51 protein-coding genes and 4 tRNA genes (1 of these 55 running past the window's edge) are annotated in these 57,671 nt (G+C 36.1%); 31 read left to right on the top strand and 24 right to left on the bottom strand.

All coding sequences use genetic code 11. The features are described from left to right. The 7 genes from ACE1OF_RS11015 to purF all read left to right on the top strand — a co-directional run. The coding region (locus ACE1OF_RS11015; protein WP_448894496.1) for a FimV/HubP family polar landmark protein at nt 1-1,358 on the top strand (1,358 nt) is incomplete at its 5' end. An 85-nt stretch (nt 1,359-1,443) separates the two neighbouring features. Further along, a complete protein-coding gene (gene truA / locus ACE1OF_RS11020; RefSeq protein ID WP_448894497.1) occupies nt 1,444-2,226 on the top strand; it encodes a tRNA pseudouridine(38-40) synthase TruA in 783 nt (260 codons plus the stop codon). A 173-nt stretch (nt 2,227-2,399) separates the two neighbouring features. After that, a complete protein-coding gene (accD, locus tag ACE1OF_RS11025; protein ID WP_448894498.1) occupies nt 2,400-3,254 on the top strand; it encodes an acetyl-CoA carboxylase, carboxyltransferase subunit beta in 855 nt (284 codons plus the stop codon). Nucleotides 3,255-3,274: 20 nt separating this feature from the next. Next, the gene (locus ACE1OF_RS11030) at nt 3,275-4,732 is read left to right on the top strand and encodes a glutamate ligase domain-containing protein (RefSeq protein ID WP_448894499.1); all 1,458 of its coding nucleotides are present in this window, start codon (nt 3,275-3,277) and stop codon (nt 4,730-4,732) included. A 29-nt stretch (nt 4,733-4,761) separates the two neighbouring features. Then, nucleotides 4,762-5,439: an SPOR domain-containing protein gene (locus ACE1OF_RS11035; protein ID WP_448894501.1), complete on the top strand. Its 678-nt coding sequence runs from the start codon at nt 4,762-4,764 to the stop codon at nt 5,437-5,439. 82 nt (nt 5,440-5,521) lie between these two features. After that, nucleotides 5,522-6,004, top strand: a complete 483-nt coding sequence (locus ACE1OF_RS11040; protein WP_448894502.1) for a CvpA family protein — start codon at nt 5,522-5,524, stop codon at nt 6,002-6,004. A 46-nt stretch (nt 6,005-6,050) separates the two neighbouring features. Continuing rightward, nucleotides 6,051-7,568 (top strand): amidophosphoribosyltransferase, encoded by a 1,518-nt coding sequence (purF, locus tag ACE1OF_RS11045; RefSeq protein WP_448894503.1) that lies wholly within the window; start codon nt 6,051-6,053, stop codon nt 7,566-7,568. A 100-nt stretch (nt 7,569-7,668) separates the two neighbouring features. Here the strand turns inward: purF and ACE1OF_RS11050 are convergent, their stop codons facing one another. Together ACE1OF_RS11050 and ACE1OF_RS11055 are read right to left on the bottom strand one after the other, a co-directional pair. After that, a complete protein-coding gene (locus tag ACE1OF_RS11050; RefSeq protein ID WP_448894504.1) occupies nt 7,669-8,268 on the bottom strand; it encodes a Yip1 family protein in 600 nt (199 codons plus the stop codon). A gap of 279 nt (nt 8,269-8,547) precedes the next feature. Then, nucleotides 8,548-8,853 (bottom strand): hypothetical protein, encoded by a 306-nt coding sequence (locus ACE1OF_RS11055; protein WP_448894505.1) that lies wholly within the window; start codon nt 8,851-8,853, stop codon nt 8,548-8,550. Nucleotides 8,854-9,014: 161 nt separating this feature from the next. Here ACE1OF_RS11055 and miaE point away from each other — a divergent pair, with 161 nt between their 5' ends. Continuing rightward, on the top strand, nt 9,015-9,773 hold the full coding sequence (gene miaE / locus ACE1OF_RS11060; RefSeq protein WP_448894507.1) for a tRNA isopentenyl-2-thiomethyl-A-37 hydroxylase MiaE: 759 nt from the start codon (nt 9,015-9,017) through the stop codon (nt 9,771-9,773). A gap of 33 nt (nt 9,774-9,806) precedes the next feature. On the opposite strand, the gene lpxH is transcribed toward miaE, so the two are convergent. Together lpxH and ACE1OF_RS11070 are read right to left on the bottom strand one after the other, a co-directional pair. Then, nucleotides 9,807-10,559 (bottom strand): UDP-2,3-diacylglucosamine diphosphatase, encoded by a 753-nt coding sequence (gene lpxH / locus ACE1OF_RS11065; RefSeq protein ID WP_448894508.1) that lies wholly within the window; start codon nt 10,557-10,559, stop codon nt 9,807-9,809. Nucleotides 10,560-10,598: 39 nt separating this feature from the next. Beyond that, nucleotides 10,599-11,090: a peptidylprolyl isomerase gene (locus ACE1OF_RS11070; protein ID WP_448894509.1), complete on the bottom strand. Its 492-nt coding sequence runs from the start codon at nt 11,088-11,090 to the stop codon at nt 10,599-10,601. Between the two features lie 147 nt (nt 11,091-11,237). Here ACE1OF_RS11070 and cysS point away from each other — a divergent pair, with 147 nt between their 5' ends. Further along, nucleotides 11,238-12,647, top strand: a complete 1,410-nt coding sequence (gene cysS / locus ACE1OF_RS11075) for a cysteine--tRNA ligase (RefSeq protein WP_448894510.1) — start codon at nt 11,238-11,240, stop codon at nt 12,645-12,647. A gap of 78 nt (nt 12,648-12,725) precedes the next feature. Here the strand turns inward: cysS and folD are convergent, their stop codons facing one another. Further along, on the bottom strand, nt 12,726-13,580 hold the full coding sequence (folD, locus tag ACE1OF_RS11080; protein ID WP_448894511.1) for a bifunctional methylenetetrahydrofolate dehydrogenase/methenyltetrahydrofolate cyclohydrolase FolD: 855 nt from the start codon (nt 13,578-13,580) through the stop codon (nt 12,726-12,728). A gap of 329 nt (nt 13,581-13,909) precedes the next feature. On the opposite strand from folD, the gene ACE1OF_RS11085 reads away from it, so the two are divergent. The 10 genes from ACE1OF_RS11085 to ACE1OF_RS11130 all read left to right on the top strand — a co-directional run bounded on the left by ACE1OF_RS11085 (nt 13,910) and on the right by ACE1OF_RS11130 (nt 23,705). Further along, a tRNA-Pro gene (locus ACE1OF_RS11085) sits at nt 13,910-13,986 on the top strand. 235 nt (nt 13,987-14,221) lie between these two features. Next, nucleotides 14,222-14,298: transfer RNA gene (locus ACE1OF_RS11090), tRNA-Arg, on the top strand. A 30-nt stretch (nt 14,299-14,328) separates the two neighbouring features. Next, nucleotides 14,329-14,404: transfer RNA gene (locus ACE1OF_RS11095), tRNA-His, on the top strand. A 43-nt stretch (nt 14,405-14,447) separates the two neighbouring features. Next, a tRNA-Pro gene (locus ACE1OF_RS11100) sits at nt 14,448-14,524 on the top strand. A gap of 325 nt (nt 14,525-14,849) precedes the next feature. Beyond that, the gene (gene tig, locus ACE1OF_RS11105; protein WP_448894512.1) at nt 14,850-16,157 is read left to right on the top strand and encodes a trigger factor; all 1,308 of its coding nucleotides are present in this window, start codon (nt 14,850-14,852) and stop codon (nt 16,155-16,157) included. 144 nt (nt 16,158-16,301) lie between these two features. Further along, nucleotides 16,302-16,949 carry an ATP-dependent Clp endopeptidase proteolytic subunit ClpP gene (gene clpP, locus ACE1OF_RS11110; RefSeq protein ID WP_448894513.1) on the top strand — a complete coding sequence of 216 codons (648 nt, stop codon included), beginning with the start codon at nt 16,302-16,304 and terminating at the stop codon, nt 16,947-16,949. Between the two features lie 129 nt (nt 16,950-17,078). Then, the gene (gene clpX, locus ACE1OF_RS11115) at nt 17,079-18,356 is read left to right on the top strand and encodes an ATP-dependent protease ATP-binding subunit ClpX (protein WP_448894514.1); all 1,278 of its coding nucleotides are present in this window, start codon (nt 17,079-17,081) and stop codon (nt 18,354-18,356) included. Nucleotides 18,357-18,509: 153 nt separating this feature from the next. Next, nucleotides 18,510-20,855 (top strand): endopeptidase La, encoded by a 2,346-nt coding sequence (gene lon, locus ACE1OF_RS11120; protein WP_448894515.1) that lies wholly within the window; start codon nt 18,510-18,512, stop codon nt 20,853-20,855. 364 nt (nt 20,856-21,219) lie between these two features. Further along, nucleotides 21,220-21,495 (top strand): HU family DNA-binding protein, encoded by a 276-nt coding sequence (locus ACE1OF_RS11125; RefSeq protein WP_114326564.1) that lies wholly within the window; start codon nt 21,220-21,222, stop codon nt 21,493-21,495. 293 nt (nt 21,496-21,788) lie between these two features. Next, nucleotides 21,789-23,705, top strand: coding sequence for a SurA N-terminal domain-containing protein (locus ACE1OF_RS11130; RefSeq protein ID WP_448894517.1), 1,917 nt, complete (start codon nt 21,789-21,791; stop codon nt 23,703-23,705). 92 nt (nt 23,706-23,797) lie between these two features. Here the strand turns inward: ACE1OF_RS11130 and ACE1OF_RS11135 are convergent, their stop codons facing one another. The 6 genes from ACE1OF_RS11135 to pspF are packed head-to-tail and all read right to left on the bottom strand — an operon-like array spanning nt 23,798 to nt 30,323. Next, nucleotides 23,798-24,589 carry a peptide ABC transporter ATP-binding protein gene (locus ACE1OF_RS11135; protein WP_448894518.1) on the bottom strand — a complete coding sequence of 264 codons (792 nt, stop codon included), beginning with the start codon at nt 24,587-24,589 and terminating at the stop codon, nt 23,798-23,800. Then, complete coding sequence (locus ACE1OF_RS11140; RefSeq protein ID WP_448894519.1) at nt 24,582-25,610, bottom strand: peptide ABC transporter ATP-binding protein; 1,029 nt, start codon at nt 25,608-25,610, stop codon at nt 24,582-24,584. Before ACE1OF_RS11140 ends, ACE1OF_RS11135 begins: the two co-directional genes overlap by 8 nt. Then, the gene (locus ACE1OF_RS11145; RefSeq protein ID WP_448894520.1) at nt 25,610-26,503 is read right to left on the bottom strand and encodes an ABC transporter permease subunit; all 894 of its coding nucleotides are present in this window, start codon (nt 26,501-26,503) and stop codon (nt 25,610-25,612) included. Before ACE1OF_RS11145 ends, ACE1OF_RS11140 begins: the two co-directional genes overlap by 1 nt. Further along, complete coding sequence (locus ACE1OF_RS11150) at nt 26,493-27,521, bottom strand: ABC transporter permease (RefSeq protein ID WP_448894521.1); 1,029 nt, start codon at nt 27,519-27,521, stop codon at nt 26,493-26,495. Before ACE1OF_RS11150 ends, ACE1OF_RS11145 begins: the two co-directional genes overlap by 11 nt. A 2-nt stretch (nt 27,522-27,523) precedes the next feature. Then, nucleotides 27,524-29,203 (bottom strand): ABC transporter substrate-binding protein, encoded by a 1,680-nt coding sequence (locus tag ACE1OF_RS11155; protein WP_448894522.1) that lies wholly within the window; start codon nt 29,201-29,203, stop codon nt 27,524-27,526. Next, nucleotides 29,196-30,323, bottom strand: a complete 1,128-nt coding sequence (gene pspF / locus ACE1OF_RS11160; protein WP_448894523.1) for a phage shock protein operon transcriptional activator — start codon at nt 30,321-30,323, stop codon at nt 29,196-29,198. The genes ACE1OF_RS11155 and pspF overlap by 8 nt, the downstream gene beginning before the upstream one ends. Nucleotides 30,324-30,591: 268 nt before the next feature. On the opposite strand from pspF, the gene pspA reads away from it, so the two are divergent. From pspA to pspC, 3 genes are all read left to right on the top strand, one after another. Next, entirely contained in the window at nt 30,592-31,254 is a 663-nt protein-coding gene (pspA, locus tag ACE1OF_RS11165) for a phage shock protein PspA (RefSeq protein ID WP_448894524.1), read from the top strand. A 106-nt stretch (nt 31,255-31,360) separates the two neighbouring features. Continuing rightward, nucleotides 31,361-31,573, top strand: a complete 213-nt coding sequence (gene pspB / locus ACE1OF_RS11170) for an envelope stress response membrane protein PspB (RefSeq protein WP_448894559.1) — start codon at nt 31,361-31,363, stop codon at nt 31,571-31,573. Next, nucleotides 31,570-32,037: an envelope stress response membrane protein PspC gene (gene pspC, locus ACE1OF_RS11175; RefSeq protein WP_448894525.1), complete on the top strand. Its 468-nt coding sequence runs from the start codon at nt 31,570-31,572 to the stop codon at nt 32,035-32,037. Before pspB ends, pspC begins: the two co-directional genes overlap by 4 nt. Here pspC and ACE1OF_RS11180 read toward each other — a convergent pair. Beyond that, complete coding sequence (locus ACE1OF_RS11180; protein ID WP_448894526.1) at nt 32,034-33,071, bottom strand: LacI family DNA-binding transcriptional regulator; 1,038 nt, start codon at nt 33,069-33,071, stop codon at nt 32,034-32,036. The genes pspC and ACE1OF_RS11180 overlap by 4 nt on opposite strands. 266 nt (nt 33,072-33,337) lie before the next feature. Here ACE1OF_RS11180 and pgi point away from each other — a divergent pair, with 266 nt between their 5' ends. Next, complete coding sequence (gene pgi, locus ACE1OF_RS11185; RefSeq protein ID WP_448894527.1) at nt 33,338-34,981, top strand: glucose-6-phosphate isomerase; 1,644 nt, start codon at nt 33,338-33,340, stop codon at nt 34,979-34,981. A 59-nt stretch (nt 34,982-35,040) separates the two neighbouring features. On the opposite strand, the gene epd is transcribed toward pgi, so the two are convergent. Continuing rightward, nucleotides 35,041-36,102: an erythrose-4-phosphate dehydrogenase gene (gene epd / locus ACE1OF_RS11190; protein WP_448894528.1), complete on the bottom strand. Its 1,062-nt coding sequence runs from the start codon at nt 36,100-36,102 to the stop codon at nt 35,041-35,043. A 98-nt stretch (nt 36,103-36,200) separates the two neighbouring features. Further along, nucleotides 36,201-38,189, bottom strand: a complete 1,989-nt coding sequence (tkt, locus tag ACE1OF_RS11195; RefSeq protein ID WP_448894529.1) for a transketolase — start codon at nt 38,187-38,189, stop codon at nt 36,201-36,203. Between the two features lie 451 nt (nt 38,190-38,640). Here tkt and ACE1OF_RS11200 point away from each other — a divergent pair, with 451 nt between their 5' ends. Next, complete coding sequence (locus tag ACE1OF_RS11200; RefSeq protein WP_448894530.1) at nt 38,641-38,781, top strand: hypothetical protein; 141 nt, start codon at nt 38,641-38,643, stop codon at nt 38,779-38,781. 93 nt (nt 38,782-38,874) lie between these two features. Here ACE1OF_RS11200 and ACE1OF_RS11205 read toward each other — a convergent pair whose 3' ends face one another. After that, complete coding sequence (locus tag ACE1OF_RS11205) at nt 38,875-39,198, bottom strand: hypothetical protein (RefSeq protein ID WP_448894531.1); 324 nt, start codon at nt 39,196-39,198, stop codon at nt 38,875-38,877. A 454-nt stretch (nt 39,199-39,652) separates the two neighbouring features. On the opposite strand from ACE1OF_RS11205, the gene ACE1OF_RS11210 reads away from it, so the two are divergent. Next, nucleotides 39,653-39,883: a hypothetical protein gene (locus tag ACE1OF_RS11210; RefSeq protein ID WP_448894532.1), complete on the top strand. Its 231-nt coding sequence runs from the start codon at nt 39,653-39,655 to the stop codon at nt 39,881-39,883. Here ACE1OF_RS11210 and ACE1OF_RS11215 read toward each other — a convergent pair. The 7 genes from ACE1OF_RS11215 to ACE1OF_RS11245 form a co-directional block, all read right to left on the bottom strand. Then, nucleotides 39,877-40,452, bottom strand: a complete 576-nt coding sequence (locus tag ACE1OF_RS11215; RefSeq protein WP_448894533.1) for a uracil-DNA glycosylase family protein — start codon at nt 40,450-40,452, stop codon at nt 39,877-39,879. The two genes, ACE1OF_RS11210 and ACE1OF_RS11215, sit on opposite strands and share 7 nt — an antisense overlap. Then, nucleotides 40,449-40,694 carry a cysteine-rich CWC family protein gene (locus ACE1OF_RS11220; protein ID WP_448894534.1) on the bottom strand — a complete coding sequence of 82 codons (246 nt, stop codon included), beginning with the start codon at nt 40,692-40,694 and terminating at the stop codon, nt 40,449-40,451. Before ACE1OF_RS11220 ends, ACE1OF_RS11215 begins: the two co-directional genes overlap by 4 nt. A 155-nt stretch (nt 40,695-40,849) precedes the next feature. Then, nucleotides 40,850-41,677, bottom strand: coding sequence for a phosphate signaling complex protein PhoU (phoU, locus tag ACE1OF_RS11225; protein WP_448894535.1), 828 nt, complete (start codon nt 41,675-41,677; stop codon nt 40,850-40,852). A 12-nt stretch (nt 41,678-41,689) separates the two neighbouring features. Next, entirely contained in the window at nt 41,690-42,523 is an 834-nt protein-coding gene (gene pstB, locus ACE1OF_RS11230; protein WP_448894536.1) for a phosphate ABC transporter ATP-binding protein PstB, read from the bottom strand. 28 nt (nt 42,524-42,551) lie between these two features. Then, nucleotides 42,552-43,919: a phosphate ABC transporter permease PstA gene (gene pstA, locus ACE1OF_RS11235; RefSeq protein ID WP_448894537.1), complete on the bottom strand. Its 1,368-nt coding sequence runs from the start codon at nt 43,917-43,919 to the stop codon at nt 42,552-42,554. Then, complete coding sequence (gene pstC / locus ACE1OF_RS11240; protein ID WP_448894538.1) at nt 43,912-45,345, bottom strand: phosphate ABC transporter permease subunit PstC; 1,434 nt, start codon at nt 45,343-45,345, stop codon at nt 43,912-43,914. Before pstC ends, pstA begins: the two co-directional genes overlap by 8 nt. A gap of 87 nt (nt 45,346-45,432) precedes the next feature. Further along, nucleotides 45,433-46,443, bottom strand: a complete 1,011-nt coding sequence (locus ACE1OF_RS11245) for a substrate-binding domain-containing protein (RefSeq protein WP_448894539.1) — start codon at nt 46,441-46,443, stop codon at nt 45,433-45,435. Between the two features lie 394 nt (nt 46,444-46,837). Between ACE1OF_RS11245 and ACE1OF_RS11250 the strand changes: the two genes are divergently transcribed. Then, nucleotides 46,838-47,938, top strand: a complete 1,101-nt coding sequence (locus tag ACE1OF_RS11250; protein WP_448894540.1) for a 3-deoxy-7-phosphoheptulonate synthase — start codon at nt 46,838-46,840, stop codon at nt 47,936-47,938. A gap of 30 nt (nt 47,939-47,968) precedes the next feature. After that, nucleotides 47,969-49,102, top strand: coding sequence for a bifunctional chorismate mutase/prephenate dehydrogenase (gene tyrA / locus ACE1OF_RS11255; RefSeq protein WP_448894541.1), 1,134 nt, complete (start codon nt 47,969-47,971; stop codon nt 49,100-49,102). Between the two features lie 88 nt (nt 49,103-49,190). On the opposite strand, the gene ACE1OF_RS11260 is transcribed toward tyrA, so the two are convergent. Beyond that, nucleotides 49,191-49,823 carry a hypothetical protein gene (locus ACE1OF_RS11260; protein WP_448894542.1) on the bottom strand — a complete coding sequence of 211 codons (633 nt, stop codon included), beginning with the start codon at nt 49,821-49,823 and terminating at the stop codon, nt 49,191-49,193. Nucleotides 49,824-50,022: 199 nt separating this feature from the next. Between ACE1OF_RS11260 and ACE1OF_RS11265 the strand changes: the two genes are divergently transcribed. After that, on the top strand, nt 50,023-50,712 hold the full coding sequence (locus tag ACE1OF_RS11265) for an MOSC domain-containing protein (RefSeq protein WP_448894543.1): 690 nt from the start codon (nt 50,023-50,025) through the stop codon (nt 50,710-50,712). 61 nt (nt 50,713-50,773) lie between these two features. Here ACE1OF_RS11265 and ACE1OF_RS11270 read toward each other — a convergent pair whose 3' ends face one another. After that, a complete protein-coding gene (locus tag ACE1OF_RS11270; protein ID WP_448894544.1) occupies nt 50,774-51,409 on the bottom strand; it encodes a TetR/AcrR family transcriptional regulator in 636 nt (211 codons plus the stop codon). A gap of 196 nt (nt 51,410-51,605) precedes the next feature. On the opposite strand from ACE1OF_RS11270, the gene ACE1OF_RS11275 reads away from it, so the two are divergent. The 3 genes from ACE1OF_RS11275 to ACE1OF_RS11285 form a co-directional block, all read left to right on the top strand. Further along, a complete protein-coding gene (locus ACE1OF_RS11275) occupies nt 51,606-53,987 on the top strand; it encodes a TonB-dependent receptor (protein WP_448894545.1) in 2,382 nt (793 codons plus the stop codon). Nucleotides 53,988-54,072: 85 nt separating this feature from the next. Then, a complete protein-coding gene (locus ACE1OF_RS11280) occupies nt 54,073-55,758 on the top strand; it encodes an AMP-binding protein (RefSeq protein WP_448894546.1) in 1,686 nt (561 codons plus the stop codon). After that, nucleotides 55,755-57,671, top strand: the 5' portion of a protein-coding gene (locus ACE1OF_RS11285; RefSeq protein WP_448894547.1) for a carboxyl transferase domain-containing protein. It continues 1,365 nt past the right edge of the window; only the first 1,917 of its 3,282 coding nucleotides appear in the window; it begins with the start codon at nt 55,755-55,757; its stop codon lies off the right edge, out of view. Before ACE1OF_RS11280 ends, ACE1OF_RS11285 begins: the two co-directional genes overlap by 4 nt.

The following is a 57,671-nucleotide window of genomic DNA, read 5'->3' on the forward strand; positions in this document are numbered from 1 at the left end:
AACCTGATAATGAGCAAGAGAAGGTTCAAGAGAATGCTCAAGATAATATTCAAGCAAATGCCCAAGATACGCCTCCAGCAGAAGAGATTGCTGCTGATGAAAATAGCGACACTGAAATAACTGATCCTGATGATATTGATGCCTTACTCGACTCCATGAATGTTAATGATTCACCAGTAGAGAAAGACACACAACCTGATAATGAGCAAGAGAAGGTTCAAGAGAATGCTCAAGATAATATTCAAGCAAATGCCCAAGATACGCCTCCAGCAGAAGAGATTGCTGCTGATGAAAATAGCGACACTGAAATAACCGATCCCGATGACATTGATGCTTTATTAGAGTCAATGAATATAGATGTTCCTGATAATATTAATGAGATAGCAAGTGCTAAGGATCTTGTTGATACTTCAGAAACAGAGAATAGTGAAGCAGATAGTCTCTCTGCGATTAATGAAAACCGAGAGAAAATAGAAAGCTTAACTGAAGCGTATATTGCACCACTATTATCAACAGATTTTAGTGATATTTTAGCGAAATCTCCCGAAAAAGAGTCAACGAACGATGAGCTAATAAATGAAATTGAAAATGAAGAGTTTGATATTGACGAACTTATTGCTGAGGCTGAGCAGTCAAATGAAAATGCTATTGAAGAAGAACTTGATATAGGTGACGATTTACTCTCAGGTGCTTTTGATGAAGCAGCGTTAGCAAAACTGTTGAATGAAGATGAAGAGGGAAATGAGGCTGAACAACCAACGGAATTATCTCCTGACTTTTCTGACCAAAATGTTCTTGCTGGCTTGCTCAATGATGATGAATACCGTAATGAAGAAATATCAGAAGCCAATGAAATTAATGATATTCAAGAGCTAGACAACTTAAATTTTGATGAACTTTTAGCAAACATAGAAGAAGAGTCGAGTGTTGCTAACAAGGCTGCAAACTTTAATCAAACAACGGAGACTGTTGATGATTTTACTTTAGACGACTTTGATAATTTTAATGCCGCGGCAAACACTTCTAATAGCTTTGGTGAGCAGAATAAGGATAATGGTACAGAGTTTGTTTCAGTTGACTCCCTACTGACAGCGAGTCAAGATGAGGTAAGTTTTGGTGAACCATATAACAAAGCTAATATTGATGTCGGTTTAAATGAGTTCCCAGAATTTACTAAAGATATTAATCCTATTGATGTTGATCTTGATGAAAATGGCATTGCTGCAAAGTTAGATTTAGCTAAAGTTTATCTTGAAATAGGTGATGAAGATAATGCCGAGGTTATTTTAAAAGAAGTTATTAAGTTAGGCGATGCTCATCAACAAGCAGAAGCTGAGAAGCTACTAAAAGACTTGTAATTATCACCTTAATAGCATTGCCTTAACACTATGAAATAATAGATAATGCGCCTCTCTGACTAAAGTGGTGTTTTAAGAGGTTAGCATGCGTTATGCGTTAGGCATCGAATACGATGGTAAAAATTATTGTGGCTGGCAAAGGCAAAAAAGTGTTGTTAGCGTGCAACAAAAGCTTGAACAAGCGCTATCAAAAGTTGCAGATGAACCTATTGAAGTAATTTGTGCTGGTCGAACTGATACTGGTGTTAATGCGACTAATCAAGTTGTTCATTTTGATACCTCTAAAATAAGAAAAGATGTCGCTTGGACCTTAGGTGTAAATACCCATTTACCTAAGGACATAGCGGTAACTTGGGTAAATGCGGTTGATGATGAATTTCATGCCCGTTTTAGTGCCACTGCTAGACGGTATCGCTATATTATTTACAATAATAGATTACGGCCAGCGATTCTTAATTATGGTATTAGTCATTGTCATTATCCTTTAGATGAACATTTAATGCATCAAGGCGCACAACACCTAGTAGGGAAGCATGATTTTACTAGCTTTCGTACTGTTCATTGTCAATCACACTCTCCCGTTAGAACTATACAACACTGTGACATAACACGCCGTGGTGAATATATTATAGTGGATATAAAAGCGAATGCTTTTTTACATCATATGGTACGCAATATTGTTGGTAGTTTAATGCGTGTTGGGCAATCTCAAGAAAGCACACTATGGATCAGAGAAGTACTTGAGCTTAAAAATCGTTGCATGGCGGGTATGACAGCACCACCAGAAGGTTTATATTTTGTTGAAGTTGATTACCCTGAGCAATATGCGCTTCCTAAAAGACCATTTGGACCACTTTTTTTAACTTAATAATATAATTCTTGAAAATAATTAACAAAGCAGACCTGTTTTTATATAAAATATGGGATAAAGTGTGTTTTAATTCTCGGTTATATTTGTTATCACATTCAATTTGATTATTTGTTATTTCATTCTCAACAAAAAATCTATTTATATTCGTTGCAATAGGCAAAAATAAAATTATGAGCTGGATTGAAAAAATTCTCCCAAAAGCAAAATCTACCCAAAAACGCAATATTCCTGAAGGTGTTTGGAGTAAATGTACTTCATGTAATGCGGTATTGTATAAAGTTGAGTTAGATAGACAAATTTCTGTCTGTCCAAAATGCGATCATCATATGCGCATTAGTGCGCGTAAACGCATTGACAGTTTTCTTGACCAAGATAACCGACAAGAGCTAGGTGAAGAATTTGAAGCACAAGATATCTTAAAATTTAAAGACTCTAAACGTTATAAAGATAGACTCAGTGCTGCCCGCAAAAGCACTGGTGAAAAAGATGCTTTAGTAGTGATGAAAGGTGAATTACATGGTATGCCTGTCGTTGCAGCAGCATTCGAATTTTCATTTTTAGGTGGTTCTATGGCGTCTGTAGTTGGTGCCCGTTTTGTTAAAGGTGTTGAGTATTGTTTAGAGCATAATGTTCCGTTTATTTGTTTTTCTGCTAGTGGTGGCGCGCGTATGCAAGAGGCGTTATTCTCATTAATGCAAATGGCAAAAACGAGTGCAGCATTAGCGAAAATGAGTGAAAAAGGCCTTCCTTATGTGTCAGTGTTAACTGATCCTACAATGGGTGGCGTTTCAGCCAGTCTTGCCATGTTGGGTGATATTAATGTTGCCGAACCTAAAGCACTAATTGGCTTTGCTGGCCCTCGAGTTATTGAGCAAACGGTACGTGAAAAATTGCCAGAAGGCTTCCAGCGAAGTGAGTTTTTACTTGAAAAAGGTGCGATTGACATGATTGTAGATCGTCGAAATATGCGAGAAACTTTAGCACGTATGTTAGCCAAATTTATGGGGCAAGATAGTCCTTTATAAACTCGAGACAAGTACAACCTATGTTAAAACACAATGAAAGCCATTCTAAAGATTTTAAAAGTCTTAATGAATGGCTTTATTATTTAGAAACCATTCATACTACCGAAATAGATCTTGGCCTATCACGTATAAGTCAGGTAGCTAAACGCTTATCTATTGATTTTAGTTTTGCGCGTGTTATTACGGTTGCAGGCACTAATGGTAAAGGTACAACCTGTGCTTTTTTAGAAAATGCCTTGCTTGGTGAACCAGCCCCAAGTGATTTGAGTATTGATGAAGAAGAGTGCGCTTTAACTCAAAGTGTAGCAGTATATTCGTCACCACATATTGAGCACTTTAACGAACGGTTACGTATTAATAAGTGTAATGTTGATGATCAATCACTTATTAAGGCATTTAAAGAAATAGAAATTGCAAGAGCTGATATTTCACTTAGCTATTATGAATATACTACCTTAGCTGCTTTTCTAGTGCTAATGGCAGTTAAGCCAGAAGTTATTATTTTGGAAGTAGGTTTAGGCGGACGTCTCGATGCCACCAATATTATTGATGCTGATGTTGCCGTTGTTACAACCGTGGATATTGATCATCAAGCCTTTTTAGGAAATGATCGAGAAACAATTGGCTTTGAAAAAGCAGGTATTATGCGAGGAAATCAACATATTATCATTGGTGATCCTAATGCACCGCAATCAGTGTTAAATTATGCTAATAAGGTTAATGATGAACAAGAATATAATAATCAAGCCGCAGCATATAAAAAGATAAAAGTGAGAAATAGAGATTTTTTCAACATTTTACCAACATCCTCTCACAGTCAATGCTCATCAAATTGGCAATGGCTGTATAAAGAATTTGATAGTGAAGGTCATGAAATTGAGTTTTGTTTGAATGATCTGAACAATACAAAAATTCCTCAAGACAATGTTGTTACTGCGTTGATGGTGTTAAAGCAGCTTGGTATAAAGCTAACATCAAAGAAAGTGAATGCACTGATTAACCAAACGCAGGTAGCTGGCCGAACCGAGTTGTTTAAAACGCCTGTATTTAATAAAAGTGCTCTTGATGACCATGAGATTATAACATATAAACTAAACAGTGATGTTATGCTTGATGTCGGGCACAACCCGCATGCAGGAAGATATTTAGCCGCAAAGTTAACTCAATTTAAATCTCAAAATCAGTATCAACGCATAATTGCAGTTGTTGGTATGTTAGCAGATAAAGATATTGCTAATACATTATTGCCTTTTCAAGGAATTATCGATGATTGGCATGTCGCTTCATTATCAGTCCTTAGAACCGCCTCATCTGAACAAATGGTAACTCAATTATCTAGTTTTACTAAATCCATCAATTGTTTTGACAATATAACTCAGGCATTTAAAATGGCTAATCTTAAAGCTGAGTCAACTGATTTAATTCTTGTTTTTGGTTCATTTTATACCGTTGCCGAAATCAGACAGCTTATAATTTAATTTCTTGTTTAAATTACTTGGAGTATCGTTTGTCTACACCGTTTCAAAATCGTCTTGTTGGTACTATTATTGTCGCTGCAGCAATTATTATTTTTCTGCCTGATATACTTGATGGTAAAAAAAACTCAAATCAAGCTGACTTCGATGCCATTCCAAAAGCGCCAACCTTTACGGGAAAGTTAACGAACAAAACATTTCCAGAAGAAAAGTTAGTGTTGAAAGAAGAAGCGACAATTTTTAATGAAACAGCCAAAGATGAACAGTTGCTCAAAAAAACTAAGTTGCCAAATGAAGAAAGCACGCCAGATTTGACTAATGAAAACAGTCAAACGTCAAGTGAAACTAAAGTAACACCAGCGACTAAAGCAAAACCAATAACAAGCAATGGCACTTCAATCGCTAAAGCTAGCTCAGCAATAGAAAAACCAGATTTAGGGCAGCAACCAAACGAAGCAGTCAATAAAGAAGCTTGGGTTATTCAGCTGGGAAGTTTCAGGCATAAAACTAATGTTGCTGAACTGGTTGATAAACTGAAAAAAAATGGTTATACCGTTTTCACAAAACCTATACAAACTAAAAAAGGTACGTTAACTAAAGTTTTTATTGGACCTGAATTAAATAAAACCTCTTTGTCTGGTAAGCTGCCAGCGTTGAAAGAGTTAACAAATGTGCAAGGAAAGATCGCCCGCTTTTATTCAGGTAAATAAGTGCGCTGAAATCAAAAAAGTTAGGCATTTGTATTTTGATTCTGGTAGAATGCGCGCCTCTAATCAATGAGAAACTTAAATTATGGTTTGGATAGATTACGCCATTTTGACAGTAATAGGGTTATCAACACTAATTAGCTTAGTGCGAGGCTTTGTAAAAGAAGCTTTATCATTAACTATTTGGATCAGTGCCTTTTTTATTGCCAGTACTTTTTATGGAAATTTAGCCAACCTTCTTACCAATATTTCAGATCAATTCTTGCGTAATGCCGCGGCAACAGCAATTTTATTTATTTCTACGTTAATTATGGGCGCTTTAGTTAGCTACCTTATTGGGCAACTAGTAAGTAAAACAGGATTGTCAGGTACAGATCGTGTTTTAGGTTTAGTATTTGGCGCATTACGTGGGGTGTTAATTGTTGCTGCTTTGTTATTCTTTATGGATGCCTTTGCAGGGGTTAATACAAGTGATTGGTGGAAAAATTCACAACTTATACCAGAATTTACTTTGGTTGTGGAATGGTTCTTTGAGTATCTTAAGCAATCATCAAGTTTTCTAACTTAGTGATAACAATTAACATTATTTACTAAGTTCAAGCGGAGAAAAATTCATGTGTGGTATTGTTGGTATTGTTGGTAAAACTGCGGTTAATCAATATTTGTATGACGGGTTAACAGTTTTACAGCATCGCGGACAAGATGCTGCTGGTATTGTGACTATTCATGACGATACCTTTCGTCTTAGAAAAGGAAATGGTTTAGTTAAAGATGTTTTTCATACGCGTCATATGATGCGCTTGCAAGGCAATATTGGTATTGGTCATGTACGTTATCCTACAGCTGGTACTTCAAGTTCATCAGAGGCTCAGCCCTTTTATGCTAACTCACCTTATGGTATATCGTTAGCCCATAACGGTAATTTAACAAATGCAGAAGAGCTAAAATATTGGTTAAATACCAAAGCTCGCCGTCATGTTAATACTACATCAGACTCAGAATTATTATTAAATATTTTGGGTCATGAATTACAACAAAGTGATAATATCAAATTAACACCAGATGATATTTTTACTGCTGTTTCTAATGTACATGAACGTGTGCGAGGAGCTTATGCCACCGTTGCTTTAATTATAGGTTATGGCATGGTAGCATTTCGTGATCCAAATGGTATTAGACCATTAGTTTTTGGTAAACGTGAAACAGAAAATGGTGTTGAATACATGATCGCTTCTGAATCGGTTGCGCTTGATGCTTGTTCATTTAAATTTGTTCGAGATGTCGCACCAGGAGAAGCTATCTTCTTCTCAGAAAATGGGCAAATTCATAGCCATCAATGTTCTAAAAATCCTGTATATAGCCCGTGTATTTTCGAATATGTATATTTTGCTAGACCAGACTCAACCATTGATAAAATTTCTGTTTATGCTGCTCGGGTTGAAATGGGTACTAAATTAGGTGAGAAAATTGCGAAAGAGTGGGATGATATCGATATTGATGTGGTTATCCCTATTCCCGAAACATCGTGTGATATTGCATTACAAATAGCTAAACAATTAGATTTACCTTATCGTCAAGGCTTTGTAAAAAATCGCTATATAGGGCGTACTTTTATCATGCCAGGGCAAGAGCAACGTAAAAAATCTGTTCGCCAAAAATTGAATGCCATTAGTGCAGAATTTAAAGGAAAAAATGTTTTACTTGTCGATGATTCTGTTGTTCGTGGTACAACCTCAGAGCAAATCATTGAAATGGCAAGAGCTTCTGGGGCTAAAAAAGTGTATTTTGCTTCTGCGGCACCTGAGATTCGTTTCCCTAATGTTTATGGTATTGATATGCCAAGTGCAAACGAGTTAATTGCTCATGGGCGTGATGTTGATGATGTGTGTGATTTAATTGGCGCAGATAAATTAATCTTTCAGTCAATTGAAGATTTAGTGGCTGCAATTAGAATTGGTAACCCTGAAATACAACGTTTTGATACGTCAGTTTTTGATGGGATTTATGTTACCAATGACATTGATAACACCTATTTAGAAAAGCTTCATGCGCTTAGAAATAATAGTAGTAAAGAGTCTTCTGATAAGAATGCTGACTCTGTTATTGATATGCATAATGAAGGTGCAGAATAAACAATAGCTAATGCTTCAATTGATAAAAATAGCGAGTAAACTTTGATAAGTTACTCGCTACTTGTTAATGAATTTACCTAGTACTTACCTACCAAGACAACTAGTGAACATATTCAGGGCCAAAACCCATAGTCCACATTACAGCACTGAAAGCCATAATACCTACTAATAACACTAAACCGCAAGTCACTACTGAACTTGAGTAGATAAACCCTTTATCTTCAGGAATGTTCATCATAATAGGTACGCCAGAATATAATAAGTATATTGAGTAACTAACCCCAACAAGACCTACTAAGGCAACAAACCAAAGTACAGGGAATAATGCAGCGATACCAACCATAAACATTGGTGTTGCAGTATATGCTGCTAATTCAAGAGATTGAATATAGCTTGGATTTGAATCAAATGTTTTTGCCATCCATTGAATTAAGTAGGCTAGGGCAAAAACGCCAATCACTAAAGCAAAGTACATGGCAATAGCCATTAGTTGCGCACTGTTTTGGCTAATCATAATAGGTTCACCAACCCCTATTGTCCAACCTATATGTGCAGCAGCATAATAACTACAAATAGTAGGGATTAATGCTATAGCAAGTATATGCGCCATACTATACATAATACTTTCATGTTGTTTCTCGATAGTTTGCCATTCATCTTTTGGGTGAGCGTATAAACCCCAAATGTGATTTAATATCATAATAATATCCTTTGCGAAGTCCCCAATAAAATATTTAGCCATTTGTTAATTGAGTTTTGTTTGCTAAATATACATTCAACGATAATTATTTTTATTATCGATATCTTATTTATGGGAGATGATAGAGCATTCGTCAAGCTTTGATTGAAAAATAGACTGTAAAACATGAAAATAATTTGTTTTTATACTGAATATAGTTGAGATTTATTTTACTTATTCCTTTTAAGTATAATGTTTGCTTTATAATCCAAGATGATTTGTTTAATTAAAATATCTTAATCAAGAAATTTTAATTCTAACTATTTTCATTATTTCTATATCAAAACCAGCAATTTTTTCGTTATCGGGATAATAAGTAATATTTACCCGCTGCCCTTTTAAGCTTTTATATAATTTTTTTCTTTTATATTTAAAAGGCACATTTATGTTTTCAAGCATGAGTGTATTGATAAACCAATCACCCGACTCTCGCTGTACATGTGACATTACCTTAATGTTATCTGTGTGAATGAGTTTTTTATGTTGCTCAATTAACTGTTTTACTGCTTTGTTGGACGGTTTACTATATTGAGGTGAATGATCCATAGTTGATTAAAAAATGTGAAAAACAGTTCACCATTCTCTCAAATAATGGTTAGTTAGAATAGGGTGTTTGTTTATTTTTATAGATAAACATTGATCTAGTGTAGTCAAAGTAATGGTTAAACAGTTAGAATATAAGCATAAAACATTACCTGTATCGATTGATGAATACTGAAGAACTATTAAACCCAATTAAGTCTTTTTTGCAGTGTGAAACGCCCCAAGAATGGATTGATAAAGCGGCGCAGCCTGAAAATTTACCAATTATCTTATTGGATCATCTCGTGTGTGAGTTAAAAGCAGCGCAAACAGGAATGTGGTTGATCCGTAAATATGCAGTAGATAAACAAAGTGGTCAAAACCTTTTAAATTGGTTAGAGCCATATGAAAAATTTGTATATAAAAAAGAGGGAACGCTTGAAGATTTAGCGACAAAGTTAAAATTTTCAAAATCGATTGTACCAAAAAATAATACTCCAATAGGGCAAGACTTAATTGATAAAATGGTATTGCTGATTAAAGAAGAGTTGCATCATTTTTATCAAGTGTTGGAAATAATGAATGCGCGCAATATTCCCTATGAAAATATTAGTGCTGGACGCTATGCTAAAGGCATGATGAAACATGTTAAAACTCATGAACCTGAAACACTTATTGATAAACTGATCTGTGGTGCTTACATAGAAGCTCGTTCTTGTGAACGTTTTGCTAAATTAGCACCATACCTTGATGATGAATTAAATAAGTTCTACATATCTTTACTTCGTTCAGAAGCGAGACATTATGAAGATTATTTATCACTTGCTCAAAAAGTAGCTAATGGAGATATTTCAGAAAGAGTTCAGCATTTTGGAAAAGTAGAAGCCGAATTGATTTTATCAGAAGATAAAGACTTCAAGTTTCATTCAGGCGTACCTGTATAACACCATATATAGCATAAACCTTAACATAAATTATTATTTAGGCTGAGCTAATGGTTGGTTTAATAATTTCATGCTTGTGGGAGTTACTTTTAACCAAGCACCTTGCTCATACCAGTCACCCAAAACTATGCGTTGCGCTGTTTTACCGTTAGCGGTTAAATGATGAATAGCAGGTCTATGAGTATGGCCATGTATTAATAGTTGACTTTGGTAACCTTCTAAACAGTCAACAACTTCAGATTCAGTAACATCCATAATGTCTTGCGGTTTTATCGATGTAGCAGCTGCACTTTTTTTACGGTAATTAGCCGCCATTTTTTTTCGTACCCATAGTGGTAGACTTTTTACCATAGCTTGCCACCACCATGAGCGCGATTTTTTTCGAAAATTTTGATAGGCAATGTCGCGTGTGCATAGGGTATCGCCATGCATAATAACAACGTTTTGCCCGTATAAATCAATTAAATCAATTTCAGGTAATAAAATCATGGAAGACTTCTTTGCAAAACGCTTACCTAATAAAAAATCTCGATTACCGTGTATATAATAAATTGTAGTGCCAAAGCTTGAGAGAGTTCTCAATGCTTTGGCGATAGTTGCTAAATAAGCACTGTCATCATCATCACCAACCCAAACCTCAAACAAATCACCCAGAATATAAAGTGTTTGCGCTTGTATCGCCTCATTTTTCAAAAAACGTAAAAAACAGGCGGTAATATCAGGTCTGTTTTGCGCTAAATGTAAATCGGCAATAAAGTAAGTAACGGATTTTTGGGAGTTTGGCATTATTAATAATCTATATTGCTTAATTTAAGAGGGAAATAGCTATTCAACGATAGCTGATTCAATCACAATATCGTCTTTTGGTACATCACCATGACCAAACATATTGCCTGTTTCAACAAGTGTCATTTTGTCAACGACATCCATGCCTTCAACTACTTCACCAAACACACAGTAGCCCCAACCTTGCACAGATTCATTTTTAAAATCTAAAAAGTCATTGTCTGTTAAGTTAATAAAGAATTGAGCAGAAGCTGAATGTGGTTCTTGGGTACGCGCCATTGCCAATGTGCCACGTTTGTTACCTAAACCATTGTTTGCTTCGTTTTGAATACTAGCACGGGTTTCTTTTTCTTCTAAACCAGGAGCAAAACCACCACCTTGCGCCATAAATCCTTTAATTACACGATGAAAAATGGTGCCATTATAATGACCTTCTTCTACATATTGTTGGAAATTTTTCGCTGTAATTGGTGCTTTATCAAAGTCTAATTCAATCTTAATATCACCAAGGGTTGTTTTAAAAATAATCATAGGGGGTCTCATCTACAAAAAAAGTAGCCAAATTGTACGCTAAGTTGAGATAAAGTGCATCTGCTATGGTGATTCAAAACGAAGCATGGGTTACAATCAATTTTTATTGTTGGTAATCATTATTTTTCATTGGAGTCGTAAACCCTCATGTTGCAGATATACAATACTTTAACCCGTAAAAAGGAAGTTTTTACCCCTATCAACCCAGGTAAAATAGGATTGTATGTTTGTGGTTGCACCGTTTATGATTTATGCCATATTGGGCATGCACGTACTTATATTAGCTTTGATAATATTGCTAGGTACCTACGTTTCTCGGGATATGAGGTTAATTATGTGCGAAATATTACCGATGTTGAAGATAAAATTATTAATCGTGCTGCTGTAAATAAAGAGACACCAGAGCAATTAACCGAACGTACCATAGGTTACATGCATGAAGATTTTGACGCTTTAAATATAGAGCGTCCAAACCTTGAACCACGAGTAACCACACACATGAATGAAATTATTGCGATGATTGAAAAGTTAGTTGCAAAAAAACATGCCTATGTTGCGGGTGAAAATGCCGAATTAACTGGGCAAGGGGATGTGTTATTCAATGTTTCTAGCTATGCTGATTATGGTAAGCTGAGCGGACAAAACCTTGAGCAGCTACAAGTAGGCTCTCGTGTTGAAGTGGATAACAATAAAAATAATCCTCTTGATTTTGTTTTATGGAAATCAGCAAAGCCTGGCGAACCAAGTTGGTCATCACCTTGGGGGGAGGGAAGACCTGGTTGGCATATTGAATGTTCTGCCATGAATGCTAAGGAACTTGGTCATCACTTTGATATTCACGGAGGAGGTTCAGATTTACAATTTCCTCATCATGAAAATGAAGTGGCTCAAAGTTGTTGCGCTCTGGATACTCCTTACGTCAATTATTGGATGCACACAGGCATGGTGCAAGTAGATCAAGAGAAAATGTCCAAATCACTTGGGAATTTTTTCACTATTCGTGATGTGCTTGCTCAATACGATGCTGAAACAGTACGTTTCTTTTTAACTACTGGGCATTACCGTAGCCAATTAAATTATTCAACCGATAATTTAAACCAAGCAAGAGCATCCTTAGAGCGTATTTATACTGCATTGAGAAATGTTAAGGTAGAGGATGATTTTGTTTTAGATAAATCTATTGCGTATGTTCAACAATTTTGTCAAGCAATGGATGATGATTTTAATACACCACAAGCGATTGCCGTCTTATTTGAAATTGCAAAAGAGCTGAATGTAGTGAAAGAACATGCTCATGAACAAGCAAGTAAACTTGCGGGTACCTTAAAAACATTAGGAGGTGTGCTTGGTTTACTTCAACTGGATCCTGAAAGCTTCTTACAAGGGCAGAATGATGATGGCGAAGTTGCTGTTATCGAAGCACTAATTGCGCAACGTAACCAAGCACGAATAGATAAAAATTGGGCTCTTGCTGATCAAGCACGCGACAAGTTAATTGAAATGAATATTGTATTAGAAGACAGCGCAGGAAAAACTACCTGGCGGAAAAATAGCTAAATAGCTAAATAGCTAAATAGTTAAGTTATCTATTTAAAGTGTACAAACCTGTTTGTACACTTTTCATAAAGGTGATTTTTATTTTCCAAATTGTTCGCACGCAATGAAGGTGTTTTCAATTAAACTCGCTACAGTCATTGGCCCTACACCACCAGGAACTGGTGTAATAAAAGCAGCTTTTTCTTTAGCTGCATCAAAATCGACATCGCCAATAAGCTTGCCTGATTCTAAGCGATTAATTCCCACATCTATCACAATTGCACCATCTTTAATCCATTCTCCAGGAATGAAAGCTGGCTTACCTACAGCAACTACAATTAAGTCGGCATTTCTAACTTTACTTTCGAGATCTTTTGTAAATCGATGCGTTGTTGTTACTGTGCAGCCCGCTAGCAACAGTTCAAGTGTCATTGGCCGACCAACAATATTTGATGCCCCTACCACTAAGGCATCTAAACCATGAGGTTTAACACCTGTAGACTCTATCAGTGTCATTATACCTTTTGGTGTGCAAGGTCTTAAGCCAGGAAGGCGTAAGGCAAGTTTACCAACGTTTGATGGGTGGAAACCATCCACATCTTTTTCTGGAATTATTTGCTCAATAATTAAATTAGCATCTAAACCAGCAGGTAAGGGAAGTTGTACTAAAATACCATCAATGGCATCATCATTATTTAGTTCATCAATTAAAGTACATAACTCATTTTGAGTCGTGGTTTCTGGTAAATCATAAGAACGAGATACAAAGCCAACTTCTTCACATGCTTTACGTTTGCTACCTACATAAACTTGAGAGGCTGCATCGCAACCAACTAAAATAACAGCTAGGCCTGGCGCTCTTTGGCCGTTACTTATACGTAAGCTAACTTTTTCTTTAATAGAGTCGCGGAGTTGTTTGGCAATAGCCTTGCCGTCAATTAATGATGCCGTCATAATACTTATATTGTAACCTTGAATATATTAATGGAGTTAATACGCTAATGAAGTAGCGCTATTTTGCCATAAACCCTACGTTAGTAATAGCGAAGAGTTAGAATAAATTTGAATGTATAGCTTATACAACTATATTACGAACAGTTATTATTATGTTATATAAATATACGGCTTTTTGTTACTCTTGATGCCACTAATTAAGCAAGTTGCATTAAAAGTAAACGAACACGTTTTTTTTTATAAAAAAAGTTTGACTGAACCCGTTCAACTCGGTAATATCCGCACCCGTTGAAGACAGCTAATTTAATTGGTTTGTTTTTAACATATGTCGGTGATTAGCGCAGCTTGGTAGCGCACTTGGTTTGGGTCCAAGGGGTCGCAAGTTCGAATCTTGCATCACCGACCACTTTTTCTTCCTTAGATAATAAGAAAGAGCAAGTATTGGTTTGGGTGTCATCAAGTTCAGTCGCAAGTTTGAATTTTGTATCACCGAGTACTTTTTCTTCCTTAGATAATAATGAAGAGCAAGTATTGGTTTGGGTGTCATCAAATTCAGTCGTAAGTTTGAATTTTATAACACTGACGACTTTTTAGTTTATCATTTGTATAAATTGAAAAGTGAATGCTTTTGTAGGTAATGTGCGCCCTTAGCTCAGCTGGATAGAGCAACGCCCTTCTAAGGCGTGGGTCGTAGGTTCGAATCCTACAGGGCGTGCCATAGTTAACATTAAGTATGAAATGTATTATGGTGGCTATAGCTCAGTTGGTAGAGCCCCGGATTGTGATTCCGGTTGTCGAGGGTTCAAGTCCCTTTAGCCACCCCATTTTTTTCTTCATCCCTTGAAGCGAAAGAATGAAGTTTTAAATCGGTGATTAGCGCAGCTTGGTAGCGCACTTGGTTTGGGTCCAAGGGGTCGCAAGTTCGAATCTTGCATCACCGACCACTTCTTTTATGGTTATTCCCTTACTATCTAGATAATTTCAAACATAAAATTAGTCATTAAAGTTTACAAAGACATTTTATAAAAGTGTCGAAATTTTGGTGATTGTTAAATAACTTTTTTTATTACTATCCACACTTATGTTAGTACATAATTCCCGCTATAAACTTGCCCTTGCAACTTCTTTTATGTCTAGCTATAATTCCGCGTCATAAATTTTAACCGTTCGTATGAGCAAGGCACTTTTTTTACTTCTTTTATAGAAGAGAAGCAAGTAAGGTTAGTGCATTATAAGAAAGCGTAACACGCTAAGTTTTGAGGTATATAAATGCAAGTTTCAGTTGAGACTACACAAGGTTTGGAACGTCGTTTGACTATTTCTGTTCCAGCCGAAACAGTAGATGTTGAAGTTAAAAATCGTCTTCGTCAAGTGAGTAAAACCCAGCGTATTAACGGTTTCCGTCCGGGCAAAGTTCCACCATCAGTGATCCAAAAGCGTTATGGTAAATCTGTACGTCAAGAAGTTGCGGGTGAAATTATGCAACGTAGTTTTGTTGATGCCATCGTTGCAGAAAAAATCAACCCAGCGGGTCGCCCATCATTTGTAGCTAAAAGCAATGAAGATGGTAAAGAGTTAAAATTTGAAGCAACGTTTGAAGTTTATCCAGAAGTTGAATTAAATAATCTAGACAAAATTGTAGTTGAACGTCCAGATGTGGAAGTAACTGACGCAGATTTAGATGAAATGTTTGAAACGTTACAAAAGCAGCATCAAACATGGAAAGAAAACAAGCGTAAAACTAAAAAAGGTGACAGATTAACACTTGATTTTACTGGCCGTATTGATGGTGCAGAGTTTGAAGGTGGTAAAGCTGAAGGTTTTGAACTTGAACTTGGCGCTGGTCGCATGATTCCTGGTTTTGAAAAAGAAATCACAGGCATGAAAGTTGGCGAAGAGAAAACAATTAAAGTGACTTTCCCTGATGACTATCATGCAGAAAACCTAAAAGGTAAAGAAGCTGAATTCGATATTGTTGTTCATAAAACTGAAGGCCCAGTGTTACCTAAAGTAGATGATGAATTTGCAAAACTATTTGGCATTGAAGAAGGTGGTGTTGACGCATTACGTGAAGAAGTTAGTAAAAATATGGCTCGTGAATTAACTCAAGCGGTTAAAGCTAAAGTTAAAAATCAAGTACTTGATGGTTTATTAGCGAGTCATGAAGTTGGGTTACCGTCAGCTTTAGTTGCGCAAGAAATAGACGTGTTACGTCAACAAGCTATGCAACGTTTTCAAGGACAAATGGATCCTAAAAACTTACCTGAATTACCAAATGACATGTTTAAAGAACAAGCAGAACGTCGTGTCAAAATCGGTTTGTTATTAGGTGAAGTAATCAAAGTTAACGAACTCAAAGTTGATAATGACAAAGTAGACGAGTTAATTGCTACTGCGGCTTCGGCCTATGAAGATCCACAAGAAGTTATTGAATACTACGCTAACAACAAAGAATTAATGCAACAAATGCAAAACGTTGCATTAGAAGAACAAGCAGTTGAGTTTTTAGTTGAAAAAGCGAAAGTAGAAAATAAAGAGACAAGCTTTAAAGATATTATGAACCCTGAAGGCAAGTAATATCGCTTTTTTATTGAAAAAAGCTTAGCAATCGCTTAGATTTAATGGCTTGTATGAATACCTCATACAAGCCATTTTTATTTGACTTATTATTACTCAATTAAAAAACTATCACGTATTTTATATTTAAGGGACGGAACACACTTGTTTAATTCTCAATTTAATTCACAGACAAACCCTCAAGATTCAGCTACAAGCCCTGAAAGTGCCTTAGTGCCTATGGTAGTAGAGCAAACAGCTAAAGGTGAACGTTCTTATGATATTTACTCAAGGTTACTAAAAGAACGTGTCATATTTCTATGTGGCCAAGTTGAAGACCACATGGCAAATTTAATTATTGCTCAATTATTATTTTTAGAATCAGAAAGTCCAGATAAAGATATTTTTCTTTATATAAATTCTCCTGGCGGTTCAGTAACGGCAGGCATGGCTATTTACGACACAATGAAATTTATTAAACCTAATATTTCTACTGTTTGTATCGGTCAAGCAGCCAGCATGGGCGCTTTTTTACTCTCTGGTGGTGAAAAGGGTAAACGTTATTGTTTGCCTAATGCGCGTGTGATGATCCATCAGCCTTTAGGTGGATTTCAAGGTCAAGCATCTGATTTTGAAATTCATGCAAAAGAAATTTTATTCATTAAAGATAAATTAAATCGTTTAATGGCTGAACATACAGGACAGCCTCTTGAGAAGGTTTCTCAAGATACTGACAGAGATAATTTCTTAAGTGCAGAATCTGCAGTTGAATATGGCTTAGTTGACTCCATATTAGAACAAAGGAACAGTTAATTTATTTTTAACATTCGTTGTAAAGTGAGTTTGAATGATTAAATATCACTTAAAAAATGGTTAAATTACTACTATGCTATAATTTATAACATGGTAGTAATTAGCAGAATTAAAGATTTGAGGTAGGGCATGACCGATATTAAAAGTGGTGACGGCGACAATGGTAAATTACTGTATTGTTCATTTTGTGGCAAAAGCCAACATGAAGTACGTAAGTTAATTGCTGGGCCATCAGTATTTGTATGTGACGAATGTGTTGAATTATGCAACGACATTATTCGTGAAGAAATAAAAGAAATTTCACCAAAAGAAGAAAAAGAAGCGCTGCCTTCTCCCATTGAAATACGTGAAAGCTTAGATGATTACGTAATTGGTCAAGATCATGCGAAAAAAGTACTCGCAGTAGCTGTTTATAATCATTACAAACGTTTGCGTAATGGTGATTCTCACAACGGTATTGAGCTTGGAAAAAGTAATATATTACTTATTGGACCAACAGGGTCAGGTAAAACTTTATTAGCCCAAACATTAGCCCGATTACTTAATGTACCTTTTACTATGGCTGATGCAACAACACTAACCGAAGCGGGTTATGTTGGTGAAGATGTTGAAAATATCATTCAAAAACTTTTACAAAAATGTGATTATGATGTTGAGAAAGCTCAACGTGGTATTGTTTATATCGATGAAATAGACAAAATTTCTCGTAAATCGGATAATCCTTCGATTACGCGTGATGTTTCTGGTGAAGGTGTTCAGCAAGCTTTATTGAAGTTGATTGAAGGTACTGTTGCTTCTGTACCGCCACAAGGGGGTCGTAAGCATCCTCAACAAGAGTTTTTACAAGTTGACACGTCTAAAATATTATTTATCTGTGGTGGAGCATTTGCAGGGTTAGATAAGGTGATTGAGCAACGTTGTCATACGGGTACAGGTATTGGTTTTGGTGCTGAAGTTCGTGGTAAAGAACAAGAAATAACGTTAACAGAACGCTTAGAAGATGTTGAACCAGAAGATTTAGTTAAATATGGTTTAATTCCTGAGTTTATTGGTCGTTTACCTGTGCTTGCAACATTACGTGAATTAGATGAATCAGCTTTAATTCAAATTCTCCAAGAACCTAAAAATGCGTTAACTAAGCAATTTATGGCATTGTTTGATATGGAAAATGTTGAATTAGAGTTTCGAGAAGATGCACTGATTGCTATTGCAAGAAAAGCGATGGATAGAAAAACAGGTGCTCGTGGCCTACGTTCTATTGTGGAATCTGTTTTGCTTGATACTATGTATGAGTTGCCATCAATGGAAAATGTCAGCAAAATTGTTGTTGATGAAACAACCATTCGAGGTGAATCAAAACCTTTAATTATTTACGATAGCCAGCAAGAACAGGCAGCATCAGAGTAGACATTAGTACAATAATTATTAAAAGAGCCTCAAGGGCTCTTTTTCATTTTTACCTTTTGTTGTTATAAACTTAAAATTCTCGCTTGTAAGTTTTCTATTGATCCCCATATAGTTTTTAATTAGCAATTTTCATAACTTTCCAAAGAGATACACATGACCGAAGAATTATCTAGTGTAGTTGAAATCCCCGTTCTTGCCTTAAGAGATGTTGTCGTTTATCCGCAAATGGTTATTCCTTTGTTTGTTGGACGAGAAAAATCAATCCGTTGTTTAGACCTTGCTATGGAAAATGACAAGCAAGTATTTTTAGTTGCCCAAAAGGATGCTGTTGTTGATGATCCTCAAGCGGCCGATGTTTATGATGTTGGGACAGTTGCAACAATTCTGCAAATGCTGAAACTACCTGATGGCACAGTAAAAGTTTTAGTCGAAGGAGTACAACGTGCGCATGTAACTAAATTTGTAGAAACAAAAGATTACTTTAGCGCTAATATTGATTTTTTAACTGCCGAAAATAAACCAGAAGATGATAACGAAGTATTAATTCGTTCAGCTATTTCTCAATTTGAAGGCTATGTAAAGCTTAATAAAAAGATCCCACCAGAGGTACTTACGTCTGTTTCTGGTATTGATGATGCTGAGCAACTTGCCGATACAATGGCAGCACACATGCCATTAAAATTAGCAGATAAGCAGAAAGTTTTAGAGATAGTTGATATTGTAAAACGCTTAGAACATTTAATGGCGCTAATGGAAGGTGAAATAGACTTACTGCAAGTAGAGAAGAAAATTCGTACTCGCGTTAAAAAGCAAATGGAAAAAAGCCAGCGTGAGTATTATTTAAATGAACAAATGAAAGCCATTCAAAAAGAGCTTAACGAAGGTGATGAAACACCTGATGAGCTAGAGCAAATGGCTAAGCGAATTGATGATGCCCAAATGCCAAAAGAGGCAAAAGATAAAACCTTAACTGAACTGCAAAAATTAAAAATGATGTCGCCGATGTCAGCAGAAGCCACAGTAGTGCGCAGTTATATTGAATGCATGATAAATGTGCCATGGAAAAAACGCAGTAAATTGAAACGTAACTTAGCTTTGGCACAAGAAGTTTTAGATAAAGATCATTATGGTTTAGACAAAGTAAAAGAGCGTATTTTAGAGTATTTGGCGGTACAACAACGTGTAAGTCAACTTAAAGGACCTATTCTTTGTTTAGTTGGTCCTCCAGGGGTGGGCAAAACATCGCTAGGACAATCTATTGCTAAATCAACAGGTAGAAAATATGTACGTATGGCTTTAGGTGGGGTTAGAGATGAAGCTGAAATTCGGGGGCATCGTCGTACCTATATTGGTTCATTGCCGGGTAAATTAATTCAAAAAATTTCTAAAGTAGGCGTTAAAAACCCATTATTTTTACTGGATGAAATTGATAAAATGGCTTCTGACATGCGTGGTGATCCTGCCTCGGCATTATTAGAAGTGTTAGATCCAGAACAAAACTCTAGCTTTAATGATCACTATTTAGAAGTAGACTATGACCTGTCTGATGTGATGTTTGTTGCTACCTCTAATAGTATGGATATTCCTGGCCCATTACTTGACCGAATGGAAGTAATTCGTCTGTCAGGCTATACCGAAGATGAAAAACTTAACATCGCACGCAGTCATTTACTTAATAAACAGATTGAACGAAATGGTTTAAAAAATAAAGAAATTGATATTGACGATAGTGCTATTATTGGCATTATTCGTTATTACACACGTGAAGCTGGGGTTAGAAACCTAGAACGTGAAATTTCTAAATTATGTCGTAAAGCTGTAAAAGCTATTCTGTTAGATAAAAAACTGAAAAAAGTGGTTATTAATCAAGATAATTTAGATGAATATCTAGGTATACAACGTTTTGATTATGGAAAGGCTGATGATGAAAACCGTGTTGGTTTAGTCACTGGTTTAGCATGGACACAAGTTGGTGGTGAGCTTCTAACAATAGAAACGGCCTCTGTGCCAGGTAAAGGTAAGTTAACTTACACTGGTTCGTTGGGTGATGTAATGCAAGAATCTATTCAGGCTGCTATGACGGTTGTACGTAGTAGAACTGGAAAGCTTCGTATTAATGATGATTTTTATGAGAAACGTGATATTCATGTTCATGTGCCAGAAGGTGCTACACCAAAAGATGGCCCAAGTGCTGGTATAGGAATGTGTACAGCATTGGTATCAAGCTTAACAGGGAATCCTGTAAAAGCTGATGTTGCTATGACAGGTGAAATAACGTTACGTGGTGAAGTTTTAGCCATTGGTGGTTTAAAAGAGAAGTTATTAGCTGCTCATCGTGGCGGTATAAAAACAGTGATTATTCCTCATGAAAATGCGCGAGATTTAAAAGAAATACCTGAAAATGTTAAAGCAGATTTAGTTATTCATCCTGTAAAATGGATTGATGAAGTGTTGGCCATTGCTCTTGAACATCCCGTTGAACAGTGGAAGATAGAGTAATTTTTATCCTTAAAAAGTTGATTCTTTGGTATAAATTAGAAAAAAATGCGAAAAAATGGAAAAAAAGTAAGAAAAAGTGAAATAAAGGCTTTTCAAACGCTGAAACTATGTTAAGTTAACTACGCTTATGTCGCTAGACCCCTTACTTAGTATACCTAAGAGGGATAAAACCCAATAGGTGTTGTTGATAATGGTCTAGACGTAATAGTATTTTTTGAAACTCGATGCTTGATGTTCAAAAAAAATAAATTAGATAATGTAAGTTTATTTTTGTAGGACGAACTTTTATTAAACTTTTTACTTAAGAAAGGTAAAGAGAAGTAAAGATAGCGTTGTAATAATAACAATTTAAGGGGTATACACTGTGAATAAATCTCAACTTATCGAGAAAATTTCTGAAGGCGCTGACATTTCAAAGGCTGCTGCGGGTCGCGCATTAGATTCATTTATTGGCGCTGTAACTGAAGAATTACAAAATGGTGAGCAAGTTGCTCTAGTTGGTTTTGGTACTTTCTCTGTACGTGATCGTGCAGCAAGAACTGGTCGTAACCCTCAAACTGGTGCAACTATCCAAATTGCTGCTGCTAAAATACCTGCTTTTAAAGCTGGTAAAGCATTAAAAGATGCTTGTAATGACTAATATCTAATGAATTGCTTTGGCAATTTTATTACATTATTACAATATAGTTAAAAACCACCTGTAGGTGGTTTTTTGCTTTTTTAATATTAATTAGAAATAGTATTAAGTTTTTTAATAAAATAAAAGCAATCTTACACTTCAAGCTGTGGTCTGCATCTGCTAGAATCGCGAGCAACAAAATATTATAACGTAAAGTATTGGTATTATTTATCGATTACAAGTTATCGATTACAAGTTATCGGTTTCAAGTTATTGGTTTAATAGATATTGGCTTTAGAGACAAAGAGACAAAAATGTTAGAAGATATTAGAGAAAGCTCGCAAGGCTTAACAGCGAAAATAATCCTTGGTCTTATTATATTAACCTTCGCTGTGGCGGGGATTGGCAGCTACACTAATTCTGTTGATACCTCGGTAGCAACAGTTAATGACGAAAAAATTAGCGAGCAAGAATTTAATAAAGCGTATCAAGCTCAACGTAACCGTATGGCGCAACAATATGGTGAAATGTTTGAGACTTTATCTAACGATAGTAATTATATGGCGAATTTTCGTCAAAGTGTTTTAGATAATTTAATCAACGAGAAGCTGATAGATCAAAGTGCACGAGATCTTTCTATACGTGTATCAGATGAGCGCCTTAAAGAAACAATTAGAGCAATGCCTGAGTTTCAGGTTGATGGTGTTTTTGATAATAATCGTTATTTAGCCATTATTAATCAAGCTGGTTTTTATCAATCATCAAACTTTCGTGATTATTTACGTGTAGAAATGACTCGTCGTCAATTATCGCAAGCTCTAGTTGGTACTGAATTTAATCTACCTTATCAAGAGACTTTACAACAAAAGTTGCAAAGTCAAACACGTAATATCCGCTTTGCTACAATTTCTGCTAATAAATTTAAAGCAGGAATTGATGTTAGTGAAGAAGAAATTAAAAACTATTATCAAGCTAACCAAGTACGCTTTGAGAATAAAGAAAAAGTGAAAGTTAATTTTATTCAGTTAAGTGTCGAAGATATTGCAAAAACTATTGACGTTTCAGATGAAGATGTTGCTACCTATTATCAAGATAATATAGCGAGTTTTACACAACCAGAACAACGTCGTGTTTCTCATATTTTAATTGCGTTTGATGAAGGAGATACTGAAAGCGAAGCCAATGCAAAGGTAGAAGCTGAAGCTCTACTCGCTCGACTTGCTCAAGGTGAAGATTTTGCAGCACTTGCAAAAGAATTATCAAGTGATACCTTTAGCGGGGAAAATGGTGGCGACCTAGAATATATTGAGCCAGGAGTGATGGACCCTGAGTTTGACGAAGCAGCCTTTGCACTTGAGTCGGTAGGAGATAGAACTGAGTTAGTTAAAACAAGCTTTGGTTATCATGTAATTAAATTAACAGAATTGAATCCAGAAGTGATTAAAAGTTTAGCAGACGTTAAACCTGATTTGTACACTAAGGTAAGTGAGAATAAGGCACAAGAGAAGTTTTACACGCAAACACAAGAAATGGCTCGTATAAGTTTTGAATTCCCTGATAGTTTGGAAGATGCAGCAAATGAAGTGAATGCAAAAGTTGAAACATCTTCATGGTTGTCACACAGTGGTAATGCGGCACCTTTTGATAATCCAAATGTTGTAGAAGCTGCTTTTTCAGATTTGGTTTTACAAGATAACATGAATTCAGACGTTATTGAGCTTAGTGATACTGTTTCTATAGTACTTCGTTTAAACGAATATCAGGAAGCAAATGTTAAGCCTATTAGTGAAGTTGAAGAACAAATTAAATCAATTTTAGTTTCACAAAAAGCAACGGAAAAAGCACAAGCGGTTATTGATGAGCTACTTGTCCAATTTAAAGCAGGCAATGATATTACTGAGCAATTAACTCAAAATTATGCCAGCTTTACCACTAAAGAAAACGTGGCTCGTTATAGTGCTGATTTAGATCAAAGCATAACGAGAGAAGCTTTTGTACTTCCTCATCCAACAGAAGGTACTATTTCAGCCTCTACCGTGGCATTAAGCAATGGTGACTTGGCATTGGTTGAAGTGCAAGCGGTAAACGAGAATGTTGAAGTTGAAAATCCACAACTTTCGCAACAGCAAACGTCTCAATTGGCTCAGTCTGCATATAAAAGTTATATTGATTCATTGAAAGTTGATGCGCAAATTACTCGCAAGGCCATTACAGCGCCAATTAATAATTAGCCTAAAGTTGAACACTATTAATATAGGTATTTAGTTAAGAGTAGCGAAGGTAGTTCACTACTCTTTTTTTATACTTATTTAAAGTTTAGGTTTTAAAGTTTACCAAGGGGTTTTAACTGAAAATTTTGATTCATTAGCAGTTTTTGCGTGACTTTATGCTGAGGTTTTTTCATTACTTCCATAGTTTTTCCTGATTCAACAACTTTCCCTTGAGATAACACCATTAATTCATCACTGAAATGACGAATAATACCTAAATTATGAGAAATCAAAATATAGGCTAATCCCATTTGTTGTTGTAGATCCAATAACAAATTAATCATTTGAGAGCGTAGGGATGGATCTAGTGCCGCTAATGCTTCATCTAATATGATAACCTGTGGTTGCAAAATAATAGCTCTGGCAAGTGATATACGCTGTTTTTGACCTCCTGAAAACATATGAGGGTAGAAGTTCATATGATCGCCAAGAAGGCCAACTTTTTGCAATGTAGATCTAATAAGATCTTTTCGTTTATCTTCGTTAAAAGGTGTATTGAGTTTTAATGGTTCGTCTAATAGCTGTAATATGGTTAAGCTAGGATTGAGTGTGGTGCCTGAATCCTGAAATATCATGCGTATATGCTGACATCTCTGCTTATAACTACCTTCGTGTAACTCTTGCCCGTTGAGAAAAATTCTTCCACTTGTTGCTTGTTCAGCCCCTACTAATACTTTAGCAAGCGTAAAATTTCCGGAACCTGTTTCACCTATAATTGCTAAGGTTTTATGTGCATCAATAGTAAATGAAATCGGTTCTAATACAGTTGTGCTTTCTTTATTTAACCAAAAGCCTCTGCGTAGGTAAGTTTTACTTAATTCTGTTACTTTTAGTAATTCAGTCATGTTTACAGACTTCCTTTATACCTTTTCGCTTCGGTTTAAGCGGCGTTAAGGGAAAATGACAGCTTACCTTATGACCATGAAAATTAGTGGCAGAGGGAGCTTTAACACAAGCTTGGTGTGCCCTTGGGCAGCGAGGGCCTAGCCTACAGCCTATAGGCAAGTGTTGCAAAAGAGGTATACTACCAGGTAAGGTCATTAACCTTGACTTAGCGGGCAAATGAAAATTAGCATTTGGGCTGCTATCAACTAAGGCTCTGGTATAAGGGTGTAATGGCTTTTTGAATATTTGTTCAGTTGTGCCTGCTTCAACAAATTGCCCGCTATACATTACGGTAATTGTATGTGTCCAATGAGTTATATTTTCTAAATCATGACTGATCAATAATATGCCCATATTCTTTAGTTGATTTAAACTTGCCAACAACCTAAATATTTGACCTTGATTGGTATTTTCCATCGCTGCCGTTGGCTCATCTGCTATAAGTAGTATGGGTTTTCTTGCTAGTGCTATCGCTATCATAACGCGTTGACATAATGCCTCAGTTAATTGATGAGGATAACTTTTTAAACAAATACTGTGACTTTTAATACCTACCTTATGTAATAAGCTAATAGCTGCAGCATGGCGTTGTTGTTGTTTTTGCCAAAAAAAACCGGTAAAGGCACTTGTATCAATTGCTTCCGCTAGTTGGTTTTCAATAGTTGTTGTTGGATCTAAACAAGCCATAGGTTCTTGAAAAATCATTGCAATATCACGAGAAAGTAGCGCTTTGCGCTCTGGTATGGATAAACGCAACAAATCAATACCGCGCCAATGGAATCTATCTGCATGAACATGCCATTTATCATCTAATACACCAACAATAGCTTGAGCCAACAATGACTTTCCTGAGCCTGACTCACCAACTAAACCACGAACTTCGCCTTCTTTCATCGATAAACTGACTTTATCAACGGCTAAAATTCTTTGATTATCGCTGACTAACTCAATAGATAAATTTCTAATATCAAGTAAATTCATCATCTATCCTTACGTAATTTAAGCGCATGACGAATACCTTCACCAACAAGGTTTGTGGCAACCACTGCAAAAAGAATAGCTAAGCCGGGTAAATAGACTGTCCAAGGAGCTATATAAAATAAATCTAACCCATTGGCTAAAATTGCGCCCCATTCAGGTAGCGGAATTTGTGCACCCAAGCCCAAAAAACCTAAAGTGGCAATATCTAGAATAGCAGCTGATTGTGCCAATGTTGCTTGCCCCATAATTCTGTCTACAATATTAGGAAAAATAGAATAATATAAAACCCTAAATGGGCTAGCACCGTCAAGACGTGAAGCAAGTACATAATCTTTACGAGACTCTTCTTTTACCGCATACCGTGTAATGTGTATAAATTGGGGAATGAGTACTATAACCACTGCCCACACAGTATTGCTGATACCTGGGCCTAATATAGCGACAATAATTATAGCTAATAATAACGATGGAATAGACAAGATAACATCAAGAAAGTGGTTAAGAAAACTTGACTTTAATCCTGAAGTTAACGCAGATAATGAACCAATTACAACACCTATAACAAGTGAAAGTATAACGACGATAAAGCTCATGCCAAAGGTTAATGAGGTACCATACATCAAGCGAGAAAGCATATCTCGACCTAATTCGTCCGTACCGAGCAAAAAACTTACATTACCATCTTCATGCCATGCTGGCGGTAAAAGCAACATGTTTAGTTGGCCATCTACGGGCGAATAGGGTGCTAAAATAGGCGCAAATATAGCGAGAATAATTAAAAATATAAAGCAACTGAATCCAGCCATGGCAACAGGTGTTTTACGAAATATTTGCCATAATTGCATGAAAGGGGAAGGAAAAATCTCTTCCATGTATATTTTATCACGAGCCATATTTATTACCTCGGGCTAGTGGGTTTAACGCCGCATAAATAAAGTCGGTTAAAATGTGTATTGTAAAAATAAAGCATGACAGCACCAATAAACCGCTTTGTATCGCGGTATAGTCCCGTTGGTAAATACTTTCAATTAACCAACGGCCTATACCAGGCCAACTAAAAATCACTTCAGTCACCATTGCTATAGTTACTAGGTTGGCAAATTGTAAACCAACATGGCGAATAATTTTAATGAGCGCATTTCTAATAGCATGACGAAAAATGATTTGTTGAAAAGTTAACCCTTTTGCATTGGCAGCGCGAATATAACTCGTTTCTAGAACTTCAATCATGGATGTTCGGGCTAAACGAATAAAAATAGTTGCAGGAGCAACAGCAATAACACATGCAGGTAAAATTATATGTGAAGTGGCATCACTAAATGCTTGCCATTTATAGGGACTATCGCTAAGTAAAATATCAATGAATTGAATGCCAGTAATATGTTTTATTTCAAATAGTAAGCTAATTTGACCTGCAGAAGGAAGCCAACCTAAATTGATTGAAAAGGTTAAGATAGCGAGTATACCAAGCCAAAAAACTGGTATTGAATAGCCTATCATTGATATAGATAAAATAAGGTTGTCTGCTGTTTTATTGTGTTTTATTGCTGCAATAAAGCCAAGTGGAACACCGATAAACATGGCAATGAGTAAAGCAACTAAACTTAGTTCTATCGTTGCGGGTAGTAAATTCAGTACTTCTGAGCCAATATCTGATTGACTAGACATAGATATACCAAGATCGCCGTGAATTATGTGCTGTAAGTAAGCAATATACTGCCAAAAAATATTACTATCCGTTTGGTATGATTGTTGTATTTTTTCTAGTTGGTAGGGAGTTGCGTTAATTGCACCAGTAATATTAATGATTGAATCACCAGGAAATAAAAAACTTAAACTGAACGATAACAATGTTAACACCAACATAGTGAAAATGAATAAATTGAGTCGACGAATAGTAAAAATTAACATAACTAATTTTCACCTATTTGTGGTAAATCGACTTTATTTTCAGTCTTCATTATTTTTTTGAGTTTTTTTAACGGGATAGTCTTGCTTGAGGAGTAAAAGTTTATCCCGCCGAAAGCTGCCAGTATGTCGCCTGTTACGTTTTCATTTCTTGCTTGATACCGCTTTGAGTGAGCAATGGGAATTAACGGAATTTCTTGTGTTATTATCTTCATTGCTTCCGCATAATATTGTTTTCTTAAATGAATATTGGTGGTTTGTAATGCTTGCTGAATAATATCATCATATTCTTGATTACACCAAAAGGTTGTATTACTTCCTGTATTGGCTGCTGAGCAACTTAACATTGGTGAGAAAAAGTTATCAGGATCAGGATGATCTGCAGACCAACCCAATAAAAAGCTTTGATGTTCTCCACGTTTTAAGCGGTTTAAAAACGTATTCCATTCATAGGTAACAATATTAACTTTTATACCAATGTGATTTAAATCAGCTTGAATCAGCTTTGCCATCGTTATTGCATTAGGATTGTAGGCTCTTTGAACGGGCATTGCCCACAAATCCATGGTGAAGCCTTGAGAGAAACCTGCAACTTCAAGTAAGCTTCTAGCCAGCATGGGATTAAATTCTTGTTCTGCAATACTGTCATCAAAGGCCCATGAGGTATTCGGTAATATTGAGTTGGCAAGCTCAGCTTTACCCTGATAAATTGTTTCAAGTAATACCTGTTTGTTAATGGCATAACCAATTGCTTGTCTGACTAACTTGTTATCAAAAGGAGGTTTTTTTACATTAAAACCAAAATAACCAACGTTTAATGCGGTAATCGATTCTAAAATTAAGTTTTTATTTTGGTTTATTTTATTGTGGGCTATTGGATAAGCAGTAACATCACACTCTTTCGCTAATAGTTTAGTTAACCTACCCGTATTGCTTGGGGTTATATCAAACACTAATTGTTCTATTTTAGCGGGCTCTTGCCAGTATTGTTCATGGCGATAAAACCTAATTAGCGAGCCGACACGGTATTCTTTTAGTTTGAAAGGCCCAGTACCTATGGGGTAAGTGTCTATGTTTGCTTTGTTTTTTTGTTCTGTAAGTTGCTCTGCATATTCAGCGGATAAAATAACGGCATAATCAGTAGCTAAGTTTGCTAGAAAGGCGTTGTCTGCATGAGTTAAATGAAAGCGGATGGTATATTCATTAATTTTTTCTACTTTTTCAACAAGATCTTTTAAACCTATATTTTGGAAAAAAGGATAACTTCCGCCAGATACAAGGTGAAAAGGGTGTTCGTTTTTTAACATGCGATTAAAACTGAATAACACATCATCTGCGTTTAAAAATCGTGTTGGAGTAAAGTAATCAGTTTGATGAAATGCAACATCTTTACGTAAATAGAACGTGATTTTTTTACCATTTTTAGTTACATGCCAAGATTTTGCTAAAGCTGGTGTTAGTTTGTTTTCCGCTCCTTGATAAGTAAGTAACCTATCGTATAACTGATTTGATGTGGCATCAATTGTGGTGCCAGATGTTACTAGCTGAGGATTAAAGGTTTCTGGTGACCCTTCAGCACAATAAATAATACTGTGCTCGCTTAATGAAACAATGCTTTCATCATTGCAGCTAATGAGTAGCAGTAAACTCAAGCAAACTATACAATTAAGTGTTTTATTACTCATCAGAATCGTTACCATCAAGTAGATTGTATTTTTTTAAATAACCTCTTAACTGATGATAGGTTAATTCTAACGCTTGTGCTGTTTTCTTTTGATTATATTGACAATGTGCAAGCGCAGATTTTATCAGTTCGACTTCATAATTTTGCGATAAGGTTTTTAACGATTGTGGAAACTCGTTATGAATAACTGCTGATGAAACACTAGTAGCCTTTGTATCTGTTTCAGTATCGGTTGATTTTTGTTCGTTTTCTTTAACTGAATCAGAAACCGTATTTGTTGTTGTTTGATGTTGTGGTGTGGTAATTCGATCATGTGTTTTGATCTGCTGGCTTGGCCTAAAGGGGGATTCAAATGGATCAATAATTAATTCATGCACGGGTAAGTGAGGATTGTTACAACGATAAACACTACGCTCAATTACATTTTTTAATTCGCGAATATTACCAGGCCATGAATATTCGAGCATGGTTTTTTTCGCTTTTTCAGTAAAGCCACTAAAAAGCTCAAACTCTAATTCACGTGCCATATTCATGGCAAAATGTTCTGCTAACATTAATATGTCGTCAAGGCGCTCTCTTAATGGGGGTAGCGTTATTACATCAAATGCCAAACGATCAAGTAAATCAGCTCTAAACTGCCCTGATGACGCTAATAAGGGCAAATCTTCGTTAGTTGCTGCAACTAAGCGAACATCTGTAGTAATGGTTCGTGAACCACCTACGCGCTCAAATTCACCATATTCCACAACGCGTAATAATTTCTCTTGAATTAAACCTGATGTGTTAGCTATTTCATCTAAAAATAATGTGCCATTATCTGCTCGCTCAAATCGACCTTCATGTCGTTTACTCGCACCAGTAAAAGCACCAGAGTCATAGCCGAAGAGTTCTGTTTCTAGTAGGTTTTCATTTAATGCAGCGCAGTTCAATTTTAAGTAACTTTGCTCCCAGCGTTTTGATAGATAATGTAAACGTGCAGCGACCAACTCTTTACCTGTTCCACGTTCACCAATGATTAATACTGGTTTATTTAGTTGTGCAATTTGAGAAATTTGCTCTAATACTTCTAAAAAGCTGTTTGATTGCCCAAGAAGATTATCTTGTTTGCTAAAGCGTGCCATGGTTAGACCTAACTTTTGGTTTATTTCACTAACAAATAGTGTATTTTATTAATTGACTAGATAACAGTACTTTTTTATTATTTAAAAAAACTTTTTAAAACATAGGTTTAATAAGTTTTGTCATATTGGCGTAAAATATGAATAACATTAACTATAAATTTATATGCAAATTTATATGCAAATTTATAGTCGATTTCAATAGAGTTAAACAAATTACGCATGTTTATCTGTAAATGAAAGCGTAAATTCAAGTAAAGAGGATGTTGTTATGGGTATTTTTTCAAGGTTTACCGATATTATTAATTCTAATATCAATAGTTTATTAGATAAAGCCGAAGATCCAGCCAAAATGGTGAGATTAATTATTCAAGAAATGGAAGATACCTTAGTGGAGGTTCGCTCTAGCTCAGCCAAAACCTTAGCGGATAAAAAAGAGTTAACACGCCAAGTTACTCGTTTTGAAAATGAAGCACAACAATGGCAAGAAAAAGCTGAATTAGCGTTGAGCAAAGATCGAGATGACTTAGCCCGAGCAGCTTTGATGGAGAAGAAGAAAAGTACTGAAAATTCTCAATCTTTAGTGCAAGAGCTAGTACATGTAGAAGAACATATTGCTAAGCTTCAAGATGAAATTTCACAGCTACAAGATAAGTTAGCGGATGCAAAAACACGTCAAAAAGCCATAATTATGCGTGAAAAAACAGTGAATTCACGTTTAAAAGTTAAGCAAAATATTGACAGTAATAAAGTGAATGATGCATTAAGTCGTTTTGATCGTTATGAGAGTAAAATTGATAATATCGAAGCCCAAGTTGAATCATATGATTTAGGCCGTAAATCGCTATCAGACGAAATTGCTGAACTTGAGTCAAATGAAAAAGTTGATGATGAATTAGCTTCATTAAAAGCGAAAATGAATAAAAAACAATAAAAACCTGTGATTAAAAGTTTTGAGTGGTGAAGTGAATTTATTCCCCTTAAATGTATTATGAAGCTATTTGAAAGAGTTAAGGAGACGTATCGTGGAAGATATTATCATGGCACCCGTTATTATTTTTATGCTTGTTGTTGCGCCTATTTGGTTGGTATTGCATTATCGTAGTAAAGGGCAAGTGAGCCAAGGCTTGAGCGAAGAAGAATATACTCAGCTATCTGAATTATCTGAAATGGCAGATAAAATGGCAGATCGTATTAAAACCCTTGAAGCCATTTTAGATGCTGAAACTCCTGATTGGAGGAGTAAACTATGAATACAAAGCGAGGGGAGTTATATCGCAATTCGGAAAATGGAAAAATAGCTGGTGTTTGTGCTGGTATCGCTGACTACTTTGGGTGGGAGACCTGGTTAGTCAGAATATTGGTTGTTTCATGCGTATTGTTCGGCATGCCCATTTTAATTTTAGGCTATATTGCCGCGTGGTTTATATTAGATAAAAACCCAAAAGAGCAGCCTAAAAGAGCACATGCTAAATTTCATCGTTCACCTGGCTCTAGTCGTTACCAAGCTGGTGATACACTTCCTGATGAAGACTACGAACAAACCAATGAAACAATTAAAATCAAAGCAAGAGTGTGGCAATCAGGTGAGCCACCTAAACAGGCTTTGCAGGACATTAGTAAAAAATTCTCTTTACTGGAGAAACATTTACAACACATTGAACAATATGTAACATCTTCCGAGTTTACCGTTGCTAGAGAGATTAATAAACTTTAACTGTATGAGTTGCGTTGCCCTGTTGAATCTCTAACAACTAGCTGAGGTATATATTGACTTGTTTCGCTTTTTCCTTCTTGCTTACGAATTTGACTAATGAGTAAATTGGCTGCATCGTGTGCAATTTGTTTATTGGGCTGGTTTGCTGTGGTAAGTTTAGGCCAAGTTTGACGTGAAAAAGGACTGTTTTCGAAGCCTGCTATTGATAGCTGCTCGGGTATGTTTATATTCATTAACCTTGCTGCAAATAAGGCGCCTGCAGCAATTTCATCATTACAAGAAAAGATGGCCGTTGGTAGGTTGCTTTTACTAACGCCTTCAGACATTAATTGTTTAGCGCCATTAACACCTGATTCAAAAGAATACTCTCCTTCTATTACTAAATTTTTATTAAAGTTAATATGATTATCTTTTAGTGCCTGTCGATAACCTTTATAGCGCTCAATGGTTGACATATGCTCGGCTCCACCTGCAATAAAAGCGATTTTTTGATGCCCCAAATCAATTAAATGTTGAGTTATGGTTTGCGCCGCATCCCTATCATTTACCATTACACATGGGCTTAGGTCATCAGGGGCAACATCACCAGACATTATACGTACCACTTTTATATCTAATTCCGTAATGCGTTTGACAAATTCTGGGCGTTCTGAAAAGGGAGGAGTTAATACTAAACCTGCAACACGCGCATGTTTGATTGTATTAATAATTTCTTCTGTTATATTTTCTTGTTGCGAATTACAAGGGTTAATTAATAACTCAAAACCTTGTTGCCGACAGGCAGATAGAATACCTTCTTGCATATCAATAATATAATAAGCATTGGGGTTATCGTATACATAAGCAATTGTAAAAGACTTGGTGCCTGCTAAATTTCGAGCGGCAAGGTTGGGCTGGTAATTAAGCTCTTTTACCGCTATTTGTACTTTTTCACGCGTGAGCTGGCGAACGGAAGGCTCATTGTTTATAACCCGCGAAACTGTTTTAATTGATACGCCTGATAGTTTAGCGACATCATTAATTGTTGCTTTCATTTATTCAATTAACCTTTAATTCTTCTTTTAACACTATTATTGCGAGCAGAGCAGGTAGAGTAATTCTTCTTGTACCATGCGGCAATAACTAATACTATTTTTATCTTATTAATTGGGCAGTAAATGAATGTACGGTTCTTTATATGAATTGACAGCGTTGTCATTTTTTATTAGGGTAGCATAAGCAAATCAAAATTCATAATGAAGCCATAGTATTATATGAGTATGGCGCTTTAATAAAATTCTAGGTATTTATAGGAAACTCTATGTCAGATCGTCAAACACTTGCTAGTTGGAAAAAATTACAACAGTTAGCCTTAGATAAAAAATCTCAGCACATGAATACCTTGTTTGCTAATGACAGCCAACGTTTTGAAAAATTCTCTATTGAATTGCCGAATCTATTGCTCGATTATTCTAAAAATTTAATTGATGGTGAAACCCTTGATAGCTTATTAGCGTTAGCTGAAGAAACGGAAGTAGGTGAGTGGCGTAGCAAGATGTTTGCAGGCGCTAAAATTAATAAAACGGAAGAAAGGGCTGTACTGCATACTGCTTTACGACGTCAAAATACTGATGAACCACTCATTTTAGATGGTGAAAATATCACTGAACAGGTACAACAACAATTAGAAAAAATGGAGGGTTTTGTTAATAAAGTACGGCAAGGGGATTGGTTAGGCTATTCAGGGAAACGTATTACGGACATTGTAAATATTGGCGTTGGTGGTTCTAATCTCGGACCTCAAATGGTGACAGAAGCCTTGAAGCATTACAGTGATGGCACTGTGAATGTACACTATGTTTCTAATGTTGATGGTGCGCAAATTGTTGAGGTATTAAGGCCATTAGACCCGCAAAATGTTTTATTTATAGTATCCAGTAAAACGTTTACCACCACAGAAACAATGACTAACGCAAAAACAGCAATGAAATGGCTAACCAGCGCATCGTTTGATGAGAAATCGGTAGCAAAGCATTTTGTTGCCGTCACTGCTCATAAAGAAAATGCGATGAAGTTTGGTATTCAAGAGCAAAATATTTTTGGAATGTGGGATTGGGTTGGTGGACGTTTCTCGTTGTGGTCAGCCATTGGGTTAGCCATTGCGTTAGATTTAGGTTTTGATAAGTTCATTGAACTGCTTGATGGCGCGAGTGAGATGGATCAGCATTTTATCAATGCGCCATTAAGAAATAATATGCCTGCTATCATGGCTTTGATCAGCGTGTGGAATACTACATTTTTAGGGGCACGCTCACAGGCTATTTTACCTTATGACCAAACATTACATATGCTTTCAGCCTATTTACAACAAGCAGAAATGGAAAGTAATGGTAAGTCGGTAACTTGGGACGGTGATGAAGTAGACTATCCCACGGTACCTTCAATTTGGGGGGAGTTAGGTATTAATGGGCAACATGCTTTTTATCAGTATCTTCATCAAAGTAATAACGTTGTACCTGCAGATTTTATTGGTTCAGTAGAGAGTGTCACGCCAGTCTCTGGTCATCATGAAACATTAATGGCTAACTTCTTTGCACAAACCCAAGCGTTAATGGCAGGGGTAAATGAAATGCAAGTGAGGGCAGATTTACAAGCGAAAGGGCGTACGCCAGACTATATTGATAAAGTGGCACCACACAAAGTTCATAAAGGTAACAGACCTACCAATACTATTTTGTTAAAACGTATTGATCCTAAAACGTTGGGAAGTTTGATTGCTGCTTATGAGCATAAGATATTTGTGCAAGGTATTATTTTGCAAATATGTTCGTTTGACCAATGGGGTGTTGAACTAGGCAAAGGCTTAGCAGCAGAGATTCAACAAGAGTTAGAAAGCAAAAATATTTCATCAAAACATGACTGCTCCACAGCAAGTTTATTGAAGTTTTATTTAGAGGCTAAGTAGTTACTCTAACTGTCAGCAGTTATCGTGTGAAAGAAAGCAGCTATTAAGTGATGGCTGCTTTACGTCATTTCTTGGGCTGTATCTAACATTCTATTGGCAAAACCCCATTCGTTATCACTCCATATTAACATTTTAACCAAGCGCTTATGGCTAACACGTGTTTGATTACCATCAACAATACAAGAGTGGGTATCGTGGTTAAAATCAACAGAAACTAAAGGCTCTTCAGTATAGGCTAAGATGCCTTGCAAACCACTGTCATTAATTGATTTTGCTTGGGAATTTTTAATTACTTGATTAATATCAGCAATACTTACATCTGTATTGACCGTAACACTTAAATCCATTGCGGTAACATTGAGCGTTGGTACCCGCACTGCAATTGCTTCAAATCGTCCTTTAAATTTGGGTAAAATTCGCTCTATGCCCAGGGCCAGTTTAGTATCTACAGGAATAATAGACTGACTTGCTGCGCGACTTCGTCTAGGATCTGGATGATAAGCATCGATAACTTGTTGATCATGCATAGAAGAGTGAATAGTGGTAATTGTACCGCTTTCAATACCAAAGGCATCGTCAAGTACCTTAATTACAGGCACAATACAATTTGTTGTGCATGATCCATTTGAAACGACACGGTCTTCATTAGTTAGTTCGTGATGATTGATACCATAAATGATGGTGGCATCTATGTCTTGGCTGCAAGGATGTGAAAATAAAACTTTTTTAGCACCTTGCTTAATATGTGCTAATCCGTCTGCTTTACTACCAAATATACCAGTACAATCTAAAACAATATCAACATTATGTTCATGCCAAGGAATTTCCTCAATTTTGTTAAAGTGAAGTAATGCTATTGTATTTTTATACTGCTGATTTGATGTTGTTGTCGGATTTGGTGTTTTGTGATCAGAAATTAAAAGTTGTTCACCTTGAAGTTCAACATAAAAAGCGAACCGACCATGAGTCGTGTCATACTTAAGTAAATGAGCCATGCCACTTGCTGGCGCAAGATCATTAATTGCAACAATGTTGAAAATATCTGTTTTACCACTTTCGTAAAGTGCGCGAACAATACTGCGGCCAATGCGGCCAAAACCATTTATAGCAATGTTTATCATAGAAATATAGTAATGGGGGAAATCCGCATTATAGAAGGATAAAAGGTGGACTTATCAGTACAACCCACCAGTTGAGTAGTATGCTTGCTAAACTTAAATTAAAGTTTATTTACCGTGTTGACAACATTGTCAACGGTAAAACCAAAGTGTTCAAGTAGCACACTACCTGGCGCTGACTCACCAAAGGTTGTCATACCAACTACCGCACCATTTAAGCCAACGTATTTAGCCCAGAAATCAACATGCGCAGCTTCAATAGCCACACGGTTGGTTACCTTTGTAGGTAAAACTGATTCTTTGTAATCGCTTGTTTGTGCGTCAAAAACGTTAGTAGATGGCATAGAAACAACACGTACTTTTTTACCTTGCTCAGTTAATACTTTGGCTGACTCAACAGCTAAAGCGACTTCTGAGCCTGTAGCAATTAAAATAATGTCAGGTGTGCCATCACAGTGTTGTAAAATATAAGCACCTTTAGCAATATTAGCAACTTGGGCTTGAGTTCGAGTCATGGCGGGTAAGCCTTGACGCGAAAAAACCAATGCGGAAGGCGCGGTTTGGTTTTGCACGGCAGCTTTCCATGCAACGGCAGATTCAGTTGCATCACACGGGCGCCATGTCGTTAAATTTGGCGTAGTACGTAAGTTAGTTAACTGCTCAATAGGTTGATGCGTTGGACCATCTTCACCTTGACCAATTGAATCATGGGTGTAAACAAAAATATTTTGAATACCCATTAATGCAGACATGCGTACGGCGTTACGCGCATATTCCATAAACATCATGAAAGTAGCACCGTAGTTAATGAAACCACCGTGTAAAGAAATACCATTCATGATGCCGCTCATACCAAATTCACGTACACCGTAAAAAATGTAGTTACCGGCAGCATCTTCTTGGATACCTTTAGAACCAGACCAAAGTGTTAAGTTTGAGCCCGCTAAATCGGCAGAGCCACCAAGCATTTCTGGTAAAACATGACCAAAGGCTTCTATAGCATTTTGTGATGCTTTACGTGAAGCAATATTCTCACTGTTTTCATGACACTCTTGAATAAACGCATTCGCTTTTTCTTCAAAGTCTTTCGGTAACTCGCCTTTGATTACACGGCGTTCAAATTCACTGGCTAGCTCAGGGTAAGCCGCTTGATACGCAGCATACTTATCATCCCAGCTAACTTGGCTAGCAGCGCCTTTTTCTTTTTGGTTCCATTGCGCGTAAACATTCTCAGGAATTTCAAAAGGCGCATGTGGCCAATTTAAAAATTTGCGTGTTGCTGCTATTTCGTCATCACCTAATGGTGCACCGTGACAGTCATGAGTACCTGATTTATTTGGAGAACCAAAACCAATAATTGTTTTACAGCAAATCATACTTGGTTTATCTGTCACTGATTTAGCTTCAATGATTGCAGCGGCAATGGCTTCACTGTTATGTCCGTCAACACTAATTACATGCCAGCCGTATGATTCGAAACGTTGTGGTGTATTATCTGTGAACCAACCTTCAACATGGCCGTCAATAGAAATACCATTGTCATCCCAAAACGTGATAAGTTTTCCTAAACCTAAGGTACCAGCTAAAGAACAAGCTTCGTGAGAAATACCTTCCATTAAACAACCATCACCTAAGAAGCAATAAGTAAAGTGATCAACAATTCTATGATCTTCACGGTTAAACTGTGCTGCTAAGGTTTTTTCAGCAATTGCCATACCTACAGCATTTGATATGCCAGCACCTAATGGCCCTGTTGTTGTTTCAACACCAGGAGTATAGCCATATTCAGGATGACCTGGTGTTTTAGAGTGTAATTGACGGAAATTTTTTAAATCATCAATAGATAAGTTGTAGCCTGATAAATGTAATAATGAATAAATTAGCATTGAACCATGACCGTTTGACAAGATAAAGCGGTCACGGTCTGCCCATTTAGGATCACTTGGGTTGTGCTTTAAGAAGTCACGCCATAAAACCTCTGCGATATCTGCCATACCCATAGGGGCACCAGGGTGTCCTGATTTTGCTTTTTGTACACCATCCATGCTTAAAACACGAATAGCATTGGCTAGTTCTTGACGCGACGACATATTAGCTCCGAATCTATTTTTTAATTAAAGGGTTAATTTAAGGGTTAATTTAAGAAATAAGTGAATTGAGCTTATTTTCTCCTACCATAAGTCATATCGCAAACGATATTGCATTATTTTTTATATTAAGTCAGCAATACAGCAAACTTGTCGTTATTACTGTGCTATTTGATGATTTACTTTGACGGATGTATATAACACAACCACTCAGTGCGCTAACTATGCATTTTGAATCAATTGTTTAATCAAAAACAAAAAAATAGTAAATAAATCAACAATTATATTGAATTATAAAAGTAAATAGTTTAGTTTTTAATCAGGTTGATTGCATGTTAATTATTATCTAGTGATTTAATGGTATTTAATTTAGATATTTAGAAAATAAAAAGAAGAAAATGCAATCCAGCCAAAATTTAGCAAAAAATATTTAGCAAAAAATTAGGTAAACAAAATGCGTAAGTCATCCTCAAGAGGATTAAAGCTGACTACGGTTATTTTTGCAGTACTTATTATGACCGTTTCAGCGATATTGAGTAATACCTCAATAGCTGATGACATGGAAGTAAAGACAGCACAATCAGAATCACAATGAAAATTCAAGCCTTGTGCTCAATTTATAATTGAGTTACAAGGCTTTTTTCTTTGCTACAGAGAAAATATATGAGATGTTGGTTTCAATACTTAATTAACGATGTTTACCATTCTTATTTTTAATGCTTGCTACTTGCCGCGCAATTGCAAGTAATTCAGGCGAAATATCATCAGCGCCAGTTTTTATTAGCTTGCTGACGTCTCCAGAAGAAAAAAGCGTACCACGTTCAGATTTTATGCCTAATGATCGAACAAAATCTTTTGTTTTTCCGGTGCTACTTGTATCAATATATTTAAGTATAATTTGTTCATTAAAACTTTCAGGCTCTTTTTTTAGCGTAGCAATTTGTTCTGTCAGTGATTTTATTTCCGACGTTAATGTTTCAATTAAATCGGCAATATTTAAATAAGGTTTCATTAAATTTTTAACTCTTATGGGTTAGTTGAAGATGTTAATCATTTATTAATTAATTTGTATAACATCACAACAAAAATATACTTTGCAGTAAAAAATCAGTATTAACTATCGTACTTAAAACATCAATGATAAATGAATAAAAGGATTAATTAGGTAAACGTTGTGTCGTTATTTGTGGTGGCTGAGTTTTATAAAGTAAATTCATGAAGTTAGCGAAATATGATTATTATCAGCAGGTACAGACAGTAAACTAGTTAAGCGACTTATTCATTCTCTAGGAGTTTAAACAGTTTATAGCAAATGTGGCTTATGTTACTTGACCAGAATAATTTTGGTAATTATGATGACTCTACGTTTAATGTCGTTGATGTATTGAGCCATTTATTAACCCAACGGTTATTATATAAATCGGTTCAAAGTAATTATTATCTTTAGCGCAAAAGGACTTTAGCAATTGAAACCCTCACAATCTAGTTTGATTCACATTCATAAATTACCGCCTAAATTAACTGAGTTACTAAAAACAGCTGAGAATACCCCCGTCGTTGGTTTTGGTAAAACTCAGGAGCAGCGAGATTTTATGTTAATTAGCGCTATATTAGAGAATCAAGATCCTGAGTTTTTTAAGAAATTAACCAAAGAAGTCAAAGAATATTTCTCAAACTTAAACGAAGCCTGTCAATAAACGTTAATTAATGTTTTAATTTTTTGTTGAAGTAGCGGGATAACATCCTTTTCAAACCAAGTGTTTTTTTTCAACCATAGGTTATTTCTAGGGCTTGGATGAGGAAGCACCACTTTATTAGATTGTAATAAGGTATACCATTGTTTTGCTAATTCTGTAATAGGGGCTTTAGATTGCAAATGCCATTCAATAGCATATTTTCCTAGAATAATGGTTAATTCAACCTGAGTAAGTTTGGCTAAAATTGCTTTTCGCCATGTATCTGCGCATGTTGGAATAGGGGGTAAATCCCCCGATTTTCCTCTACCAGGATAACAGAATCCCATAGGTAAAATAGCAAATAGTTGGTCATTATAAAATTGACTTGTATTTACACCTAACCATGCTCTTAACCGTTCTCCACTTTTATCATTAAAAGGCATTGATTTTTCGTGGGTTTTGATTCCTGGAGCTTGTCCAACAATGAGTATTTTACTTTTTGAACTAATTTGTAGTATAGGATTAGGTTCAAAGGGTAATTCATTTTCACATAATCGGCATTGTTTAACTTGTGATAGAAGTGCTTTCATGTGGCATACTTTGTTGTGTTAGTCAGTGAGTATTCACGTTTAAATTGATCTGGGTTTTTATTGAATAAGTTAACACAGTTTGCACAGATACATGATTTTCGTCGTAAAGGTATAGGTACCATCGCCGTTAGATCATTGGGGATATTTGTGGTATTACACCAACAAGGAGTTTTGCTTTTAACCATGCAATTATTCATGCTTTGACAAAAAGGGCATGCTGTTGGATCGACTTGGTTCTGCATTGCTATATATCTTAAATTCAACGTGATTTCTAAGAGTTTACAAAGTTTCTTAGTGTATTTGAAGCATAATACACAGCTTATTATTGACCACCAAGAGCACAGAGAAAATAACGGTGTTTGATTTGTTTTACTATTTTCTCTGTGTTTATCAGGTTTTAAGTTTCCATTTTTGCTTTTATTTGTTCTATGGTGGCGTGTCGTACATCTTTCCCTTCAACTAAATAAACAATGTATTCACAAAGGTTTGTTGTGTGATCACCAATACGCTCAAGTGCTCTAGCACACCATGTAACACGCAAGGCATTTTTTATTTCACGCGGATTTTCCATCATTTTTGTAACCAATAAACGTGAAATATTATCAAATTCTTCATCGACTATATTGTCATTTCTAATGATTTCTAATGCGGCTTCAACATCCATTTGTGCGTACGCTGTTAGTGCTTTATTTAAAGTTTCACTCACATGCTTACCTAAATGTTTTAGCTCAACTAAGGGTCTTGCTCCTTCTGTTTCAGTAATGTCATTTTCAACGATACCATCTTTAACAACACTATATTTAGCCAATTTTATGGCATTTTTTCCAAATTTTACTGCTTCATCACCCATACGCTCTAGATCGGTAATACTTTTAATAACACTAACTAGTAGGCGCAAATCACTGGCGGCAGGTTGTCGACGAGCTAAAATTTGTGTGCAATATTCATCAATTTCTAATTCCATCGTATTGACTTCTTTATCACGTTTTATTACTTTTTTAGCAAGTTTTTCATCGGCATTTAAAACAGCACTTAAGCCATCATTTACTTGTTCTTCAACGAGTAACCCCATGTTTATCACCAACGTGCGTACTTGTTCTAATTCTTGATTAAAACGACGCGAAATATGCTTGTCTAAGTGTAACTTTGTGGTAAAACCTGTCGGGTTTTCAGTTGATTGATTCTTAGAGGTTGAATTGCTTTGATTGTTATCATGTGTGGTCATGCGATTCTCCAATTAACCGAAACGGCCAGTAATGTAGTTTTCGGTGAGTTTATGGCTTGGACGAGTGAAAATATCTTCTGTTTTCCCCATTTCAACTAATTTTCCCATATGAAAATACGCTGTGTGTTGTGAAACCCGAGCAGCTTGCTGCATTGAATGGGTGACAATAGCGATAGTGTATTTTTCTTTAAGTTCGTCAATTAATTCTTCAATAATTGCAGTGGCGATAGGGTCAAGTGCTGAGGCAGGTTCATCCATTAAGATGACTTCAGGGCTAACAGCTATGGTTCTAGCAATACATAAACGTTGTTGTTGCCCACCTGATAAGCCAGTGCCAGGATCTTTTAATCTGTCTTTAACTTCATTAAATAAGCCTGCTTTTTGTAAACTTGTTTCTACAATTTCATCAAGTTCAGATTTGTTATTAGTTAAGCCGTGAATACGGGCACCATAAGCTACATTGTCATAAATAGATTTAGGAAAAGGGTTCGGCTTTTGAAATACCATACCCACCCGAGCTCGTAGTAAAACAGGGTCTAAATCTTTAGCATATATGTCTTCCTCATCAAGCATTAATTTTCCAGTGACTCGACAAATATCTATAGTGTCGTTCATACGGTTTAAACAACGTAAAAAGGTTGACTTACCACAGCCAGAGGGGCCAATAAGTGCCGTTACTTGGTTTTGTGCTAAATCTAAACTAACGTTGTGAATTGCTTGTTTTTCACCATAAAAAACATCAGCATTACGAATCGACATTTTTGCTTCATCAGCATAAATGTTGCCTACAGTTTGTGTTAATTCATCATGCGCTAATTGGTCTTGTTTTGTATCTAAATTAATCATGTGTTTTTCTCAACGAATTCTTTTAAAATTATTTGCTTTCAAATTTAGAACGCAACACGGTAGCTGATATGTTGATCACTAATAATAGGGCTAAGAGCACCAAAATGGCTGCGGAGGTTTTTGCTAAAAAGGCACGTTCTGGACTGTCTGCCCATAAAAATATTTGTACAGGTAAAACGGTTGCTGAATCTACAATGCTTGTAGGAACGTCAACAATAAAAGCTACCATGCCAATCATCAATAAAGGTGCTGTTTCGCCTAATGCTTGAGCAATACCAATAATGGCACCTGTAATTATGCCTGGCATAGCTTGTGGTAATACATGCGAAAAAGTGACTTGCATTTTTGAAGCACCTAATCCTAATGCGGCTTCTCGTAATGAAGGAGGAACTGCTTTTATTGCCGCTCTACTGGCAATGATTATGGTTGGCAGTGTCATTAGTGTTAACACTATACCGCCAACTAGGGGAGCTGAGCGTGGCAGCTCAAATAAATTAATGATCACAGCTAAGCCTAGTAAACCAAATACAATAGAAGGTACTGCTGCTAGGTTATTAATATTAATTTCAATTAAATCAGTCCAACGATTATTGGGCGCAAATTCTTCTAAATACAATGCCCCAGCAACCCCTAAAGGAAATGAAAGTAACAGCGTGACTAACATGGTTAATAAGGTACCAACTAAAGCTCCTTTTATACCTGCAAGCTCTGGTTCTCTTGAGTCACTTGCGGTAAAGAAACTTAGGTTAAAACGGTTCTCTATGCGTTTTTCGGCATTTAGTTTTGCTAACCACCCAGCTTGTTGTTCTGAAAGGCGCAAACCAGCCTCACCATCGGAAAAGCCTTCTTTAAGATAACTGTCAACATCATCATCTAGCCTAACCCATATATTGGCTTGTTTATTGAGGAGAACGGGCGATTCAATTAATGCATCTTTAATAGTAAATTCAGCATTAGTTGAGAATAATTTAGTTAACTCTCTTTTTTCTGAACGACTCAGTTTTTTATCAGCAGTTGATGAAAACATTTGGTAAATAGAGTTTCTTAAAACTTTGCGAAAGTTTGCAGTTTTTAATTGCTCAGCCAATAGTGTTTCTGGTGATGTTTCTTCTATATTTAACCAGTCACTTTTATAATCTATATCTAGTTGTACCCAGTGTTGACCAAAAGCAGGTAGCGCTTTTATTGTGATATCACTGATTAATACTAGCACTAACATAAAGCCAAAAAGTACAGCTAATAGCCCTAGGTTTTTAAAGCGTTTTTCTTTTTTGTGGCGTTTTTTTAGGCTTAAAGCAACTATTTCAGTAGTAGATAACAGCTTGCTTGGTTTGCTGTTATTCATATCTAAATTATCTTTTGCGTTTTTTCTTGTTTGTTGAATGGCATTAGTCATATTGTTCTCTATATTTTCTAACCACTTTTAGGGCCAATATATTTAAGCCAAGTGTAGTAATGAATAGCATTAACCCAAGAGCAAATGCTGCCAATGTTTTAGGGCTGTCAAACTCTTGGTCGCCAGTCAGTAAGGTAACAATTTGTACAGTTACGGTTGTGACTGAGTCTAATGGGTTTGCGGTTAAGTTTGCGGCCATGCCTGCAGCCATAACCACAATCATGGTTTCACCTATTGCACGTGAAATTGCTAATAAAATAGCACCAACAATGCCTGGTAGGGCAGCAGGAAGTAATACATTAATGACGGTTTCACTGCGAGTAGAACCCATACCTAAAGACGCTTCTTTAAGTGAGTTAGGTACAGCACTGATTGCATCTTCTGACAAGGATGAAACAAACGGGATTATCATCGTACCCATGACTAATCCTGCTGCTAAAGCACTTTCAGAGGCAACACTTAAGCCAAAACTTTCACCCAGATTTCTGATAACTGGCGCTACGGTTAATGCGGCAAAAAAGCCATAAACAACCGTAGGTATTCCTGCTAATACCTCTAACATTGGTTTAGCGAATCTGCGTAATCTAGCATCTGCATATTGTGATAAATAGATTGCGATCATTAGACCTACAGGTACCGCAAGTAGCATCGCTATAAAAGTAATAAGCATGGTACCAGCAAACAGTGGTACGGCTCCAAAGCTGCCTGACCCACCTACTTGATCAACACGCATTGCGGTTTGTGGGCTCCATTGCGTACCAAACATGAATTCAGCAGGAGATACACTTTTGAAAAAGTGAATTGACTCAAATAAGACAGAAACAATAATGCCTACTGTGGTTAATATGGCAATAGCAGATGAAGAAACCAGTAATCCCCAAATGATCGCTTCAGCTTTTTGTCGGGCTTTAAAGGTTGGGCTGAATTTTCGAACAAGAATGATAACGCTAACAACAGCGATAATAAGCACTAAAGCTGTTTTCAACCATGATGCTTGTTGATTCAAGGTTTGCAAAGTTAGCGCACCTTGATATTGCGTTATTAATGATGCATTGCTTGTTTGTTCTAACGTCTGTGATGATATGTTTTGCAATAATGTTTGCGATGTTTCTGTTGAAGCAATTGAGCGAATATTGTTTAAGTATAGCCCCAAGTCAATTGATGATAGTTGCTGTATTTTTATTGGTAAAGTATTAGTGAGTAATTGTTCAATAACAAGCTGTTCGGTACTATTAAAAATTAGCAACGTTATTAGCGCAGGTAAACCGCATACCATAGCCGTTAATAAACCAAATTGCTCTGGCAAGCTAATAAGTGATTTTTTATATTCTGCTCCGCCAGCAACCTTAAGAGAGCGCTTTATGCCAAACCAGTAACTAAATAAAGTTAGGCAAAGTAGAACAATAAAAAGTAAAGATGAATTCATATAATAAGGCCAGTTTTTCAAAAAATAACAATCAAGTAAGGCGAGATATTGCTTCTCGCCTTATTGTATACGTTAGGTAATTTGAGATTACTTGTTTAATACAAGTGGAGTAAGCGATAGAACATTTTTACGTATGTTTGATAACTTATCTTCGCCTAATGGAATAAGACCTTTATCAGTTAAATAACCTTCTTCTCCCATTGCTGCTTCGCTTGTATATTCAGTTAAGAATTCTAAAATACCTGGTACTTTGCCTACGTGAGCGTTTTTCACATAAAAATATAAAGGACGTGATACTGCGTACGAACCATCAGCAATTGTTTCAAATGAAGGCGCTTGACCATCAATAACTGAGCCTTGTAATGTATCGCTGTTTTGGTCTAAAAAGCTAAAACCAAATACACCAAACGCTTTAGGGTTAGCTGAGAGTTTTTGTACAATTAAATTATCATTTTCACCAGCTTCAATGTAAGTATGATCTTCACGAACGCTGTGACAAATTTCTTTGTATTTAGCTTTATTTTGTTTTTTAATTGCTTTAATCCAATCAAATGATTTACAACCACCTTCTAACACTAATTCTGCAAATGCATCACGAGTACCAGAGGTTGGTGGTGGACCTAATACTTCAATTTTAGTTGCGGGCAGTGTAGGGTTTATATCACTCCATAATTTGTATGGGTTAGTTATTAACCTAGGGCTTCCGTCTTTTGCTGGTACCTCTTTAGCTAATGCTAAAAACAATTCTTTACGTGAAATATTCATTTGGCTGGTTGTATTTGAGTTGGCAAGAACAATACCGTCATAACCAATCAGTACTTCTGTGATACTTTTTACTCCATTTTTCACACACATATCAAATTCACTTTTTTTCATGCGACGTGAAGCATTGGATAAGTCAGGGGTATTTATAGCGTTGCTAGCACAAAATAATTTCATACCACCGCCCGTACCTGTTGATTCAATTTTAGGCGTTTTAAAGTCTGTGCTCTTACCAAAACGTTCAGCAACAACTGTTGAAAATGGGTAAACTGTTGAGGAACCAACGGCGCTGATTGTGTCACGGCTATTACCTTGAGCATTTACAACGTTAGTCATTAAAACTGCTGTGCTTAATGATAGGGTAATTATTGATGTTGTTATCTTTCTCTTCATCATCTTTTTCATAATATTTCTCTTGTTAAATTTTAACGTAATAAAAGCTATTTCATTAATCTGAGCACAGTGTAGAAATTTTATATTACAGTTACATGACTGAATTGTTACAGTTATGTGAAAGCGGGCAGAGGGGATATTTTTAAAAAATACGCTGTACTCTATTAAAATATTGTGTAAAAATAACCTTACAAATAGCGTAATCAATTCTTTACAATTTTATGTTTTTATTTTATCAAGCTGTAAGCTTCTAAAGTCACACTTGTTAATTTTTTAATATTTTAGTAAATCTTGTTTTAGCCTACGCACTTTTAATGACTCAATAATAGGAAAAAACATGGCAACAATAATGGCCGAAAATCAAGCACATAAAAGTACTCTAAATGATATTCATGTTAATGAAGAGCATGTATTAATAACGCCTGAGCAACTTAGAATAGAATTACCTTTAAAAGATCCAGGCAGAGCCTTTGTGAAATCTGCACGTCAAATTATCGCAAATATCATCCACAAAAAAGATCCTCGTTTACTTATTATAAGCGGCCCGTGTTCAGTACATGACATTGAAGCAGCAAAAGAATATGCTCGCGAATTGAAAAAGCTACATGACCAATATAAAGATTCTTTATATATAGTAATGCGTGTCTATTTTGAAAAACCACGCACTACCGTTGGTTGGAAAGGATTAATTAATGATCCTCATATGGATGGTTCATTTGATGTAGAAACAGGGCTTAGAAAAGCGCGTGAATTGTTAATTTACTTAACAGAGTTAGGTTTACCACTCGCCACTGAAGCACTTGACCCTATTAGTCCACAATACATAGCCGAGTTGTTTAGTTGGGCTGCTATTGGGGCTCGTACTACTGAGTCTCAAACGCACAGAGAAATGGCTAGCGGTTTGTCTATGCCAATAGGGTTTAAAAATGGTACGAATGGTAGTTTAGATGTTGCCATCAATGCTTTACAGTCTGCTGCATCATCACATCGTTTTATGGGGATAAATCGTCAAGGACAAGTATCGCTGATCAAAACTTCAGGGAATCCAGACGGTCATGTTATTTTACGTGGAGGCAAGAAACCCAATTATGACAGTGTTAATATCAATGAGTGTGAAGAAGTATTAGCTAAACATAGTTTAGAGCCAGGTATTGTTGTTGACTGTAGCCATGGCAATTCTAATAAAGATTATCGTCGTCAACCGTTAGTGGCGACGAATGTTTTCAATCAAATAGTTGAAGGTAATAAGTCAATTATTGGTATTATGTTAGAAAGTAATATAAAAGCAGGAAATCAGAGTAGTGATCTCGCCATTGCCGATATGGAATATGGCGTGTCGGTTACTGATGCTTGTATTGATTTAAACAGCACTAAAACGCTATTATCTCAAGCGAATGAGATGCTTAATAACGTATTAACAAAACGCATTGTAAAATAGCAACTTGTAATACTTGTTGAAAGAGAAACTATGAGTAAATTTGACGACAATCTTAAAGTCTTGCGTGATGAGATTGATGACATTGATAGCCAATTGGTTGAGTTATTAGTTAAGCGATTGGCTATTACTTCGAAAGTTGGCGAGCTAAAAAGTGCTGAAGGTATGCCTATTTTTGCGCCAGAACGAGAAGCAGCGTTAATAAGCAATCGTCGAGCGCAAGCAGAGCAAGCGGGTTTAAGTGGCGATTTAATTGAAGATATCTTGCGTAGATTAATGCGAGACTCATACGTAAGCCAAGATGCTAGTGGTTATCAGTGTATTAACCCGGCTTGCAAAAAAGTGGTTGTTGTTGGTGGTAAAGGGCAGTTGGGTAGTATTTTTGTTGATTTATTTCAACGCTCTAGTTACCAAGTGGCTATTATTGAACAGGATGATTGGCAAACAAGCGAAGCAATATTAGCTGATGCTAGTTTGGTTATTGTTGCGGTGCCAATTAGGTTAACTTCATTGGTTATTCATCGTCTAAATCACTTACCTGCGGACTGTATTTTAGCTGACTTTACTAGCATAAAAGAGTCACCATTGTTTGAAATGCTGAAGGTACATCAAGGGCCCGTAGTAGGATTACACCCCATGTTTGGGCCTGATGTTACAGGGCTTATTAAACAAACCATTATTGTGTGTGATGGGCGAGAAAAAGGACAGTACCAATGGTTATTGAAACAATTTCAGGTGTGGGGCGCTAAAATTTATCAAGTGTCAGCACAAGCACATGATCAAGCCATGTCAATGGTACAAGTAATGCGTCATTTTTCAACCATTGCCTATGGTTATCATTTGATGGCAGAAGGTTCAGATATTGAAAATTTACTTAATATGAGCTCTCCCATTTACCGTTTAGAGTTGATTATGGTCGGACGTTTATTTGCACAAGATCCTATTTTATATTCAGATATTATTTTTTCTAATCCCGACAACATTACAATGATGAAGCGTTTTGCCTACCGATTTTTAGAGTTATTGGAAGACGTTGAATCAGGTGACAAAGCGGAATTTGTGGGAATGTTTAAACAGGTATCGGATTGGTTTGGTGACTATGCTGATGACTTTTTGGCAGAAAGTAAAACGATGTTATTAAAAGCCAATGAATTGAAGAAAAGTTAGTTTTAAAACTGATATTAAACACTTGCACTACATTGAATTGAAGTTAACGGTTTTAAATCGTTAACTTCTGCTAAATTCTCATTAAGCACTAAAAGCGATATGCAAAACCTATAGAAATTTGGCTATCAAGCCAAACAGCACGTTCAAATTGCGCTACACAGTTGTCATCTTGGCAAAATAAAGTATCGTCATCGTCAGTTAATGTGGCATAAGCACGTAACTCAGTAACAAACACTAAGTTATTAGAGTATTCATAACGAGTTCCAACAGCAAAGGTCAGCGATGGATAAAGAGCGCTATCAAAATCACTGTTAAAATAGGTAGTACCAATACCTAAACCTACGGTGGTTATATATTTGCGTTCTTTAAAGAGAGATACACCGCTAAAGTGTGTGTAAACTGTATCAAAAGAATGAGTTGACTGATCAATTGTGTCGGTGAAATCTCGAGAAATATAATTAATTAATATTTGTCCTTGACCCGCAGGTGAATCTTGCCAAGCAAAAGCTAGCGCGAAGTTAGGTTCGTCCGTACTTGCCAATTTAATGGTATAATCGTCATTCATAAGGTCTGGACTAAACGTTTTGCCAATTAGCGTGGTTACTTCTAATTCTGCCGCTTGAAGGTTTGTTGAGAAAAAAAACAGTAGAAACAGCGTGCACAATGTTTTCTTTATACCAGTCAACAAGGTTGAGCGTGAATAAAACTCCAATAGTGGCATAATTGAATCTTCCTTAGTTTATTAGTATGGTATTTTTTTGTTTATAGTCATAAGCTTACTCTGCTTTAAGTAAATTACAAGTGATAAAAAGGAAGTCATCAGCAATTTAATAAATTATTCTTGAGTTCAGCATAGGCTAATGGTATTAGACAAGATATTGCTTTATAAGCCAAAATATTCGGTGAAAAAAGAGGGCAAAATGCTTAAAAATAATTTTATTAACGGTGTCTATCGCGGCAAGGTTGAGAGTGCGTATGGACTTGAAACAGCAATAAATAAATTACGAGTTAAAGAGAATTTGTATCTCTTTTTTGAAGGATTAGAGGGCGACCAATGTGCTGATATACGTCATCATGGCGGGTTAGAACGTGCATTACATCAGTACCCATTAGAGCATTATGCTTACTGGCAAAAAAAGTACGGTGTTGATGATAAATGGAAGGCACCAGGGATGGGTGAAAATTTAAGTACAGAGGGGATGACTGAAGAGTCTGTTTGTGTTGGTGATCGCTATCAATGGGGTGAAGCTATCATTGAAGTTAGCCAACCGCGCTCACCTTGTTTTAAACTAAATGAACGCTGGGGTATTAAAAATTTATCTGTAACGATGCAAGAAATAAGTCGTTGTGGTTGGTTATATCGAGTTATTCAACCTGGTACAGTGAGTGAAAGCGAACCCTTGCAACTGATTGAACAAGTACCTAATGCGATAACATTACGTGAAGTGTGCGACATTTTTTTTAGTGATCCGCTTAATATAGAGGGACTGAAAAAATTAAAAATGCAAAATAAGTTATCGCAAAGTTGGATGTTTAAAGTGATTCAACGCCTAGAAACGAACCAAGTTGAAAATTGGCATTTCAGGTTACATGGAAAAGCTGAAGAATAAGGTTAATTTATGCAACAACTTTCCAGAGATGCGAGGCCAAATTGTATAGACCTAGAGTAAGTTATTGCACATTAAAGCCTTCAAGTAATATTTTCATTACAAGGTGAAATTGTTTTTTTAATTCTTCACCATTGGCTTCTTCATCAGGTTGAATTAACCACTTTCTAATAACATCAAAACGTAAGGTATCATACATATCGCATATTAATTTGGCTGAGATATCATTACGTATCAAACCTGATTCTTGAGCGATTTCTACCCTATATAATCGCGCTGCTCTAAAAGGGGAAAAAACATCATATACTTTAGTTTCATTTTTAGATTTAGTTAGATAAATACCACTAAGAATATTAGTGTGTGTTAAAACCATTTTAAAAATGCGTCTGTGAGTGACAATCCAGTCTAATAGTTCGTCTATATTAGGAGGAATAAGTATATTTTTATATTTCACCTTATTATTTGAATCGTTTGACCAAACATTGCTATTAGCAAACCAGTCTAAAGTCCATTCTTCTAGCATTTTGTTTTTGCTAGTAAAATAATTAAAAAATGTTTTTTTACTTATTTTGGCTTCAGAAACAATATCTTCTACTGAAACCTCGTCAAAATCCCTTTCACTAAACATTCTCTCAGCAATAGTTAAGAGTAATGACCTTGTTTGTTGTTTTTTGTATTCCCGTAATCCCACATTATTCATATTTATTACCAAATCTATTGCAAGCCAATATTTTAATTTAGCCCTGTGTAAAAGGCAAACTAATAACCTTGTCGCCTTGGTGTAAAAATACTCTTGACATAATTTTACACCAAGTGTAATTTGTTGCTGTTATTTAATCTTAAATAATTACAAAAAATAGCAAATAAAAATAAATATTTTAGGGGAGACAATAGATATGAGATTAGAAAAAAGTATTTTAACACCTTTAGCTTTATCTATTTCAGTAGCATTAAGCCTTAATACAGTTGCTTATGCTGAAGAAAATGAACAAGTTTTACAAAAGAGTAAACAGGAAATAGAGGTTATAGAGGTAACGTCCCAAAAACGAACACAAAGTATTCAATCTGTGGCGGCTTCTATTTCAGCAATATCAGGCGACAGTATAACGAAAGGGAATATGACTAATATCGTTGATATGTCTGACATGATTCCAAATGTTCAAATTGCAGGTCAAGGCGGTTTACCTAATATTTATATACGAGGTATTGGTTCAGGCGTTAATTATTCTTTTGAACAGTCTATTGCACAATTTAAAGATGATATTTATCAAGGAAGAGCGGTTTTAGCTCGTGCACCTGTTTTTGATATAGAGCGTATCGAGGTAATGAAAGGTACGCAAAGTATTATGTTTGGAAAAAATGCAACTGCTGGCGCTATTAATACCACAACTAAAAGTGCTACTTCAGGAACAGAAGGATTTATTAGCCTTGGTATTGGTTCATTAAATGAAAAAAAACTCGAAGGTGCTTTTAATACCGACATTAGTGATAACTGGTCTGCCCGAGTCTCTATTTTAGACCAAAGTACTGATGGTTTTATGATAAATGATTATGATGGTAATGATATTGGAGGCATTGATAAATCAGGTATTCGTTTAGCTTTGAATGGAAATATTACCGATAATTTATCACTTGATTTTAAAGTTGAGCATAATGAATCTTCCGTTGACGATAGTATAAAGCAATATGAAGTTGACGAAGAACAATTGCAAAAAGCATTAGATGCGGGTTATCCAGGAGGATTAGTTAATACACTACAGTTTAGTGGCCCTATTGATGCACACTCGTATTATTCAGACCCAACAGGCCAACAAAAACCTTGGGCAGATGAATTGAAGTCTGATACTGCGGTATTGAGATTAGATTATCAATTAGGTGAAAATACCGTTACCAGTATTACTTCATATACTGACTATATATGGGAATACTCTTATGAACCAACTTATTCAGAGCAAACATGGTTAGCGTTAAAAAGAGATGAAGACTTTAATCAAATAACCCAAGAATTTCGTATTGTGTCTCCTGTAGGTGAGTTTTTTGATTACATAGCTGGCGTCTATTTTAATAAAAACACTTTAACCCTTAATCAAAGTGTTGATGTGTATGATTTTATTTCTGTACCTATTCCACAAGCTGGTTTTGGTTTGCTTTCTGATTTCACTCAAGATACTTCAAGTTATGCTGCTTTTTTCTCATTAGGTTTTCAGTTTAGTGATAAATTTAAAGCAACCGTAGGGCTAAGGTATGACTCAGAAACTAAGGAAGTTGATACAACGCAAAAAACTTATACGGAAGATTTTGGTTATCCTGAATCAGTAGGTTTAGGAATTGCCGATTCTGTCGTTGCCAGTTTAGGGGCGGGAAATTTAGACTTAACTGATAAACGTCGTAAAAGTAATGTATCGCCAGGCATTAATTTAACTTATCAAGCTAGCGATGACTTAATGGCTTACGCCTCTTGGAAAATTGGTTATAAAGGCGGTGGATTTGATGGAAGTTTAGCAAATGGCTCTGGAATTTTAGGCACTGTTGATGAAAATGGAATGCCTTACAATTATGCCAATCCAGCAACAGAGCCTAATGATTCATTTGAATTTAAAGAAGAAAAAGCAACTGCTTATGAGTTAGGTTTTAAATCAACAATATTAGATGGTATTGGACGATTTAACATGGCGTATTACCACACCATTTATAAAGATCAGCAAGTATCCACATGGAATGGTAATGCTTATATAGTGAACAATGCCTCGGAAGCTGAAATTCAGGGTATTGAAATTGAGTCTATTTTCATCTTAACAGACTCGCTTACCTTAGTTGCTAATGGTGCTTGGTCAGATTTTGAATTTTCTGACTATAAAAAGGGGCCAGCCACTGTATGGCAGCAAAAAATTGATGGCGTATTAACGCAAGATTTAACAGGAAGAACAGGACTTTTCGCTCCTGATTATACGGCATTTATTAGCTTAAATCATGAATACTATATTAGTGATAATTGGTTATTAGAATCAAACATTAATTTGAGTTATTCAAGCGAACTGTATACATCGTCTGATTTAGATGAAAGATCTAAACAAGACGCTTACTCAAAAGCTAACTTACGTTTCAGTTTACTCGATGTTAATAATGACAATTGGTCATTTAGTTTGTTAATCAAAAATTTAACAGAAGAAACGATCATGAGAACATCTCAAGACATGCCAGCAACAGCATTTGCATATTGGGCTTCTATTGATAACCCAGAAAGAAGCTACTCCTTAACGGCAACCTACCAGTTTTAATGTTACCAAAACGAAAGTGTGAATTGGCTGCAGTAATTCACACTTTCTCCTAATCAAATTAATAAAAAATAACAGGAATACCTTCATGAACGAAGCCTTATACTTGGAAAAGCTAAATATGCTTTGGAATAAAGCTTGGCCTTTAAATATCCCACGTTTACCAAAATATCCTAAAGGAAAAAAGCCTTTAAGTGATTACTTGAAACAGTGGGCAGAAGAACAACCTGATAAGTTAGCGCTCTGTTTTTATGGGAATGATATTACCTATAGTGAACTCGATATGTTGAGCACTCGCTTTGCCAATGTATTAATATCTTTGGGTGTAAAACCAGGTGATCGAATAGCCGTTTATATGCCAAATTGTCCCCAATTACACATTGCATTTTATGGTATTTTAAAGTCTGGTGCTGTTTATGCGCCTGTAAGTCCTTTATCAAAGGGTATGGAACTTCAGTTTCAACTTAATGATTGTGATACAAACATTGTCATTTGTTTTGATCAGCTTTTACCGATTTTATTACCCGTCAAGGAGCTACTTGGTATTGAGCATGTCATTATGACAAGCATCAGTGAGTTATTACCAGAATCACCAACAATTCCGTTACCAGAACTATTTCAGCTTGCCAAAATAGAAAATGATGAATGTCTTGATTTTTATACTACTGTGCATGCTGCCTCATCAAAAACTATTAGTCATCAACCTAAATTAGATGATATGGCAGCGTTAAATTATACAGGGGGTACAACGGGTTTACCCAAAGGCTGTATTCATACCCACGGAGATATGCTTTATACCTGCGCAAGTTATGTTCCTGTTTCTTTAGGAACTAATCCAGATATGATCAGTTTGAATTTTTTACCTGAATTTTGGATTGCTGGTGAAAACTCAGGTTTGTTATTTCCTGTTTTCAATGGAACAACAATGGTTTTGCTTGCTCGGTGGGACGTTGATGTTTTTTTACATGCTATTCAGCATTACCGTGTTACTCAATGTGGTTTATTAGTTGATAGTGTTGATGAAATTCTAGAATATCCACAGCTTTATGATTTTGACATTAGTTCTTTAACAGCGACAGGCTGTATTTCATTTACAAAAAAGCTGACTGCTGACTATCGAACACGTTGGCAAGCGCTAACGGGTTGTATATTGCATGAGTTTAGTTACGGAATGACAGAAACTAATACCTGTGACACTTTTACTTTAGGGTTTCAAAGCAATAATTTTGATTTGTCATTTTCACCTACATTTGTTGGTTTACCCGTTCCGGGCACTGAATTTAAAGTATGTGATTTTGAATCAGGCGAATTAGTTCCTTTAGGAAGTGAGGGAGAATTATGTATTAGATCTCCTTCTTTATTTAAAGGTTATTGGGGAAATGAACAAAGCACAACGTTAAATAACAATTGGTTTCATACAGGCGATATTGGCCTAATTACGGACGCTGGATTCATACGATATTTGGGGCGACGTAAGGAAATGCTAAAAGTAAATGGTATGAGTGTGTTTCCCTCAGAACTAGAAGCAATGCTTGGCCAACACCCTAATATACTCGGTAGCGCAGTATTAGGAAAAGAGGATACAAAGCGAGGCCAAAGGGTGATTGCTTTTGTGTTACTCAAGCCCAATAGTGCAGAAACAGAACCCTGTTTAAAAAAATGGTGTGAAGAAAGAATGGCTATATATAAAGTGCCAGACATTATATTTGTAAAAGAACTACCGATGACTGCCACAGGAAAAGTAAAAAAACAGGATTTGGAGAAATTATTGTGAGTAAAACCTTTAAACGTATTTTAATTGCCAACCGAGGTGAAATAGCAATACGCATTACCCATACCCTGTCAGCAATGGGGATAGAATCGGTTGCCGTTTATGCTGAAGATGATAAAAAATCTTTACATACGACTAAAGCTGATGTGGCCGTTCCATTAAAGGGGAAAGGGGTAAAAGCATATTTAGATATTGAGCAATTAATTAGCCTTGCCATTAATAACCAATGTGATGCTATTCATCCTGGTTATGGTTTTTTGTCTGAAAACGTTGATTTTTCACGTCAATGTGAAAATAAATGTATTACTTTTATTGGTGCTAATCCTCATGTTTTATCATTATTAGGTGATAAGGCTCAGGCACGAGAACTGTCAATATCTTGTAAAGTCCCCTTAGTGCAAGGGCTTAATAATAGTCTTACTTTAGATGAAGTTATTGATTTTTTTGAGCATAAAAATAACAGTAAACCCATCATGATTAAAGCGCTTGCTGGCGGCGGCGGTAGAGGAATTAAACCTGTAAATAGAATTGAAGACATAGAACAAGCGTATAATCAATGTCAAAAAGAAGCGTTAGCAGCATTTGGCTGTGGTGATTTATATGTTGAACAACTTGTACAACAGGCGCGTCATATTGAAATACAAGTTATTGGTGATGGTACGGGAGCTGTTAACCATTTATGGGAACGAGAGTGTACGCTGCAACGAAATCATCAAAAATTAATGGAGGTAGCACCCAGCCCTTCATTAGATGAAAACACTCGAAAAAACATTATTGAAGCGGCATTAAGGTTAGCGTCAACAGTAAAATATCAAGGATTAGGAACTTTTGAATTTTTACTGGATGCTACAAATCATAATAACTTTTATTTTATGGAAGCTAATCCTCGTATACAAGTTGAGCATACCGTAACAGAAGAAATTACTGGCTTAGATTTAGTTCAAATACAAATACAACTTGCCGAAGGAAATACGTTAGCAGAGTTAAATTTAGAGAATGAGCCAGTAAAATTTGGCTATGCTATGCAAGTTAGGATAAATACAGAATTAATGGATCCTGATGGCAGCGTTAGCCCCGCAACGGGTGTATTGACCGAATATCAAACCTCTGCTGGGTTAGGTGTTCGCGTAGACGGTTACGGCTACCAAAATTATCAGGTCACTCCTGTGTATGACTCACTTATTGCGAAATTAATAGTGAAAGGTAGTGACTATATCACTACTGTAAACAAGGTTTATAGGGCGTTATGTGAATTTATAATTGAAGGTGTAAACACTAATAAATCAATACTGTTAAATTTATTACAACTAACCCAAGTAAAAGAAAATAATATCACGACAAATTTTGTTGAGCAGCATTTAACCGCGTTGTTTGCTAAGCAATCACATCCTGAATTATGTTTTAGTCATTATGATAATGGTTTGTCCACTCAACAGGATATTAACATTCCTAATGGTTGCGAAGGGGTGATGTCTCCAAGTGTAGGCGTTTTGGTTGAGTTATGTGTTAAAGAGGGAGATACAGTTTTTAAAGGACAAACGCTCGCTCATCTTGAAGCCATGAAAATGGAATTTCCAGTAAAAGCTACACATAGTGGCACGATAATGCATATAACCGTGACGATCGATTCACCAATAAATAGCGCAGAATTAATGTTTATCATTGCACCATCTGACGTTGATACAGGTGAAGTTCAAATAGAAAATGAATTAGATTTAGATAGTATACGAGATGACTTGTTAGAAGTTTTACAGCGCCATGAACAGTTATATGATGATGCAAGACCTAAAGCCGTTCAAAAGCGTCATGAAAAAGGAATGCGTACAGCACGCGAGAATATTAATCATTTACTTGATGAAGACAGCTTTAATGAATATGGCGCAATGCTTATCGCTGCCCAACGTAAACGTTTTTCT

The organism is Colwellia sp. E150_009 (assembly GCF_053543955.1).

What these genes read in the sequence shown, in the direction of transcription:
- ACE1OF_RS11155 (WP_448894522.1), bottom strand. Translation starts at nt 29,203, where the DNA reads ATGAGTAATAAAACACTTAATTGTATAGTTTGCTTGAGTTTACTGCTA.
- ACE1OF_RS11140 (WP_448894519.1), bottom strand. Translation starts at nt 25,610, where the DNA reads ATGAATTTACTTGATATTAGAAATTTATCTATTGAGTTAGTCAGCGAT.
- ACE1OF_RS11270 (WP_448894544.1), bottom strand. Translation starts at nt 51,409, where the DNA reads ATGAATAATGTGGGATTACGGGAATACAAAAAACAACAAACAAGGTCA.
- lon (WP_448894515.1), top strand. Translation starts at nt 18,510, where the DNA reads ATGACCGAAGAATTATCTAGTGTAGTTGAAATCCCCGTTCTTGCCTTA.
- ACE1OF_RS11030 (WP_448894499.1), top strand. Translation starts at nt 3,275, where the DNA reads ATGTTAAAACACAATGAAAGCCATTCTAAAGATTTTAAAAGTCTTAAT.
- pgi (WP_448894527.1), top strand. Translation starts at nt 33,338, where the DNA reads ATGTCAGATCGTCAAACACTTGCTAGTTGGAAAAAATTACAACAGTTA.
- pspC (WP_448894525.1), top strand. Translation starts at nt 31,570, where the DNA reads ATGAATACAAAGCGAGGGGAGTTATATCGCAATTCGGAAAATGGAAAA.
- clpX (WP_448894514.1), top strand. Translation starts at nt 17,079, where the DNA reads ATGACCGATATTAAAAGTGGTGACGGCGACAATGGTAAATTACTGTAT.
- ACE1OF_RS11280 (WP_448894546.1), top strand. Translation starts at nt 54,073, where the DNA reads ATGAACGAAGCCTTATACTTGGAAAAGCTAAATATGCTTTGGAATAAA.
- phoU (WP_448894535.1), bottom strand. Translation starts at nt 41,677, where the DNA reads ATGACCACACATGATAACAATCAAAGCAATTCAACCTCTAAGAATCAA.
- ACE1OF_RS11050 (WP_448894504.1), bottom strand. Translation starts at nt 8,268, where the DNA reads ATGATATTAAATCACATTTGGGGTTTATACGCTCACCCAAAAGATGAA.
- ACE1OF_RS11245 (WP_448894539.1), bottom strand. Translation starts at nt 46,443, where the DNA reads ATGACTAACGTTGTAAATGCTCAAGGTAATAGCCGTGACACAATCAGC.
- ACE1OF_RS11145 (WP_448894520.1), bottom strand. Translation starts at nt 26,503, where the DNA reads ATGGCTCGTGATAAAATATACATGGAAGAGATTTTTCCTTCCCCTTTC.
- accD (WP_448894498.1), top strand. Translation starts at nt 2,400, where the DNA reads ATGAGCTGGATTGAAAAAATTCTCCCAAAAGCAAAATCTACCCAAAAA.
- ACE1OF_RS11040 (WP_448894502.1), top strand. Translation starts at nt 5,522, where the DNA reads ATGGTTTGGATAGATTACGCCATTTTGACAGTAATAGGGTTATCAACA.
- pspB (WP_448894559.1), top strand. Translation starts at nt 31,361, where the DNA reads ATGGCACCCGTTATTATTTTTATGCTTGTTGTTGCGCCTATTTGGTTG.
- purF (WP_448894503.1), top strand. Translation starts at nt 6,051, where the DNA reads ATGTGTGGTATTGTTGGTATTGTTGGTAAAACTGCGGTTAATCAATAT.
- truA (WP_448894497.1), top strand. Translation starts at nt 1,444, where the DNA reads ATGCGTTATGCGTTAGGCATCGAATACGATGGTAAAAATTATTGTGGC.
- pspA (WP_448894524.1), top strand. Translation starts at nt 30,592, where the DNA reads ATGGGTATTTTTTCAAGGTTTACCGATATTATTAATTCTAATATCAAT.
- ACE1OF_RS11200 (WP_448894530.1), top strand. Translation starts at nt 38,641, where the DNA reads ATGCGTAAGTCATCCTCAAGAGGATTAAAGCTGACTACGGTTATTTTT.
- ACE1OF_RS11265 (WP_448894543.1), top strand. Translation starts at nt 50,023, where the DNA reads ATGCTTAAAAATAATTTTATTAACGGTGTCTATCGCGGCAAGGTTGAG.
- tyrA (WP_448894541.1), top strand. Translation starts at nt 47,969, where the DNA reads ATGAGTAAATTTGACGACAATCTTAAAGTCTTGCGTGATGAGATTGAT.
- ACE1OF_RS11070 (WP_448894509.1), bottom strand. Translation starts at nt 11,090, where the DNA reads ATGATTATTTTTAAAACAACCCTTGGTGATATTAAGATTGAATTAGAC.
- ACE1OF_RS11130 (WP_448894517.1), top strand. Translation starts at nt 21,789, where the DNA reads ATGTTAGAAGATATTAGAGAAAGCTCGCAAGGCTTAACAGCGAAAATA.
- ACE1OF_RS11180 (WP_448894526.1), bottom strand. Translation starts at nt 33,071, where the DNA reads ATGAAAGCAACAATTAATGATGTCGCTAAACTATCAGGCGTATCAATT.
- pspF (WP_448894523.1), bottom strand. Translation starts at nt 30,323, where the DNA reads ATGGCACGCTTTAGCAAACAAGATAATCTTCTTGGGCAATCAAACAGC.
- ACE1OF_RS11275 (WP_448894545.1), top strand. Translation starts at nt 51,606, where the DNA reads ATGAGATTAGAAAAAAGTATTTTAACACCTTTAGCTTTATCTATTTCA.
- ACE1OF_RS11150 (WP_448894521.1), bottom strand. Translation starts at nt 27,521, where the DNA reads ATGTTAATTTTTACTATTCGTCGACTCAATTTATTCATTTTCACTATG.
- epd (WP_448894528.1), bottom strand. Translation starts at nt 36,102, where the DNA reads ATGATAAACATTGCTATAAATGGTTTTGGCCGCATTGGCCGCAGTATT.
- ACE1OF_RS11215 (WP_448894533.1), bottom strand. Translation starts at nt 40,452, where the DNA reads ATGAAAGCACTTCTATCACAAGTTAAACAATGCCGATTATGTGAAAAT.
- lpxH (WP_448894508.1), bottom strand. Translation starts at nt 10,559, where the DNA reads ATGCCAAACTCCCAAAAATCCGTTACTTACTTTATTGCCGATTTACAT.
- tkt (WP_448894529.1), bottom strand. Translation starts at nt 38,189, where the DNA reads ATGTCGTCGCGTCAAGAACTAGCCAATGCTATTCGTGTTTTAAGCATG.
- pstC (WP_448894538.1), bottom strand. Translation starts at nt 45,345, where the DNA reads ATGAATTCATCTTTACTTTTTATTGTTCTACTTTGCCTAACTTTATTT.
- ACE1OF_RS11205 (WP_448894531.1), bottom strand. Translation starts at nt 39,198, where the DNA reads ATGAAACCTTATTTAAATATTGCCGATTTAATTGAAACATTAACGTCG.
- miaE (WP_448894507.1), top strand. Translation starts at nt 9,015, where the DNA reads ATGAATACTGAAGAACTATTAAACCCAATTAAGTCTTTTTTGCAGTGT.
- folD (WP_448894511.1), bottom strand. Translation starts at nt 13,580, where the DNA reads ATGACGGCATCATTAATTGACGGCAAGGCTATTGCCAAACAACTCCGC.
- pstA (WP_448894537.1), bottom strand. Translation starts at nt 43,919, where the DNA reads ATGACTAATGCCATTCAACAAACAAGAAAAAACGCAAAAGATAATTTA.
- ACE1OF_RS11135 (WP_448894518.1), bottom strand. Translation starts at nt 24,589, where the DNA reads ATGACTGAATTACTAAAAGTAACAGAATTAAGTAAAACTTACCTACGC.
- pstB (WP_448894536.1), bottom strand. Translation starts at nt 42,523, where the DNA reads ATGATTAATTTAGATACAAAACAAGACCAATTAGCGCATGATGAATTA.
- ACE1OF_RS11055 (WP_448894505.1), bottom strand. Translation starts at nt 8,853, where the DNA reads ATGGATCATTCACCTCAATATAGTAAACCGTCCAACAAAGCAGTAAAA.
- ACE1OF_RS11220 (WP_448894534.1), bottom strand. Translation starts at nt 40,694, where the DNA reads ATGCAGAACCAAGTCGATCCAACAGCATGCCCTTTTTGTCAAAGCATG.
- cysS (WP_448894510.1), top strand. Translation starts at nt 11,238, where the DNA reads ATGTTGCAGATATACAATACTTTAACCCGTAAAAAGGAAGTTTTTACC.
- ACE1OF_RS11250 (WP_448894540.1), top strand. Translation starts at nt 46,838, where the DNA reads ATGGCAACAATAATGGCCGAAAATCAAGCACATAAAAGTACTCTAAAT.
- ACE1OF_RS11260 (WP_448894542.1), bottom strand. Translation starts at nt 49,823, where the DNA reads ATGCCACTATTGGAGTTTTATTCACGCTCAACCTTGTTGACTGGTATA.
- tig (WP_448894512.1), top strand. Translation starts at nt 14,850, where the DNA reads ATGCAAGTTTCAGTTGAGACTACACAAGGTTTGGAACGTCGTTTGACT.